Annotated in this window: 39 protein-coding genes and 1 pseudogene; 27 read left to right on the top strand and 13 right to left on the bottom strand. The window is 72.1% G+C overall.

Features of this window, described 5'->3' with window-relative positions; genetic code table 11:
- A partial coding sequence (locus ABZU32_RS37950; RefSeq protein WP_354930856.1) for a carbamoyltransferase N-terminal domain-containing protein occupies nucleotides 1-627 on the bottom strand: 627 nt, incomplete at its 3' end.
- A gap of 164 nt (nucleotides 628-791) precedes the next feature.
- Here ABZU32_RS37950 and ABZU32_RS37945 point away from each other — a divergent pair.
- The gene (locus tag ABZU32_RS37945) at nucleotides 792-1,316 is read left to right on the top strand and encodes an HAD family hydrolase (RefSeq protein ID WP_354930853.1); all 525 of its coding nucleotides are present in this window, start codon (nucleotides 792-794) and stop codon (nucleotides 1,314-1,316) included.
- Between the two features lie 13 nt (nucleotides 1,317-1,329).
- On the top strand, nucleotides 1,330-2,277 hold the full coding sequence (locus ABZU32_RS37940) for a glycosyltransferase (protein WP_354930850.1): 948 nt from the start codon (nucleotides 1,330-1,332) through the stop codon (nucleotides 2,275-2,277).
- Nucleotides 2,278-2,423: 146 nt separating this feature from the next.
- On the opposite strand, the gene ABZU32_RS37935 is transcribed toward ABZU32_RS37940, so the two are convergent.
- From ABZU32_RS37935 to ABZU32_RS37925, 3 genes are all read right to left on the bottom strand, one after another.
- Nucleotides 2,424-3,125: a hypothetical protein gene (locus ABZU32_RS37935; protein ID WP_354930847.1), complete on the bottom strand. Its 702-nt coding sequence runs from the start codon at nucleotides 3,123-3,125 to the stop codon at nucleotides 2,424-2,426.
- On the bottom strand, nucleotides 3,083-4,831 hold the full coding sequence (locus ABZU32_RS37930) for a histidinol-phosphatase (RefSeq protein WP_354930844.1): 1,749 nt from the start codon (nucleotides 4,829-4,831) through the stop codon (nucleotides 3,083-3,085). The genes ABZU32_RS37935 and ABZU32_RS37930 overlap by 43 nt, the downstream gene beginning before the upstream one ends.
- Nucleotides 4,832-4,997: 166 nt before the next feature.
- On the bottom strand, nucleotides 4,998-5,378 hold the full coding sequence (locus ABZU32_RS37925; protein WP_354930841.1) for a VOC family protein: 381 nt from the start codon (nucleotides 5,376-5,378) through the stop codon (nucleotides 4,998-5,000).
- A gap of 463 nt (nucleotides 5,379-5,841) precedes the next feature.
- Between ABZU32_RS37925 and ABZU32_RS37920 the strand changes: the two genes are divergently transcribed.
- The 6 genes from ABZU32_RS37920 to ABZU32_RS37895 all read left to right on the top strand — a co-directional run bounded on the left by ABZU32_RS37920 (nucleotide 5,842) and on the right by ABZU32_RS37895 (nucleotide 14,249).
- The gene (locus ABZU32_RS37920) at nucleotides 5,842-7,896 is read left to right on the top strand and encodes a glycoside hydrolase family 6 protein (protein ID WP_354930839.1); all 2,055 of its coding nucleotides are present in this window, start codon (nucleotides 5,842-5,844) and stop codon (nucleotides 7,894-7,896) included.
- A 283-nt stretch (nucleotides 7,897-8,179) separates the two neighbouring features.
- Nucleotides 8,180-8,848, top strand: a complete 669-nt coding sequence (locus ABZU32_RS37915; protein ID WP_354930836.1) for a HEAT repeat domain-containing protein — start codon at nucleotides 8,180-8,182, stop codon at nucleotides 8,846-8,848.
- A 6-nt stretch (nucleotides 8,849-8,854) separates the two neighbouring features.
- Complete coding sequence (locus ABZU32_RS37910) at nucleotides 8,855-9,859, top strand: MerR family transcriptional regulator (protein WP_354930833.1); 1,005 nt, start codon at nucleotides 8,855-8,857, stop codon at nucleotides 9,857-9,859.
- 359 nt (nucleotides 9,860-10,218) lie between these two features.
- Nucleotides 10,219-11,661 carry an MFS transporter gene (locus ABZU32_RS37905; RefSeq protein ID WP_354930830.1) on the top strand — a complete coding sequence of 481 codons (1,443 nt, stop codon included), beginning with the start codon at nucleotides 10,219-10,221 and terminating at the stop codon, nucleotides 11,659-11,661.
- On the top strand, nucleotides 11,658-12,074 hold the full coding sequence (locus tag ABZU32_RS37900) for a MarR family transcriptional regulator (protein ID WP_354930827.1): 417 nt from the start codon (nucleotides 11,658-11,660) through the stop codon (nucleotides 12,072-12,074). The genes ABZU32_RS37905 and ABZU32_RS37900 overlap by 4 nt, the downstream gene beginning before the upstream one ends.
- 237 nt (nucleotides 12,075-12,311) lie before the next feature.
- Complete coding sequence (locus tag ABZU32_RS37895; protein WP_354930824.1) at nucleotides 12,312-14,249, top strand: AAA family ATPase; 1,938 nt, start codon at nucleotides 12,312-12,314, stop codon at nucleotides 14,247-14,249.
- Between the two features lie 1,526 nt (nucleotides 14,250-15,775).
- Here ABZU32_RS37895 and ABZU32_RS37890 read toward each other — a convergent pair.
- The 3 genes and pseudogenes from ABZU32_RS37890 to ABZU32_RS37880 form a co-directional block, all read right to left on the bottom strand.
- On the bottom strand, nucleotides 15,776-16,342 hold the full coding sequence (locus tag ABZU32_RS37890) for a dienelactone hydrolase family protein (protein ID WP_354930821.1): 567 nt from the start codon (nucleotides 16,340-16,342) through the stop codon (nucleotides 15,776-15,778).
- A 634-nt stretch (nucleotides 16,343-16,976) separates the two neighbouring features.
- Nucleotides 16,977-17,807 (bottom strand): annotated as a pseudogene (locus tag ABZU32_RS37885) (polyprenyl synthetase family protein); the annotation flags it as partial.
- 295 nt (nucleotides 17,808-18,102) lie between these two features.
- Complete coding sequence (locus ABZU32_RS37880; RefSeq protein WP_354930859.1) at nucleotides 18,103-19,491, bottom strand: family 2B encapsulin nanocompartment shell protein; 1,389 nt, start codon at nucleotides 19,489-19,491, stop codon at nucleotides 18,103-18,105.
- Nucleotides 19,492-20,252: 761 nt separating this feature from the next.
- Between ABZU32_RS37880 and ABZU32_RS37875 the strand changes: the two genes are divergently transcribed.
- The 15 genes from ABZU32_RS37875 (at nucleotide 20,253) to hypE (ending at nucleotide 34,730) form a co-directional block, all read left to right on the top strand.
- The gene (locus tag ABZU32_RS37875) at nucleotides 20,253-22,262 is read left to right on the top strand and encodes an erythromycin esterase family protein (RefSeq protein WP_354930818.1); all 2,010 of its coding nucleotides are present in this window, start codon (nucleotides 20,253-20,255) and stop codon (nucleotides 22,260-22,262) included.
- A gap of 94 nt (nucleotides 22,263-22,356) precedes the next feature.
- Entirely contained in the window at nucleotides 22,357-23,037 is a 681-nt protein-coding gene (locus tag ABZU32_RS37870; RefSeq protein WP_354930815.1) for an alpha/beta family hydrolase, read from the top strand.
- A gap of 134 nt (nucleotides 23,038-23,171) precedes the next feature.
- Nucleotides 23,172-23,783, top strand: a complete 612-nt coding sequence (locus tag ABZU32_RS37865) for an SIS domain-containing protein (protein WP_354930812.1) — start codon at nucleotides 23,172-23,174, stop codon at nucleotides 23,781-23,783.
- A 63-nt stretch (nucleotides 23,784-23,846) separates the two neighbouring features.
- Complete coding sequence (locus ABZU32_RS37860; RefSeq protein ID WP_354930809.1) at nucleotides 23,847-24,629, top strand: SIS domain-containing protein; 783 nt, start codon at nucleotides 23,847-23,849, stop codon at nucleotides 24,627-24,629.
- Between the two features lie 10 nt (nucleotides 24,630-24,639).
- Nucleotides 24,640-25,716: a hydrogenase expression protein HypE gene (locus ABZU32_RS37855; protein WP_354840706.1), complete on the top strand. Its 1,077-nt coding sequence runs from the start codon at nucleotides 24,640-24,642 to the stop codon at nucleotides 25,714-25,716.
- A gap of 40 nt (nucleotides 25,717-25,756) precedes the next feature.
- Complete coding sequence (locus ABZU32_RS37850) at nucleotides 25,757-27,544, top strand: nickel-dependent hydrogenase large subunit (RefSeq protein WP_354930806.1); 1,788 nt, start codon at nucleotides 25,757-25,759, stop codon at nucleotides 27,542-27,544.
- Nucleotides 27,531-28,112, top strand: coding sequence for a NifU family protein (locus tag ABZU32_RS37845; protein ID WP_354930803.1), 582 nt, complete (start codon nucleotides 27,531-27,533; stop codon nucleotides 28,110-28,112). Before ABZU32_RS37850 ends, ABZU32_RS37845 begins: the two co-directional genes overlap by 14 nt.
- Before the next feature lie 173 nt (nucleotides 28,113-28,285).
- Nucleotides 28,286-28,996, top strand: coding sequence for a DUF5947 family protein (locus tag ABZU32_RS37840; protein WP_354930800.1), 711 nt, complete (start codon nucleotides 28,286-28,288; stop codon nucleotides 28,994-28,996).
- Nucleotides 28,989-29,621 carry a DUF6084 family protein gene (locus ABZU32_RS37835; protein ID WP_354930797.1) on the top strand — a complete coding sequence of 211 codons (633 nt, stop codon included), beginning with the start codon at nucleotides 28,989-28,991 and terminating at the stop codon, nucleotides 29,619-29,621. The genes ABZU32_RS37840 and ABZU32_RS37835 overlap by 8 nt, the downstream gene beginning before the upstream one ends.
- Nucleotides 29,618-31,117, top strand: coding sequence for a hypothetical protein (locus ABZU32_RS37830; RefSeq protein ID WP_354930793.1), 1,500 nt, complete (start codon nucleotides 29,618-29,620; stop codon nucleotides 31,115-31,117). The genes ABZU32_RS37835 and ABZU32_RS37830 overlap by 4 nt, the downstream gene beginning before the upstream one ends.
- On the top strand, nucleotides 31,114-31,767 hold the full coding sequence (locus ABZU32_RS37825) for a hydrogenase maturation protease (RefSeq protein ID WP_354930790.1): 654 nt from the start codon (nucleotides 31,114-31,116) through the stop codon (nucleotides 31,765-31,767). The genes ABZU32_RS37830 and ABZU32_RS37825 overlap by 4 nt, the downstream gene beginning before the upstream one ends.
- Before the next feature lie 15 nt (nucleotides 31,768-31,782).
- Nucleotides 31,783-32,175 (top strand): hydrogenase maturation nickel metallochaperone HypA, encoded by a 393-nt coding sequence (locus ABZU32_RS37820; protein WP_354930787.1) that lies wholly within the window; start codon nucleotides 31,783-31,785, stop codon nucleotides 32,173-32,175.
- Nucleotides 32,150-32,401, top strand: coding sequence for a HypC/HybG/HupF family hydrogenase formation chaperone (locus tag ABZU32_RS37815; RefSeq protein WP_354840726.1), 252 nt, complete (start codon nucleotides 32,150-32,152; stop codon nucleotides 32,399-32,401). The genes ABZU32_RS37820 and ABZU32_RS37815 overlap by 26 nt, the downstream gene beginning before the upstream one ends.
- A 5-nt stretch (nucleotides 32,402-32,406) precedes the next feature.
- A complete protein-coding gene (gene hypD / locus ABZU32_RS37810) occupies nucleotides 32,407-33,534 on the top strand; it encodes a hydrogenase formation protein HypD (RefSeq protein WP_354930784.1) in 1,128 nt (375 codons plus the stop codon).
- Nucleotides 33,531-34,730 carry a hydrogenase expression/formation protein HypE gene (gene hypE, locus ABZU32_RS37805; RefSeq protein WP_354930781.1) on the top strand — a complete coding sequence of 400 codons (1,200 nt, stop codon included), beginning with the start codon at nucleotides 33,531-33,533 and terminating at the stop codon, nucleotides 34,728-34,730. The genes hypD and hypE overlap by 4 nt, the downstream gene beginning before the upstream one ends.
- A gap of 15 nt (nucleotides 34,731-34,745) precedes the next feature.
- On the opposite strand, the gene ABZU32_RS37800 is transcribed toward hypE, so the two are convergent.
- Nucleotides 34,746-35,321 (bottom strand): helix-turn-helix domain-containing protein, encoded by a 576-nt coding sequence (locus ABZU32_RS37800; RefSeq protein ID WP_354930778.1) that lies wholly within the window; start codon nucleotides 35,319-35,321, stop codon nucleotides 34,746-34,748.
- A gap of 101 nt (nucleotides 35,322-35,422) precedes the next feature.
- Between ABZU32_RS37800 and ABZU32_RS37795 the strand changes: the two genes are divergently transcribed.
- Nucleotides 35,423-36,364 (top strand): NADP-dependent oxidoreductase, encoded by a 942-nt coding sequence (locus tag ABZU32_RS37795; RefSeq protein ID WP_354930775.1) that lies wholly within the window; start codon nucleotides 35,423-35,425, stop codon nucleotides 36,362-36,364.
- A 12-nt stretch (nucleotides 36,365-36,376) separates the two neighbouring features.
- Here the strand turns inward: ABZU32_RS37795 and ABZU32_RS37790 are convergent, their stop codons facing one another.
- Nucleotides 36,377-36,877, bottom strand: a complete 501-nt coding sequence (locus tag ABZU32_RS37790; RefSeq protein ID WP_354840735.1) for a MarR family transcriptional regulator — start codon at nucleotides 36,875-36,877, stop codon at nucleotides 36,377-36,379.
- A 78-nt stretch (nucleotides 36,878-36,955) separates the two neighbouring features.
- On the opposite strand from ABZU32_RS37790, the gene ABZU32_RS37785 reads away from it, so the two are divergent.
- Together ABZU32_RS37785 and ABZU32_RS37780 are read left to right on the top strand one after the other, a co-directional pair.
- The gene (locus ABZU32_RS37785; protein WP_354930772.1) at nucleotides 36,956-37,486 is read left to right on the top strand and encodes a cupin domain-containing protein; all 531 of its coding nucleotides are present in this window, start codon (nucleotides 36,956-36,958) and stop codon (nucleotides 37,484-37,486) included.
- Nucleotides 37,487-37,604: 118 nt separating this feature from the next.
- Complete coding sequence (locus ABZU32_RS37780; RefSeq protein ID WP_354930769.1) at nucleotides 37,605-38,012, top strand: hypothetical protein; 408 nt, start codon at nucleotides 37,605-37,607, stop codon at nucleotides 38,010-38,012.
- A 199-nt stretch (nucleotides 38,013-38,211) separates the two neighbouring features.
- Here the strand turns inward: ABZU32_RS37780 and ABZU32_RS37775 are convergent, their stop codons facing one another.
- From ABZU32_RS37775 to ABZU32_RS37760, 4 genes are all read right to left on the bottom strand, one after another.
- Complete coding sequence (locus tag ABZU32_RS37775; protein WP_354930766.1) at nucleotides 38,212-39,303, bottom strand: hypothetical protein; 1,092 nt, start codon at nucleotides 39,301-39,303, stop codon at nucleotides 38,212-38,214.
- Between the two features lie 63 nt (nucleotides 39,304-39,366).
- Nucleotides 39,367-39,831 carry a GNAT family N-acetyltransferase gene (locus tag ABZU32_RS37770; RefSeq protein WP_354930763.1) on the bottom strand — a complete coding sequence of 155 codons (465 nt, stop codon included), beginning with the start codon at nucleotides 39,829-39,831 and terminating at the stop codon, nucleotides 39,367-39,369.
- Between the two features lie 70 nt (nucleotides 39,832-39,901).
- Nucleotides 39,902-40,984 carry an HD domain-containing protein gene (locus ABZU32_RS37765; protein WP_354930760.1) on the bottom strand — a complete coding sequence of 361 codons (1,083 nt, stop codon included), beginning with the start codon at nucleotides 40,982-40,984 and terminating at the stop codon, nucleotides 39,902-39,904.
- Nucleotides 40,972-41,301: a helix-turn-helix transcriptional regulator gene (locus ABZU32_RS37760; RefSeq protein ID WP_354930757.1), complete on the bottom strand. Its 330-nt coding sequence runs from the start codon at nucleotides 41,299-41,301 to the stop codon at nucleotides 40,972-40,974. Before ABZU32_RS37760 ends, ABZU32_RS37765 begins: the two co-directional genes overlap by 13 nt.
- Nucleotides 41,302-41,463: 162 nt before the next feature.
- Here ABZU32_RS37760 and ABZU32_RS37755 point away from each other — a divergent pair, with 162 nt between their 5' ends.
- On the top strand, nucleotides 41,464-42,138 hold the full coding sequence (locus ABZU32_RS37755; RefSeq protein ID WP_354930754.1) for an SDR family NAD(P)-dependent oxidoreductase: 675 nt from the start codon (nucleotides 41,464-41,466) through the stop codon (nucleotides 42,136-42,138).
- Nucleotides 42,139-42,245 lie beyond the last annotated feature (107 nt).

Below are 42,245 nucleotides of genomic sequence, written 5' to 3'. Positions count from 1 at the left end.
ATGACGCGGCTCGCCGTAGGAGGCCAGCGCCATCACCTTGTACTCATCACTGGAGCGCAGGAACCCCAGATGCTCGGTGACCTCCTCGTACATCAACCCGAGCGAATGCGGCAGCTCCTGGGTGGCGAGCACGGTCAGTTCGCCGTCGCGGTAGTGGCCGGCCAGGTGCGACACCGCCTCACCCCGCCCGTCGCACACCAGCACCGCCGAATCACGATAGGGCGCGGCCAGCCCGGCCGAGGCGGCGTGCGCGATGTGGTGCGGCACGTAGGCGACCTGGTCGGGATCCAGTCCCGGCAGGTAGGTGGACAGGAACGACGGGGCGCGGCGGGCGTACGAGGTCCGCAGGTCCTCCCAGCGCTGGTCCTGACCGGGGCCGCCGGGGCGCACGAGCGCGGGGTCGTAGGAGTAGGCGACCGCGTCCAGGTCCTCGGGGCGCAGCCCCGCCTGGCTCAGGCACCACGCGGCGGCCTGCTCGGGGAGCTCCCAGGCCGAGAAGGGCACGGGACGCTTGCCATGTTTGCGGCGGCTGAACCGTTCCTCCTCCGAGGCCGCCACCACGCGCCCGTCGACCACGAGCGCGGCGGCAGGGTCGTGGAAGATCGCGTTGATGCCGAGGAACCTCATCGCTTCTCCCTCCATCGGCGGGGGATGACTACCGAGAGAAGCGCTCCCCAAACAGTAAGCAGCGGCATAACGGGCAATAAGGAAGGAGCACGCTGCGTGTCGTCACCCAAAGTAGTCGTTTGTCCCATTCGAAAATGGGCATCCGGCAGGCTGGAGGTCTCCCCGTGCCGATCCACCCCCGTCCACGCGCGGTCCTGTTCGACCGCGACGGCACGCTCATCCACGACGTCCCCTACAACGCCGACCCGCGGCTGGTCAGCCCCATGCCCGGCGCACGGGCCGCCCTCGACCGGCTGCGCGGGGCCGGAATGCCCCTCGGCGTGGTCACCAACCAGGCCGGCGTGGCCAAGGGCCTGTTCGACGCCGCCGCCCTGCGCAGGGTCAACGCCCGCGTCGAGGAGCTGCTCGGCCCGTTCGGGGTCTGGGCGGTGTGCCCGCACGACGACGGCGACGGGTGCGCCTGCCGCAAGCCCATGCCCGGCCTGGTCCTGCGGGCCGCGCGGGCCCTCGGCGTCGCCCCGGCCGACTGCGTGGTCATCGGCGACATCGGCCGTGACATGGAGGCCGCCCGCGCGGCCGGGGCCAGGGGCATCCTGGTCCCGACCCCGGTGACCCTTCCCGCCGAGGTCGACGCCGCCCCGGAGGTCGCCCGCGACCTCGCCGACGCCGTCGAGCGGGTGATGACATGAGAGAGGCGAGGCCATGAGGGTGCTGGTGTGGCATGTGCACGGGTCCTGGACGACCGCGTTCGTCCAGGGCGGCCACGACTACATGGTGCCGCTCACCGCCGACCGTGGCCCCGACGGGCGCGGAAGGGCGCGCACCTACACCTGGCCCGCCTCCGTCCGCGAGGTCCCGTGGGACCGCCTGCGCGAGGAGGACGTCGACGTGGTCGTGCTCCAGCGGCCGCACGAGCTGGACCTGGCCGAGCGCTGGCTCGGCCGCCGTCCCGGCCGGGACGTGCCCGCCGTCTACGTCGAGCACAACACCCCTGCCGGGGACGTCCCGGCCACCCGCCATCCGCTGGCCGGCCGAGACGACATCCCGCTGGTGCACGTCACGCACTTCAACGAGCTGTTCTGGGACGCGGGGCGGGCGCCCACCCGGGTCATCGAGCACGGCGTCGTCGACCCCGGCCACCGCTACACCGGCGAGCTCGCCCGGGCCGGCGTCGTGGTCAACGAGCCGGTGCGCCGCACCCGGGTCGCCGGGACCGACCTGCTGCCGGCGTTCGCCGCCGCCGCGCCGCTGGACGTGTTCGGCATGAAGGTCACCGGCCTGCCGTACGGCGTCTTCGAGGACCTGCCGCAGCGCGAGATGCACGCCGAGCTGGCCCGGCGCCGCGTCTACCTGCACCCCTACCGGTGGACGTCACTGGGCCTGTCGCTGATCGAGGCCATGATGCTGGGCATGCCGGTGGTCGCGCTCGCGACCACCGAGGCCGTCGAGGCCGTGCCGCCGGAGGCCGGGGTGATCTCGACCCGGCTCGCGACGCTGACCGCCGCCCTGCGGTCGTTCACCGCCGACCCGGCGGCGGCGGCCCAGGCGGGCAAGGCGGCCCGGGCCGCCGCCTGCGCCCGCTACGGGCTGGACCGCTTCCTCGCCGACTGGGACCGGCTCCTCGCCGAGACCGCGACGGTCCGCGCCTGACGCGCGGGCCGTCACAGCCTGTGGCGCGGCCGCCGCGCCTGTGACGCGGGCCGTCGTGCCTGCGGCGCGGACAGTCGTGCCAGACGCGCGGGCCGTCCCGCCCGAAGCTCGGGGCCGCTGTCGGTCCGCGGCCCCGCCTCAGGCGGTCAGCCGTGGTCGGCGCAGCACGGGGTGGGGTTCGGTACCTCGGCCGGCATGAGCATCCCGCCCGCCGCCGGCATGGCGAGCAGGACGATCCGCCCGTCGCGCCACTGCGGCCGGACGAAGTCGTTGGTGGCCAAGGGCGCGTCCGGCGCGGGGTCCTCGGTCCGGCCGAGCACCACGACCCGCTCGACCGCCGAACGGGCGAGCACCTCGGCCGTGGTCAGGGTGCCGGTGAGCGCGTCCCTGCCTGGGAACAGCACCAGACGGCCGCTGGACCCCGCGGCGTGCGCGGCCGCCGCGAGCGCGGCGCCCTCCGCGAGGTCGCCGGGCCCGGTGCGGGCGTCGCCGAGCGCCGCCCCCAGATGGGCCGGCAACGCGCCGAGGTCGACGACGCCTGCCGGGGCCGCGCCCGCGCCGTCGGCCGAATCGGTCCGCGTACCGCCTGCCGGAGCCGTGCCCGCGCCGCCGGCCGAGGCCGTGTCCGCGTCCCTCCCCGTCGCGGTGGGGACGGACAGGGAGCAGGCCACGTGTGCCAGGCCCGTGGTGCGGACGAAGTGCGTGCAGCCCACGGTCCCGGCCGGGAGGCCGAGCGACTCCGCCATCTCGTGGAGAAGGTGCTCGGCCTCCGCGACCGTCCGCGAGCCCGCGTCCAGGCCGAGGATCATCCGCGCGGCGCGATCCAGATCGGGTTGCTGTAGAACCACAGGTCCTTCCACGGGTCGGCGTCGCCGAAGACGTCGATCGCCGGGCCGGCCGGGTCCACCGACGCGCCCAGCAGGCCCACGGCGCCGCGGTTGCCGTCGGTGCCGCGCAGGCGCACGTACACCGGCCGGTCGACGGCGCCGACCTGGTAGGTGAAGGTGACCGTGCCGGTGTTCTTCTTCACCTCGAAGGACTTCACGACCTTGGTCGCCGGGGTGGTGAAGACGTCCTTGTCGGACACCGGGCCGGTCACCTCGCCCTGGATGACGTCCACGCGAGCCAGGGCCGGGATGAACTGCGCCCAGTTGGGCTGGTTCGCCAGGGTGATCTCGATGGCGATCTCCACCTTGGCGCTCTTGCGGACGTGCAGGGTGTCGCCTAGCGTCACCCCGCGCTGGCCGGTGCCCGTCTGGCGGGCGCGGACGACCAGGGCGGTGATCAGGCCGCCGTGGTCCACCCAGACACGGCCCTGGCGGATGCCGTCCATGACGGCGGTGTAGGAGAACTCGCGCGACCCGACGTGGGTCTTGCTGTAGTAGCCCGGCCAGAAGTCGCCGTTGGAGGTGTTCGGCACGCCCTTGTAGATCGGGTCGTTGTACCGGCCGTCGGTGTCCAAGTTCCCGCCCGGCCCGCGGTCGCTGGTGTCGAGGTACACCGTGTGGGAGTCGGAGTTGGCGGTGATCCACCAGCTCTTGCCCTCGGCCAGGAGGCTGTCCCACAGGCCGCCGACGGTGGCGGTCATCCAGTCGAACCCGCCGAAGGTCTTGTAGCTCTCGGGCGGGTAGGCGGCGAAGGAGTCGGCGCTCGGGCTGTTGTCGTAGAAGCCGCGCCCGCTGCCGGCGCCGTTGGGCTTGGCGATGCCCGCGGCCTGGTGGCCGGGCGCGCCCTCCATGCCGACGGCGATGGACGGCTGCGCGTCCCGCCAGCCGCGGATCTCGTGCGGGGCGTCCAGGCCCTTGCGCGCGGGGTGGTTGGCGAGGAACAGCGCGTCCTCGACGCGGCGCCGGCGCACGGCGTCGGCCAGGAAGTTCAGGCCCGCGATGGCCAGCGCCTCGTTCTGCGGGGTGCCGGCGGTCGCGCCCTTGACCGAGCCGTCGAAGGAATTCTCGAACTCCTTCAGCGTGGCGACCTCGTTGCGGCCCGGCGCCACGAAGACGGTGCCGTGCTCGGCGGCCGGGATGTTCCACTCGAGCCCCTGGAAGACCAGGGTGTCCTTGACGGCCTTGCGCGTGGCGACGATGTCCGGGTTGACCTTGTCCACGCCGATCTTGGCGTGCGCGACGCTGCCGTGGTCGGTGATGACCATCCAGTCCAGGCCGTAGGCGTTGCCGTGCCTGACCTGGTCGCTCACCTTGTACATGCCGTCGCTGCTGTGCTGTGTGTGGATGTGGTGGTCGCCGGCCAGCCACAGGTAGCCGTCACGGGGCTCGGTGCTCGTGCGGGTGCGCTGCGTGGCGGCGGCCGCGGCGCCCTGCGTGCCCAGCACGCCGGCGGCGGTCAGGCCCGCGCCCAGCAGGCCCGCGCGGCGGAACATCTGGCGGCGCGAGAGTTCGCCGGGGGAGAGCTCGGCGTCGGGAACCGACAGGTCCACGACCGGTGCGAGGTCGCCCTGGCCGGCGTGCTCGGCGCCGTGGGAGTGGTCGTGGGGGTGAGCGTGCGAGTGCTCGTGAGGGTGGTCGTGCCCGTGGCCCATTTCTTGCCCTTCCATCCCGCCGGAGAGATCTTGCTCCGGCTACGTCAGGCAGATTGGCAAGAGCGGCTGAACCGCGCGTGAACAACCCGGATCGGCGGAAGGGCGATCGGCTTGCGACGTCGCGTACGACCCGGGCGGTCAGCGGCCTGGTCAGAGGGCGGTCAACGACGGACGTCGCCGGCTACTCGGTGGTGAACAGGCAGAAGGGGTGGCCGGCCGGGTCGAGGTAGACGCGGACGTCGTCCTGTGGCTGGAAGTCGGCCAGGACCGCGCCCGAAGCCGTGGCGTGCGCGCCGGCGACCTCCAGGTCCTCCACCTTGATGTCGAGGTGGACCATCATCCGCTGGTCGCCGGGGCCGGCGGGCCAGGTCGGCCGGGTGTACGCGGTCTCGGTCTGGAACGACAGGCCCGGTCCGCCGTCCGGGGCGGCGAGCTTCACCCAGTCCGGCTCGTCCTGCGACACCGTCCAGCCCAGGAGCCGGCGGTAGAACGCCGCCAGTTCCTGGGCGTCGGGGGCGTCGAGCACGATGCCCGACAGCGACATGCTGGGCCTGTCCGACATTCCGCCTCCTGTGACGTGGGGTTCCGTCCCCGGTTCCTGCACCGGCGGAAGCTGGTTAAACGACGGGTTTCAATTGCTTTCAGCGGAGCGTGGGACGGCGGTGGGCGCGGCGAGCGCCGGACCACCGGTCCGTGACCGGCGCGAAAGCGCCCAGAACGCGGTTCCAGATGAATGTTTCATCGGGCTGCCCGGTGATCCACTGTGCTGTGACCCGCGTTTGCCAAGGCCATCGCGGGTCCGGTGGGCCACGCGGGACATCGGCGGTCGAGGCCTTGCGGGGGCGGTGCGCAATCTGCTGTACATCCTCTCGAAACACTCCGACGATGGGAGCGCTCCCACAGGCGATGTCGAGCTGGGTGCTGCTTGGCCGTCTCAAGAAGGCGGCGAACCCCATCAGTTTCATGAGGGAGACAAACAGACAATGGGACCCCACCAGAGATCCTGGCGACGAGGCTTGACGGCGGTGACAGCGCTAGTGCTCACCGGCATCGGGCTCGCCGCGGCCCCGACCACGGCCCACGCCGCGGTCGCCTGTGATGTCACGTATACCAAGTCGTGGGAGGGCGGTGGCGGGTTCGGTGGCAACCTCGTCATCAAGAACCTCGGCGACGCGCTGTCCAACTGGACGCTGACGTTCACCTTCCCCGGCAACCAGCGGGTGACCAACGGGTGGAGCGCCCAGTGGTCGCAGTCGGGCGCCAACGTGACCGCGCGTAACGAGTCCTACAACGGCAGCCAGGCCAGCGGCGCCTCGTGGACGCTCGGGTTCAACGGCAGCTTCAGCGGCAGCAACAGCAACCCGACGAGCTTCGCCATCAACGGCACGACGTGCAACGGCGGCCCTCAGCCGACGCCGACCCCCACGCCGACGCCCACCCCGACTCCGACTCCCACGCCGACCCCCACCCCGACTCCGACTCCGACCCCGACTCCGGGCGTCCAGTCGCTGGTGGTCAGCCCGACGTCGGTGACCGTCCCCGAGGGCAGCACCGCCACCTACGGCGTGCGCCTGGCGCGGCAGCCCAGCTCCAGCGTGACGGTGACCTCGACCGCCGGCAGCGGCGACTCCGACCTCACCATCAGCAGCGGTTCCAGCCTGACCTTCACCACGTCGAACTGGAACACCGCGCAGAACGTCACCCTGGCGGCCGCCGAGGACAGTGACACCACCAGCGGCTCGCGTTCCTTCAGCGTGGCCTCCTCCGGGCTGTCCTCGGTGTCGGTGACCGCCACCGAGTCCGACAACGACGGTGGCACCACCCCGACGCACGTCGACAACCCGTACTCGGGTGCGACCGGTTACGTGAACTCCGACTGGTCCTCCAAGGCCGCGGCCGAGCCGGGCGGCTCCGCCGTCGCCAACCTCTCGACCGGCGTGTGGCTGGACCGCATCGCCGCCATCGAGGGCAGCTCCACCGTCAAGGGTGTGGCGGCGCACCTCGACGCGGCCGTCCAGCAGGACGCCGCGAACGGCAGCACCCCGCTGACGATCCAGTTCGTCGTCTACGACCTGCCCAACCGTGACTGCTCGGCGCTGGCCTCCAACGGTGAGCTCAAGGTCTCGGAGAACGGCCTGAGCCGCTACAAGAGCGAGTTCATCGACCCGATCGCCGCGATCCTGAGCAACTCGAAGTACTCGAACCTGCGCATCGTGACGGTCATCGAGATCGACTCGCTGCCGAACCTGGTCACCAACACCAGCATCGCGGCGTGCGCCGAGGCCAAGTCCAGCGGCGCCTACGTCCAGGGTATTCAGTACGCGCTGAACAAGCTGCACGCCATCAAGAACGTCTACACCTACATCGACGCCGGGCACCACGGCTGGCTCGGCTGGGACAGCAACTTCCGTCCCTCCGCCCAGCTGTTCGCCGACACCGTGCGCGGCACCACCGCCGGCTTCGCCAGCGTCGACGGCTTCATCACCAACACCGCCAACTACTCGGCCCTGACCGAGCCGTACTTCACCATCAACACCACGGTGGGCGGCCAGTCGGTGCGTCAGTCCAAGTGGGTCGACTGGAACTTCTACGTCGACGAGCTGACCTACGCGCAGGCGTTCCGCCAGGAGCTGGTCTCCCAGGGGTTCAACTCCGGCATCGGAATGCTGATCGACACCTCGCGCAACGGCTGGGGCGGCTCGGCTCGGCCCTCCGGGCCCAGCACCTCGACCAACGTCGACACCTTCGTGAACGCCTCCAAGGTCGACCGTCGCGTCCACGCCGGCAACTGGTGCAACCAGAGCGGCGCCGGCATCGGCGAGCGGCCCAAGGCGGCTCCCGCCACCGGTATCGACGCCTACGTCTGGATCAAGCCTCCGGGTGAGTCCGACGGCTCCAGCAAGGCGATCGACAACAACGAGGGCAAGGGCTTCGACCGGATGTGCGACCCGACCTACGGCGGTAACGAGCGCAACGGCAACAACCCGACCGGCGCCCTGGCGGACTCCCCGATCGCCGGTGCGTGGTTCTCGGCGCAGTTCCGCCAGCTCCTCGCCAACGCCTACCCGCCCATCAACTGACAACCGAAGACTGCGGACCTCGCCCCGGCTGACACGGCCATGGCGAGGCCCGCCACCACCACCCAGCGTGGTCCCGCTCCGGACAGGGGTCCTTCCGGAGCGGGACCACGCTCTTTTGTGTCCACCGCTGTGTCCACCGCTGTGTCCACCGCTGTGTCCACCGCTGTGCCACCGCGCCTGGGGCGGGCGCGGGGCCTGACCTCTCCTGGCGATCTCACGGCGTAATGCCGCTTGACCTTGACACGGTGACAAGGTCTTCACTGTGGCCGAGGAGGTGGTCCCGATGACCATGCCGGACCAGGACACCGAGACGATCCGAGCCATCCAGGGGCTGGAGAACGGCGACCCGTCAGTGCGGCTGCGGGCGGCGCTGGCGGTGGGCACGAGCCCCGACCCGCGGTTCGTCGACGCGCTCGTCGAACGGTGCGCGGTAGAGCCGGAATTCTACGTACGCGACATGCTCACGTGGGCGCTCACCCGCCACGCGGCGGCGATGACGGTTCCCAGGCTCATCGACGAGCTCCGCTCGGAGCGCGCGCAGGCACGAAGCCAGGCGTTGCACACGCTGTCCAAGATCGGCGATCGGCGGGCGTGGCCGGCGATCACCAGGGCGCTGCTGACCGACGCCGACGACGAGGTGGCGCGGAGCGCCTGGCGGGCGGCGGTCGTGCTCGTGCCCGAAGGTGAGCGGTCCGAGCTGGCCGGAGTGCTGGCCACACAGCTCGGACGCGGCGAACGTGCGACACAGTTGAGCCTCAGCCGGGCGCTGGTCGCGCTCGATAGTGTGATCACGCCGGCCCTGCGCGCCGCCATGACGCATCCCGACCCCCGTGTGCGTCAGCACGCGATCGCCACGGAGCGGCTGTCACGCGATCCGGATGCCGGATTCGAGTTCGCGATCGAGGAGGCGAAGCGCGTCGTCGCCCTCGGCGGCTCCGGCAAGGAGGAGTGATGGGCAGTGTTGATCGGTGATGTGGCCCGGCGGTCCGGGGTCAGCGCCCGCATGCTCAGGCACTACGACGCGCTCGGCCTGGTGCGGCCGACGGGCCGTACCCGGGCCGGCTATCGCGAGTACTCCGGCGAGGACATCCGGCGGATCTTCCATATCGAGAGCCTGCGGTCGCTGGGGCTGTCGCTGCGTGAGATCGGGCGCGCGCTGGATGACCGTGACTTCACGCCCTCGGAGCTCGTCGACGACCTCATCCGCCAGACGCAGGAACGCATCGCGGCCGAGACGGAGCTGCTCACCCGGCTCCGCCGGATCGGCGCGGCGGACCCCGCGGGCTGGGAGGACGTCCTGCAGATCGTCGCACTCCTGCGGGACCTGGGGGCCACGAGCGCCGGCAGGCGCCAGCGCGCGGCCCTGTCCTCGGCCGGTGAGGTCCCGGTGCCGGTGGAAGCGCTGGTCGAGGCGGCGCTGAGCGAGGCGGACCCGAACGTCGCCGGAGCCCTTCGATGGGCTCTGGCGCAGTCGGGCGATGACGCGCTGGCGCCGCTGGCACAGGGCCTCGGCTCACCCGTGGCCGAGGTGCGCGTCCGTGCCGTCCGGTCGATCGCCGAGATCCCGGACGGCGGAGCGACCACGCTGCTGCGCGACGCGCTCGCGAGCCCCGACGTCGTGGTCCGCAGGTACGCGGCGCTGGCCCTGGGGACACGTGGCGTGGCCGACGCGGTTCCGACGCTCGTCGATATGGTCGTCGAGGGCGTGAACGACGTCGACGCGGCCGACACGCTGAGCGCGCTGGCGAGTCGTCCGGCTTCGGCGGAGGAGATCGCCGCCAGGCTCGTCGGTCGTCTCGCCCTCGGCACCGTCGAAGCGTCCGCCCGTCTACGGGTGACCCAGGCGCTCGCGGAGATCCCGGGAATCACCGCCTCACGAGCCCTCGCGGACCTGTCACAGGACGAAGATCGTGCCGTCGCGCTCACCGCGGCGTACATCCTCCGGATACGCGACGCACGATAACCGACCTTCACCGTTGGACGCTGCTCCGGACCTCACCCGAGGCGCGATCGGGGACGGGTGGGGGACAGCCACGTGACCGCGCCATCGTCGCGGCCGGACGAGATCGGCCGCGGCGAGTCGCGGCAGGCCGCTGTCCCCCAGAGCGCGGCGACGGCGGAGCCCGGCCCGAACGCGCTGCGCGGTCCCCGGCGGACGTCCGTGAACGGAGTCCGGCTCAGGAGACCGGCCGTCGCACGCCCCCACGAAGTCGTCCTTCCCCGGCGTTCGCCATGTATCCGCAGCTCATGGGCATAAATCCGGCTATCGCGGCATTGGTTGTACTATTAAAACCATTGTAGGCCTACAAGTATGGAGGCGTCGTGCCGGAGCTCAGCCGCCGCAGGCGAATGCTCATCCTGGTCATCTGCTGCATGAGCCTGTTCATCGTCGGGCTCGACAACACCATCGTGAACGTCGCCCTCCCGGCGATCGAGCGCGACCTGCACGCGCCCGTCTCGGGCATGCAGTGGACCATCGACGCCTACACCCTTGTGCTGGCCAGCCTCCTGCTGCTGGCCGGCTCGACCGGCGACCGCGTCGGACGGCGGCGCACGTTCCAGACCGGCCTGGTGGTCTTCGCGCTCGGCTCCCTGCTGTGCGGGCTCGCGCCGAGCCTCGGCTGGCTGGTGGCCTTCCGCGTCGTGCAGGCCATCGGTGGCTCGATGCTCAACCCCGTCGCCATGTCGATCGTCACCAACATCTTCACCGACCCCCGCGAACGCGCCCGCGCCATCGGCGTGTGGGGAGGCGTGGTCGGCATCAGCATCGGCCTCGGCCCGGTCGTCGGCGGCGCGCTCATCGACTCGATCGGCTGGCGCGCCATCTTCTGGATCAACGTGCCGGTCGCCGCGGCCGCCCTGGTGCTCACCGCCGTCTTCGTCCCCGAGTCGCGGGCCTCGCGCGCCCGCCGCATCGACCCCGTCGGGCAGGTGCTGGTCATCGTGACACTGGCCGCGCTCACCTACGCGATCATCGAGGCGCCGGGGCACGGCTGGGGGTCGCCGCTCATCATCGGGTTCTCCCTCCTCGCGGTCGCCGGGCTCGCCGGCCTGCTCATCTACGAGCCGCGCCGCCGCGAACCCCTCATCGACCTGCGCTTCTTCCGCAGCGTCCCCTTCTCCGGCGCCTCGGTCATCGCGATGAGCGCGTTCGCCGCCTTCGGCGGATTCCTGTTCCTCAACACCCTGTACCTGCAGGACGTCCGTCACCTGTCCCCGTTCCACGCGGGCCTGTGCACGCTGCCGATCGCCGCGATGACCCTGCTCTGCGGCCCGCTGTCCGGACGGCTGGTCGGCGAGCGCGGGCCCCGGCCGTCCCTGGTCATCGCCGGTGTCGCCTTCACCGTGAGCGGGCTCATGCTCACCCGGCTGAGCGCCGACACGCCCTTGCTCTGGATCCTGGCCGCCTACACCGTCTTCGGCCTGGGCTCCGGCATCGTCAACGCCCCGATCACCAACACCGCCGTCTCGGGCATGCCGATCTCGCAGGCCGGGGTCGCCGCGGCCGTCGCCTCGACCAGCCGCCAGGTCGGCCAGTCGCTGGGCGTCGCCATCGCCGGCTCGGTGCTCGCCACCGGCCTGTCCGGATCGCTCCGCGACGGCTTCGCCTCCGCCGGGCGGGCCGGCTGGTGGATCACCGTCGCGTACGGGACTGTCGTGCTCGCTCTGGGTATCATCACCACGGGCAGATGGGCGAAGGGCACCGCGGAGCGGACCGCGGCGCACCTCTCCGTCGAGGACACGAGGATTCCCGTCACGTCATGAGCCACGACCCCCAGATGGCCGCCCGAGCCTGGCACGGCATGCGCACGCTCATCCTCGACCGGTACGACCGCCGCAAGGAGGTCACCGCGGCCCTGGACATGAGCTTCATCCGCGTCAAGGCCCTGCGCCACCTCGCGGGGTCACCGATGACCATGCGCCGGCTCGCCACCGAGCTCTCCATAGACGCGCCCTACACCACCCTGGTCGTGGACGACCTGGTCCGCCGCGGCCTGGTGGTGCGCGACGTCCACCCCGACGACCGCCGGCAGAAGATCGTGACCGTCACCCCCGAAGGCGAGAAGGCCGCCGCCCGCGCCGAGGGCATCCTGGACGAGCCCCCGCCCGCCATCCTCGCCCTCGACCCCGCCGACCTCGCCACCCTCGACCGCATCATCGCCACCCTCACCCGCTGAATGACGATGCTGGTTGGATCAGAGCTCACTGCCCCCCGGACCTCCGGCCGGGGCGCTTGCCGGCAGCGCCCGGAACTCGGTGACCGACGGCCGGTCCTGCCGCTCACGCGGCACAGCCCGCAGCACTGGGCGCCCGGTCCCGATGATGTGCTGACTCCGATAGGCGGGCGTGAGAACGGCGCATCTGCATGGTTCCGGCGGCAGGACGCGAGCGCCGGGGAATGGCAGACTGTGACCATGCGGCCACCCCGAGCGAGGTACTTCAACGCCACCGGCCCGTGCGGTCCTCTGCACCACTACATGTTGCCCCCCGCGCAGCGGCTTCCGCAGGCGCGGGTGCTCGTCGAGATGGACCGGTACTTCGTGCTGCACGCGCCCCGGCAGACCGGGAAGACCACCACGCTAGGCACCCTGGCCTCCGAGCTGACCGCCGAAGGCGACACCGCCGCCCTGATGTTCTCCTGTGAAGAGACCAAGGTGGCCGGTGACGACTTCGCGGTAGCGGAATCGATTCTGCTGGATTCCATCCGTGAGGCCGCCGAGCGGTCGGGATGGCCCGATGAGCTGATGCCACCCGATGAGTGGCCGCAGTCGCCCCCTGGTACCCGGGTCCGTACGGCGCTGAGCGAGTGGTGCCGCCGCTGCCCGCGCCGGGTGGTGCTGTTCTTCGACGAGATCGACGCCCTGCAGGGAAATGGCATGGTCAGCATCCTCAGCCAGCTCCGCGCCGGTCACAACGCGCGGCATGAGAGCTACCCGTTCCCCGCTTCCGTGGTGCTGTGCGGGTTGCGGGACCTGCGTGACTACAAGGTCGCCTCGGGCGGCGAACCCGGCCGCTCCAACCCGGCCGGCCCGTTCAACATCGTCGCCGAGTCACTGCGTCTCAGCGACTTCAGCGCCGACCAGATCGCCGAACTGTACGACCAGCACACCCAGGCGACCGGCCAGGAGTTCACCAAGGACGCGATAGAGCGCGTCTTCGAACTCACACAAGGACAACCATGGTTGGTCAACGCCCTGGCCTTCGAAACCATCCTCCAGGTAGGGATGACTCCCACCATCACCGTCGGGCAGATAGAGGACGCCGAGGAGCGGCTGATCCGCAAGCGCGCCACTCATCTGGACGCGCTGGTCGCCCGGTTGCGGGAGCCCAGAGTAAAGCGGGTGATCGAGCCCATCCTGGCCGGGGACTTCCCCGACGTCGACCTCACCTTCTCCGACGACCTGTCCTATGTCCGCGACCTGGGCCTGGTCAAGGAGCAACCCCCGCTGCAGGTGGCGAACCCGATCTACCGGGAGGTCATCCTGAGGGTGCTCGGCAACCCGTCGGAACAGTACGTGATGGCCGATCCGCGCAGCTTTGTGCTGTCGGACGGCCGGTTCGACCTGCCGCGCCTGTTGCGGGAGTTCGTCGTGTTCTGGCGCGAGCACGGCGAGGTGCTCGTCCGGCAGGAGGGCTACCACGAGGCCGCCTGCCAGATCATCCTCATGGCCTTCCTGCACCGGCTGGTCAACGGCGGAGGCCGGCTCGACCGGGAGTACGCCGCCGGCACCAAACGCCTGGACGTGCTGGTCCGCTGGCCTTACACCGGCCCAGAAGGCGAACGGCTCACGCAGCGCGAGGCCATGGAGCTGAAGGTCTGGCGAGCGGGCGGGAACGACCCGATGCCCGACGGCCTCGCGCAACTCGACCGGTACCTGGACCGCCTCACCCTCACCACCGGCGCGCTGGTGATCTTCGACCGGCGCACCGAAGCCCCGCCGTGGAGCGAACGAGGCGCATTCGAGCGGGGCGACCACGCCGTCCGGCCGCCAGGTCACCGTTCTGCGAGTGTGACGAGATCGGCGTCGTCTCCGCCGTCGAAGGGTTCGATCAGCCGATTGGCGGTCATGGGCTGCGGCGGCCCACCTTCTCTCTTGGCGCCCCTGGCTGCTGGTCGTCTCGCCGTCTCGCAGGCTGGGGCGTTCGTGGGGGAGAGCGCTCAGGTGGGGAGGAGGGCCAGCAGGTTGGCGGGGAAGTTGACGAAGTCGTCCGGGCGGATGGCGCGCAGGACGGTCGCCGCGAGCACCGGGTCGCGCTGGATCATGAGGGTGGCGGTGTTGGGCTGGCTGAAGAACTGCACGGTCATGGACAGCAGTTCGGTGTCGCCGGAGACGTACAGCTTGGCCGGGTAGTACTTGCCGCTTCTCTGCGCATCCGGGTTGGTGTAGTACGCCTCGAACGCCGGCATGGCGCTGACGTCGAAGGCCGGTTCGGCCTTCTCTGACTTGGGATAGATGTTGACGAGCTGAGCGCCCACCATGCGCATTCTGATGATCTGGTGCAGGCGCATCCATTCGACCGCGGGAAGGTAGAACTCGACCTGGTGCCCGATCTCGTGCACGACCGTGGAGACGTCGTCCATCACCGACAGGCGCACCTTGTTGCCCACGCGCGCGGCGTTCGCCCGGTACTGCGTCACGCGGGTGCCGAGCCAGAACCGGCCGGGCTCGACGGTGTCCTCGGTGACCTCGATGTTCGACACATGCTGCGCGGGTGGCCTGCGCGACGGCTGCACGAGTGCGGCATAGATCACCATGCCGGTCGGCGCGTTCTTGAAGAACTGGTCGGCGTACTTGCCGAAGTGCTTCTGGGCCTTGCAGGCGGTGGTGACCACGATGTTGGGCAGGGTGCCGCTCTGGGCGCCGGAGCCGATGGCGAGCTTGCCGTTGTACATGGCCTGGACCACCGGGAGGGCCTCCAGGGCCTGGACCAGCGCGGCCTTCTCGGCGTTGGTGGGATCGGCGGGCGTGTGCGCCGCCTGCAGGATCTGCTCGGCGGCCTCCACCAGGGGGTCCTTGACCGAGCCGCCGGCGTGGTTCTGGATGAGGGCCTTCAGGTCGGCGGGGACGTCCGCGTGGTTGAGGTACAGCTGCCGCTCACAGGCGACCACGTACGGGTCGAAGCGCGCGCGAACCGCCAGGCCCACCTGCGCGACCAGGTGCTCGTCGGCGGCGACGTTGGTGGCCGACGCGTAGGTGTTGGTCGCCTTGGAGGTGACCATGGACGCGTAGGACGAGACCGAGGCCCCGGGGGCCATCAGCGAGCACGCGTGCATCGCCGCGTCGATGTGATTGCTCAGGACGCCCAGCGCGGGCATGGCGAGGGTGTCGATCCCCGGGTCCTGGATCGCCGCGAGATAGCTTCGGACCGCGCCGTCACACACCGCGTTCTGGGTGATCCCGGCCTCCTTGACGTGGTCCTCCAGGCGCGTCAGCAGCAACGGGAAGGCGGTCGGCGCCACCGCGCCGGGATCGGAGTTCGTCTTGGAACGGTCCTCGCGCATGCCGCTGTCGGGGGACGGTTGAGCGGGAAACATGGTGGGCCTCTTTCGGGAGAGGAACGCTGAACCTGGTGCGAGCACGCCGAATAGGCGCGGTGCTCAGCGGAAGGGGTGGCTTGTGCAGCGTAAGCCGGGCACGTCGCCCCGGCAATCGCCAACCGTCCCGTGTCCGCATCAGGCCAGAGGACCGCAATATCCCACTCGACCGCACCTCGATGTCCCCCGTGGCCCCAGACCGGATCCCTGACATGGTCTGTCGGCGTACGAGGAGAGCCACCCGGCTACAGCGCAGAGCCGGGTCGGCTTCACATCGAGCGCATCCGATGGTCCATTCGTCCTCTCCTCCCGCCTCGGCGCCGGCGTTCCCCCATCGGCGGTTCAGAGGTGGCGGAGGAAGTCCATGCTTCGGTGCCAGGTGAGGGCGGTGGCTTCTTCGTCGTGTTCGCGCAGAGTCGCGTCGGTGTAGAAGTGCCCGACTCCCGGATAGGTGAAGACCTGTACGACGGAGCCGGCGTCCGTCGCGGCACTTTCCCATGCGGCGACGGCGGCGGGAGGCGCGAACGCGTCCGGGTCGGCGACGTGCAGTTGCACGGGCAGGCCGGCCCGAGCCGAGGCGGGGATCTCGGCTATGCCGTGCACGAGCAGCACGCCCGCCGTGTCGCGCCGATCCGCCAGCAGGTCGCCGATGACCCCGGCGCCCATCGAGACGCCGGCGAGGACCGTGCCGGCGGGCATCTTCCGTACCGCGTCGCGAGCCCGTTCGACGATGACCTCCCAGCCGATCCGTTTCTGCAGGACGAACCCGTGGTCGATCGTCGTCGCGCTCTCACCTGCGTACAGGTCGGGCGTGACGACCTCGTGCCCGGCGGCGCGGAAGCGGTCGGCGGCGGCGCGTTCGACGTCGCGCAGCCCGTAAACGGAATGGAACAGAGCGATGTGAGCCATCCCGCCATCCTCCCCGACCGCCACCACCACCTTCGGCCGTCCAGACCCGGCCGCGCATGTCTTCCCTGGTGACAGAGGCCGACCCGGTTGCGGCGTGTATCAATTCCTCCGCCTCCAGGGGGTGGAGGCGGAGGAATTGATACACGCGTCTCGCCGAGACCGTGCCTCGCCGCCGGCTCGGACATGGAGCGGGCAGGCCGGTGGGTCAGTGGTCGCGCTTGGCGAGGAGGTGGGCCAGGGCGTGGAGTTCGGCGGCGGGGCGGGGGGCGGGGTCGACGGAGGCGAGGTGGGCGAGCGCCTCGGCCAGCAGGTCGTCCGCCCGGGCCTGCGTCCAGGCGCGGCCGCCGGCGGCCTCGATGAGCGAGGCCATGCGCGCCAGTTCGGGCGTCCCGGGCGCCTGTTCGGCGGGGGCGAGAACGGACGAGGCGGGCGGTCGGCCGGCCGGAGTGGTCCACGACCCGGCTGGAGCGATCGCCGGCCCGGGCGGAGTGATCTCTGATTCGGGTGGAGTGAACCCCTGGGCGGCCGAGGTGGGCGCCGGTCCCGCAGGGGTGAGCCCCGGTGCGGCTGAGGTGTGCTCGGGTCCGGCTGAGGCGGATGGCCGTCCGGGTGGGGTGGCGGGTTGGGGGCGGCGGTAGAAGGCGGCCAGTTCGGCGGCGGGTGGGGTGGCGGAGGTGAGGGCGGCGACGACGGGGAGGGACTTCTTGCGGTTGCGCAGGTCGGAGAAGACCGGTTTGCCGGTCACCGACGGGTCGCCCCAGATGCCGAGCAGGTCGTCGACCATCTGGAAGGCGAGCCCGAGACGCGAGCCGAACGCGCGCAGGGCCTCGATGACCTCGGGACCGCCGTCGCCGGACAGGGCGCCGAGGGCGCAGGAGGCGGCGAGCAGGGCCGCGGTCTTCCCCTCGGCCATGCTCACGCACTCGGCCAGAGTGACCTCGTCGCGGGTCTCGAAGGAGGTGTCGGCGCTCTGGCCCTCCACCAGGTCGAGCACCGCCGCGCCGAGGACCCGCGTCGCCTCGTCGGCGACCGGGCCGCCGCCGGCCCGCAGCACCTCGAACGCGAGCGTCAGCAGGGCGTCCCCGGCGAGGATCGCCCCGCTGACCCCGAACACGCTCCAGGCGGTCGGACGGTGGCGCCGGGTCGCGTCGCCGTCCATGACGTCGTCGTGCAGGAGCGAGAAGTTGTGCACCAGCTCCACCGCCACCGCCGCGGGCACGGCCGCGGCCGCCGAGCCCCCGGCCGCCTCGGCGGCCAGCAGGACCAGCGCGGGTCGCACGGCCTTGCCCGCGTTGCCCGACGCGGGACGGCCCTGCTCGTCCAGCCAGCCGAAGTGGTAGGCGGCGATGCGCCGCATGGAGGGCGGCAGCGACTCCACCGCGGACCGCAGCGGCGGCCCGGTCAGCTCGCGGCTCCACGCGAGCACCTCCCGGGGCGGCCGCCCGGTGGTCACCGTCTTCGCCATGAGCACGGCTCCTTCCCGCTCGCTCATCGTGCCGGCCATGCGCGTCACGCCCTTTCACCGGCCCTCGGGGCGTCCCGGCGCCCGGCCGGTGGGCGCGCGGGACGTGCGACGACCGCCGGGCGCGGCCGGGGTCGTTCGCACGGCCCTGGCGTCACCCGGTTCGTTCCCCGGGTGGTGCGCCGGCCGCCGGTCCGTCAGTGACCCCGACGGTGGTCGGTCGCCGGTCTGTCAGTGTCCCGGGCGGTGGTCGGCCGCCCGTTGGTTTGTTCCCCGAACGGCGTGTCCGACCGCGGTTTCAGTGACCGATCTCGACGTGTTCGAGCACGCCCAGTGCGTCCGGCACCAGGACCGCGGCGGAGTAGTAGGCGCTGACCAGGTAGGAGATGATGGCCTGCTCGTCGATGCCCATGAAACGCACCGACAGGCTCGGCTCGTACTCGTCGGGCAGGCCGGTCTGGTGCAGGCCGATGACGCCCTGGTCGTCCTCGCCGGTGCGCAGCACCAGGATCGAGCTGGTGCGGGTCTTGGTGATCGGGATCTTGTTGCAGGGCAGCAGCGGGACGCCCCGCCAGGCCGGCACGGCGTGGTCGAACAGCTGCACGGTGTCGGGGTACAGGCCGCGGCGGCTGCACTCCCTGCCGAACGCCGCGATCGTCTGCGGGTGGGCCAGGAAGAAGTGCGACTTGCGGCGCCGGCACAGCAACTCGTCGAGGTCGTCGGGGGTGGGCGGGCCGGTGCGGGTCTGGACGCGCTGCCGCAGGTCGGCGTTGGGCAGCAGCCCGAACTCGGGGTTGTTGATCAGCTCGTGCTCCTGGCGCTCGCGCAGGGCCTCGATGGTGAGGCGCAACTGCTCGTGCGTCTGGTTCATCGGCTGGTTGTACAGGTCGGCGACGCGGGTGTGGATGCGCAGGATGGTCTGCGCGACGCTGAGCTCGTACTCGCGGGGGCTGGCCTCGTAGTCGACGAAGGTGGTCGACAGCGACGGCTCGCCGGAGTGGCCGGAGGTGATGTCGATGGCGGCCTCGCCGTGCTTGTTGTGCGGGGGCCGAGGGTGCCGTTCGTGCTCCTCCACGTGGTCGCGCAGCGCCGGGGACTGGTCGAGCAGCTCCTGGAACGCGTGGCGGGAGAGGGTGAGGACGGTGGTCGGGGTGACCGCCTTGATCGTGTGCTCCCACGTGGCCGGGGTGGCCGCGGACAGGGAACGGTCGCCGTAGTACTCGCCGTCGGCCAGGACGGCCAGGGTGGTCTGGTCGCCGTACTCGCCCGTGCCGATCTTGTTGACCTTGCCGTGCGCGATGAGGATGAGCCGGTCGGCCGGGTCGCCGATCTGCGCGATGGTGCTGCCGGGCTCGTGCTGGTGCTGGGTGAAGCGGCTCGCCAGCGCCTCCAGCACGCCGTCGTCGCCGAAGTGGCGCAGCAGCGGAAGCTCGCGCAGCTCGGGCGGGACGACGCGCACGTCGTTGCCCTGGTTGGTGAAGCTCAGCCGCCCGTCGCCGACGGCGTAGGTGAGGCGGCGGTTGACGCGGTAGGCGCCGCCGGGCGTGTTGACCCAGGGCAGCATGCGCAGCAGCCATCGGGAGGTGATGTTCTGCATCTGTGGCTGCGACTTGGTGGTCGTGGCCAGGTTGCGTGCCGCCGTGGTGGCCAGGCTCTGCTGCGGCCTGCCGTTTTCCGTGCCTGTCATCTCGCTGGTCGTCTCGGTCACGACCACACCACCAATCCCTATCGCATCGAACGGAGGAGACGCTGAAAACAGGAGCGAGGTCTTCCCGGATGACTCCGGGTCGTACGGTGCGCAGTGATCGGGTGTTCGCCAGGTGTATATGAAGGAATAACCGTGGAAACCCGCGCCGGCCCTGGCGGCCGTGGGTCCGGTGATTTCCGGGGCGGAGGCGGAAACGCCGGGAACGCGGGGCGAAGCGCTGTGATGCCGTTCGTCTTTCATGGTGCCGGTCGAATGCGCGATGGTGCGCTCTCGCCGTGGTCGGGGGATCGTCGCTGAGTCGGGAACGGGGGGGCTCTGGCCACGTATCGCTTTCCGTGGCCTGCTCGGACGCAATGATTATGGAGCCTTGATCTTCGGTGTGTCAATTACCGTTTTCCCTGGCCATTGCCCGTGGGGTGAACCAGATATCGCTGGCGAGAAGACGCGCTGGTCGATATTTCATAAAGTGCCGCGTTTATTAATTGAATGTGGTTTGGCGGGTTTGGTGGTCTTCATCGGATGCCCGCCGCGGGCCGGCGCTCGGGCTCGCCGCCTGCCCGATCGCCCGCCCGATCGCCGGCCCGCCGGCGGCTGCGTCACCCGTGCCCGAAGGCCGCCGCCGGAGAAGGCGTAGGCTCGGCGATATGGCCCAGGACCACCCGTCCGAGGCCCGTGCCGCCGGCTCGGCCGGCGCGTCGTGCGGCCGGGTGGCCCGCCGCCGAGCACGATAGGGGGCCTCGATGCCCGACCGCCTCTTCTCGGACCGCAGGGATGCCGGGCGCGCGCTCGCCGGTCTCCTCGACCACCATCGGGGGCGGCCGGACCTGCTGGTGCTGGCGCTGCCGCGCGGTGGCGCCCCGGTGGGGTACGAGGTGGCGCGGGCCCTCGGCGCGGACCTGGACGTCTTCGTCACCCGCAGCCTCGGCGTGCCCGGCCAGGAGGACCTGGCGATGGGCGCCATCGCGGGCGACGGCGTCATCGCCCTCAGCGACGACGTGGTCAGGGGGCTGGCCATCCCTCCCGGGGTGGTCGAGCACGTCGCCGGCCTGGAAGGACGGGAGATCACCCGCTGGGAGCGGCACTTCCGCCAGTGTCGTCCCGCGCAGCCGGTCGAGGGCCGGGAGGTGATCGTCGTGGACGACGGCCTGGCCACCGGCGCCGCCATGACCGCCGCGCTGAAAGCCCTGCGGCGGCAGCGCCCCGCGCGCGTCGTCGTCGCCCTGCCCGCCTGCTCGGCCGCCACCTACGAGGAACTGCGGATGACGGCGGACGAGGTCGTCGTCGCCACCACGCCCTCGCCGTACTTCGTCGTCGACCCCTCTTACTGGGACTTCGTGGAGGTGACGCTGGAGGACGTGCGCGACCTGCTGCGGGCCTCGGCCACCTCGGCGCAGGCCAGGGCGGCCGGACAGGGGCCCGGGGCCGTCGCGGGCCTGCGTGCGGAGGCGATTCCGCTCGACAACGGCGTGCCGTCGCCGGACGTACTGTTCGACCTGGTGGGTGAGGCCAGGTTCGTGCTCATCGGCGGCGCTTCCCACGGCACCCACGAGTTCTACGCGGCGCGCGCCGCCATGACCCGGCGCCTCATCGAGGAGCGCGACTTCCGTGCCGTCGCCGTGCAGGCCGACTGGCCCGACGCCTACCGGGTGAACCGGTACGTCCACGGCCGCGGCCACGACGCCACCGCCGAGCAGGCGCTGGGCGGCTTCGAGCGGTTCCCGTCGTGGATGTGGCGCAACGCGGTCGTGCTGGACTTCGTCACCTGGCTGCGCGACCACAACGACGGCGTCCTCGCCGGGCTCTGCGGCCAGGCCGGCTTCTACGGGCTCGACGTCTACGGCGCGCACCGGACGATGCGGCGGGTCGTCGACTTCCTCCAGGAGACCGACCCGGTCGCCGCCGCCCGCGCCCGCGACCGGTACGCCTGCTTCGACCACCTCGGTCCCGAGGACCGGCCGTACGGGCTGAGCCCGGCCTGCGGCGCCGGCGAGAGCAGCGAGGAAGCGATGATCGCCCGGCTCGTCGCCCTGCGGCGCGAGGCGATGAGCTCCGCCCGTGAGGAGGGCCTGCTGCCCGAGGACGAACTGTTCTACGCCGAGCTCAACGCCGCGGCCACGCGGAACGCCGACGAGCACTACCGGTCCATGCTCGGCGGCCGCATCTGCGCCTGGAACCATCGCGACCGCCACATGGCCGACACGCTGGACGCGCTGTCGGAGCACCTCGCCCGGCGGCGCGGCGGCCCCGCCAAGATCGTCGTATGGGCGCACGACGCCCATGTGGGGGACGCGCGGGCGACGGAGGCGGCGTGCCGGGGCGAGATCAACCTCGGCATGCTCGTGCGCGAACGGCACGGGGACGCCTGCCGCAGCATCGGAATGACCACCTACACCGGCACGGTCACCGCCGCCGACCAGTGGGGCACGCGGCCCGAACGCAAGTGGCTGCGCCCCGCCCTGTCCGACAGCGCCGAGGAACTGTTCCACGAGGTCGGGGAGAAGCAGTTCCTCACCTGGTTCGCGGCGGCGCCCCGCAGCGCCGACGTGCTGCGCTCGGCCCGCCTGCAGCGCATGATCTCGGCGGTGTACCGCGCCAGGTCCGAGCGCCGGTGCCACTACTTCCGCGCCCGCCTGAGCGACGAGTTCGACGCCGTCCTGCACATGGACGAGACCCGCGCGGTGGAGCCGCTCGACCGGACGCCCGAATGGGACCACGACCGGCTTCCCCGCACCTGTTCTCCCGGCGGGTGATCGCCGGCGCGGTCCTCACGACGCCGTGGGCCGCGCCGGCCGGGCAGGGCCGGAGGACACCGGCCGTTTCCCGCCGACCAGGAAGGAGGAGGTGATGGCGGAACCGCGGAGCCTGGCCGTTCCGGCGGGGGACGTCTCGCTCGGGGCGGACGTGGCCGTGCCGCCGGACGCCCGGGGTGTGGTGCTGTTCGCCCACGGCAGCGGCAGCGGGCGGCACAGCCCCCGCAACCGGCACGTCGCCGCCGAGCTGAACGAGGCCGGGCTGGCCACCGTGCTGATGGACCTGCTGACCCGCGAAGAGGAGGAGATGGACGCCTTCACCGGTGCCCTCCGCTTCGACATCGGCCTGCTCGCCGAGCGGGTGGTCGCGGTCACCGACTGGGTGGCGCGGCAGGAGCGGCTGTCGGCCCTCGGCATCGGGATCTTCGGCGCCAGCACGGGCGCGGCGGCGGCCCTGGTGGCCGCGGCCCGGCGTCCGGACACGGTGCGGGCGGTCGTGTCGCGCGGCGGGCGGCCGGACCTGGCCGGCGACCACCTGCGCGAGGTGCGTCAGCCGACCCTGCTCATCGTGGGCGGCGACGACCCGATGGTGATCGTCCTCAACCGGGAGGCCATGGAGCGAATGCCCGGCCCGACCGGGTTCTCGGTCATCACCGGCGCCACCCACCTGTTCGAGGAGCCCGGCACGCTCGACGAGGTGGCCCGCCTGGCCGGAGAGTGGTTCGTCCGCCACCTGAGCGGCGCGCACCACGGCGGCGCGCACCCCCTTTCCTGAGGCGCGTTCTTCACGGCGCTCAGGGCCCCCAAGGTAGGAGATCAAGCCTTTACTCCGGGTTGTCCGCCTTGGGGTGTCGGCACCGTGTGTACGCATCGTAGCCTGACGACTACGGTACATAACGGAGCGTGAACATGCCTGTGACGTCGACCACGCGCGAGGCGGTCAGCGAAGCCTTCTCCCGGCGGGAGTCCGCGGGGCGCCGGCTCGCCGAGGACTCCGAGCGCATCACGCGCGCGTGCCGTGCCATGGCCGTGCGGTTCCACCGCGGCGGCAAGCTGATCGTCTTCGGCAACGGCGGCGCGGGCACCGACGCCTCCCACATCGCCGTCGAGTTCATGCACCCCGTCGTCGTCGGCAAGCGGGCCCTGCCCGCGATGGCGCTCGGCAACGACGCCGCCACCGTCTCCGCGGTCGGCGCCCGCGACGGCCTGGCCGAGGTCTTCGCCCACCAGGTGCGCCACTGGGGCGCTCCGGCCGACATGGCCCTCGGCGTCTCGCCCGACGGGTGGTGCGCCAACGTCCTGAAGGGGCTGGAGGCCGCCCGCGAGCAGGGCCTGTTCACGATGGCCCTGCTCGGCGGCGACGGCGGCGCGATCGCCCGCAGCGCGGCGGTGGACCACGCGCTCATCGCCGGCTCCGAGGACCCCGCGGTGGTCAAGGAGATCCACGTCACGATGTACCACGTCCTGTGGGAACTGGTCCACGTCTTCCACGCGCGCACCCGCCCGGACACGGCCCGATGACCCCTCGCGAGGGCACGCCCGCGCCCGTCCGCCGCGCCGCCGCGCGCGCGGGGAGGAGCGCCGATGGGCGCCGGTGACGAGGCGGCCGCGGAGGGGACGGACGGCCTGTACCCCTTCCTGCGCGGACGCGGACGCGGACGCGGCCACGGGCCCGGCGGCGAGCACGGCCGGCGCGGCGAGCTGGAGGAGCACGCCGTCCGCTCGACCGCGGCCAAGGCGGAGGAGATCCTGCGGCTGCGCGCGCAGGTGGGCGAGCTGCACGCCGAGCGGCTCGCCGCGTGCGCGCAGGACATGGCGGACCGGTTCGCCGCGGGCGGGCGGCTGTTCACCTTCGGCAACGGCGGCAGCAGCACCGACGCCCAGGAGGTCGCCACCCTCCACCTGCGGCCCCGGCACGGACCGCCGCTGCCCGCCCTGTGCCTGACCTCCGACGTCGCCGTCGTCACGGCCCTGTCCAACGACGTCGGGTTCGACGTCGTCTTCGCCCGGCAGATCGCGGCCCTGGCCCGTCCCGGCGACATCGCCCTCGGCCTGTCCACCAGCGGCGGCTCCGCCAACCTCGTCCAAGCCTTCGAGGAGGCGTGGGGGCGCGGCCTGCTCACCGTGGGCCTGGCCGGCTACCAGGGCGGACGGCTCGCCGAGCTGGCGGAGCTGGACGTCCTGGACCACCTGTTCGTCATCCCGTCCACGTCCGTGCACCGCATCCAGGAGGCGCAGACGACGCTCTACCACGTGCTTTGGGAGGTCACCCGGCACCTGCTGCAAGACGCGCCCGCCACCGGCCGCGGCGACGGACGGGGGCGCGTCCCGACGCTCACCGACACCGGCCAGGAGTGCCAGGAGTAATGGAGGCGGTATGGGCACCATGACAGAGTCCGCGCAGGACAGGGCACGGGAGCAGAAGGAACCCGTCGTCCACATCCTCTGGATCAACGCCGGCATGAGCTGCGACGGCGACTCCGTCTCGCTCACCGCGGCGACGCAGCCGAGCATCGAGGACATCGTGCTGGGCGGCCTGCCGGGCCTGCCGGCCGTGGACGTCCACTGGCCGCTGATCGACTTCCACAGCGGGCCGATGCAGGGCGCCGACGCCATGATCGAGTGGTACTTCCTCGCGGCGCGCGGCGCGCTGGAGCCGTTCGTCCTGGTCGTCGAGGGCTCGATCCCCAACGAGTCGATCAAGCAGGAGGGCTACTGGTCGGGGTTCGGCAACAACCCCGAGACCGGCCAGCCGATGACCCTGCCCGAATGGCTGGACATCCTGGCCCCCAAGGCGACCGCCGTCGTCGCGACCGGCACCTGCGCCACCTACGGCGGCATCCACGCCATGGCCGGCAACCCGACCGGGTGCATGGGGCTGGCCGACTACCTCGGCTGGGAGTGGCGGTCCAAGGCCGGCGTCCCGATCGTGAACGTCCCCGGCTGCCCGGTGCAGCCCGACAACATGTCGGAGACGCTCCTGTACCTGCTCTACCAGCTCAACGGGCAGGCGCCGATGATCCCGCTGGACGAGGCGCTGCGCCCCACGTGGCTGTTCGGCCAGACCGTCCACGAGGGCTGCGACCGGGCCGGGTACTACGAGCAGGGGCAGTTCGCCGTCGAGTACGGCTCGCCGAAGTGCCTGGTGAAGATCGGCTGCTGGGGGCCGGTCGTGAAGTGCAACGTGCCGAAGCGGGGCTGGATGGCCGGCCTCGGCGGCTGCCCGAACGTCGGCGGCATCTGCATCGCCTGCACGATGCCCGGCTTCCCCGACAAGTTCATGCCGTTCATGGACGAGCCGCCCGGGGCGATGGTGTCCTCCTCGATCAGCACGGTGTACGGCGGGGTCGTGCGCAGACTGCGCGGGATCACGCTGCACACGGTCGACAAGGAGCCGAAGTGGCGGGCCAAGGGCCGCGCCCTGCTCACCGGGTACCGGGCGCCGTGGAGCTGACACATGACCGCCCGAACCGCACGGCGCCCTGGGAGCTGACATGACCACCGCCAAGGATGAGAACCGCGACCTGGTCGAGATGGCCTGGGACCCGATCACCCGCATCGTGGGCAGCCTGGGCATCTACGCCAAGATCGATTTCAAGGCCCGCGAGGTCGTCGAGTGCCACAGCACCTCGTCGATCTTCCGCGGCTACAGCGTGTTCATGAAGGGCAAGGACCCGCGGGACGCGCACTTCATCACCAGCCGCATCTGCGGGATCTGCGGCGACAACCACGCCACCTGCTCGGTCTACAACCAGAACATGGCCTACGGCGTGCGCCCGCCCGCGCTCGCCGAATGGATCATCAACCTGGGCGAGGCGGCCGAGTACATGTTCGACCACAACATCTACCAGGAGAACCTGGTGGGGGTCGACTACTGCGAGAAGATGGTGCGCGAGACCAACCCCGGCGTGCTCGACCTCGCCGAGCGCACCGAGTGCCCCAACGCCGGCGCGCACGGCTTTCGCACCATCGCCGACATCATGCGCTCGCTGAACCCGCTGGAAGGCGAGTTCTACCGTGAAGCGCTGGTCATGAGCCGCGTCGCGCGCGAGATGTTCTGCCTCATGGAGGGCCGGCACGTCCACCCCTCCACCCTCTACCCCGGCGGGGTCGGCACGGTCGCCACCGTTCAGCTCTTCACCGACTACCTGACCCGCCTCATGAGGTACGTCGAGTTCATGAAGAAGGTCGTGCCGATGCACGACGACCTGTTCGACTTCTTCTACGAGGCGCTGCCCGGGTACGAGCAGGTCGGGCGGCGGCGGGTGATGCTCGGCTGCTGGGGAAGCCTCAACGACCCCGAGCACTGCGACTTCACCTACGAGAACATGAGCTCCTGGGGCCGGGAGATGTTCGTGACGCCCGGCGTCATCGTCGACGGCGAGCTGATCACCAACAACCTGGTGGACATCAACCTCGGCATGCGCATCCTGCTCGGCAGCTCCTACTACGAGGACTGGGCCGACCAGGAGCCGTTCGTCACCCACGACCCGCTCGGCAACCCCGTCGACATGCGGCACCCGTGGAACCAGCACACCATCCCGCGGCCGCAGAAGCGCGACTTCGCCGACAAGTACAGCTGGGTCATGTCGCCCCGCTGGTACGACGGCACGGACATGCTCCCGCTGGACACCGGCGGCGGGCCCATCGCCCGGCTCTGGTCCACGGCGCTGTCCGGCCGGGTGGACATCGGCGGCGTCGAGGCCACCGGGCACAGCGTGATCATCCGGCTGCCGAGGACCGCCACCAAGCCCGAGACGACGTTCGAGTGGAAGATCCCCGAACGCAACGGAGAGCTGCTGTCCAACGCGCTCGAACGCAACCGGGCCCGCACCTACTTCCAGGCGTACTCCGCCGCCTGCGCCCTGTACTTCGCCGAGAAGGGGCTGGACGAGGTGCGGCGGGGGCGCACCCAGACCTGGGAGCCGTTCGAGGTGCCGGAGGAGGCGATCAGCTGCGGCTTCACCGAGGCGGTGCGCGGCCTGCTGTCCCACCACATGGTGATCAGGAACGGCAAGATCGCCAACTACCACCCGTACCCGCCGACGCCCTGGAACGCCAGCGTCCGCGACAGCCACGGAACGCCCGGCCCGTACGAGGACGCCGTGCAGAACACGCCCATCTTCGAGGAGAACCCGCCGGAGAGGTTCAAGGGCATCGACATCATGCGGACCGTCCGCAGCTTCGATCCGTGCCTGCCGTGCGGGGTGCACATGTACCTCGGCGGGGGCCAGGAGCTCCGCAAGCTGCACAGCCCCCACGCCTTCAATGCCGGCACCTGAGCGGACGCGCCCGGCGCGGGACGTGCGGGCCGCCGGGGAGCGCGTCGAGACGCTGATCGACCAGCTCGGCGCGCTCGCCGACCCCGCCGCCCGCGCCCGCGCCGAGGAGCTCGTCCGCACCCTGGTCGGCCTCTACGGGGCCGGGCTGGAGCGGGTCATGGCCATCGTGGTCGAGAGCGAGGCCGCCGAGGTGCTGCGGCGGCTGGCCGGCGACGAGCTGGTCTCCGGCCTGCTCATCCTGCACGACCTGCACCCGCTCGGCACCGAGGAGCGCGTCCGCGCCGCACTGGACGCCGTGCGCCCCTCCCTCGGCCTGCACGAGGGAGGGGTGGAACTGCTCGGCGTCGACGAGGCGGGGGTGGTGCGGCTGCGGCTGTCCGGCAACTGCCACGGGTGCGCCTCCTCGCGGGTCACCGTGACCCAGGCCATCGAGCGGGCCGTGCTCGGCGCGGCCCCCGAGGTGACCCGGCTGGAGGTGGACGGGATGACGCAGGACGCCCCGCCGCTCATGCAGATCGGGCGCCGCCCGCCCGGCCCGTGCCCGGTCCCCGAGGAGGCCGCGCCATGACCGCGTCCGGCTCCCCGGTACCGCCCTGTCCCGGTGGAGCCCGCGGGTCCGGAGCGGTGGCCGGAGCGGTGGCCGGTGCGGGTGTGCCGTCCGCGCCTGCGGCGGTCGCGGGTCACGGCCGGGACGGCGTGGGGCTGCGCCGGTTCCGGGAGCCCGTCGAGTCAGGGGGGCCCGTGGCGGAGGTGTGCGAGATGTGCGCCGAGCCGCTGGGCGATCGGCACGGCCACGCCGTCGACACCGGCACCCGCGCGCTGCTGTGCGTCTGCGCGGCCTGCCGCCTGCTGCTCTCGCGCGGCGGCACCGTCGCCCGGGGCCGCTACCAGGCGGTGCCCGAACGCTACCTGTACCTGCCGCGGATGCGGCTGTCGGCGGCCGACTGGGAGGAGCTGCAGATCCCGGTGCGCACCGCGTTCCTGTTCCACAACTCCGCGCTCGGCCGGTTCGCGGCGTTCTACCCGAGCCCCGGCGGGGCGACGGAGTCGCTGCTCGACCTGTCCACCTGGGAGCGCGTCCTGGCCGCCAACCCTGAGCTGCCCCCGGCCGAGCCGGACGTCGAGGCGTATCTGATCGACCGCCGCCCGGACGGCTTCGCCTGCCACCTCGTCCCGATCGACGCCTGCTACGAGCTGGTCGGCCTGGTCCGGGTGCACTGGAAGGGCTTCCACGGCGGACAGGAGGCGCAGGAGGCCATCGCCGCCTTCTTCGACGGGCTCCGCCGCCGCGCCGAGACGATCCCGGCGGACGCCCAGGGGGACGCGGCCCCGGCGGACGACCCGGCGGCGGCAGCCCCGGTGGACGCGGTTCCGGTGGACCCGCCGTCGGGCGCCGGCTGCGGTGGCGGGCCGGTGGCGGCGGCGCGGGAGGAGGGACGCGGGCGTGACTGAGATCGGGTTCCGTTGCCTGGGCGTGCGCCCCGACGCGTACGGGGTCTTCCCGACGCTGCTGTTCCGGCTCGCCATCACCGCGCCGGACGACGGCGCCGTCCACGCCATCGCGCTGCGCTGCCAGATCCGCGTCGAGCCGCAGCGGCGGACCTACGGCGCCGCCGAGAGCGAACTGCTCGCGGACCTGTTCGGCGACCGCTCCCGGTGGGACGAGACGGTGCGCCCGTTGCAGTTCGCCAACGTGTCGGTCATGGTCCCGAGGTTCACCGGCGCCACCGAGATCGACCTGCCGGTGCCGTGCGGCTACGACCTGGAGGTCGCCGCGGGCAAGTACTTCGCCTCGCTGGACGACGGCGAGGTGCCGCTGCTGCTGCTGTTCAGCGGCACGGTCTTCGCCAGGGCGGGGGAGGGGTTCACCGTCCGGCAGGTGCCCTGGGACCGCGAGGCCCGCCAAGGGCTGCCGATCTCGACGTGGCGGGAGATGATCGACCGCTACTTCCCCGGCGGCGGCTGGCTGCGCCTGTCCACCGACACGCTGCGGGCGCTGCAGCGGTACAAGTCCGAGCGCGCCCTGCCCACATGGGACGAGGCCATGGAGGCCCTGCTCAAGGAGGCCCGCCGATGAGCGCGCCGATGGACGTCGCGCGCAAGGTGGCCGACGCCGTGCTGTACGAGGGGTACCTGCTCTACCCTTACCGGGCCTCCGCCGCCAAGAACCGGCTGCGCTGGCAGTTCGGCGTGCTCGTGCCCCCCGCGTACACCGCCACCGCCGAGCCGTCCGCGAGCGTGACCGAATGCCTGGCGGACGGCGCCGCGCACGCCCTGCTGCGTCTTCGCCTGCGGTTCCTGCACGTCAAGGAGCGCAGGGTCGAACGCTTCCGGCAGGGCCGGTTCGTGCCGGTCGCCGAGCTCGACTGCGACGGCGTCACCCATCTGACCTTCGACGAGGCCACCGCCCGCGAGGTCGAGGCCGTCGTGCCGATGCCCGGACTGGTCGGCGCCGAGCGGGCGGTCCGCGTGCGCCTGCCCGGCGACCGCGCCGAGCGGCCCATCACGGCGGCGTCCGGCGAGGTGCTGGGCCGCGTCGTCACCGAGCACCGGCCGGTGCGGGCGGTGCTGCGGATCGCGGCCCAGCGGCAGGACGGCCCGTACGGGCTGCTGAAGGTGCGGGTCAGGGTGGAGAACGCGGCCGAGGCGCCGCCCGCCGCCACCCGCGAGGAGGCGTTGCGGCACTCGCTGGTCGCCGCCCACCTGCTGCTCGCGGTCACCTCCGGCGCGTTCCTGTCGCTGACCGACCCGCCGGAGTGGGCGCGCCCGGCCGCGCGGGGCTGCCGCAACGTCAACACCTGGCCGGTCCTGGTCGGCGAGCCGGGGCGGCGCGACGTCGTGCTCTCCTCCCCGATCATCCTGGACGACCACCCCGGCATCGCGCCCGAGAGCCCCGGCGACCTGTTCGATGCGACCGAGATCGACGAGATCCTCCACCTGCGGACGCTCACGCTGACCGAGGAGGAGAAGCGCGAGGCGCGGGCCACCGACCCGCGGGCGGCGGAGATCATCGACCGGGCCGGCGACCTGCCGCCCGAACTGCTGGAACGCCTCCACGGCGCGATCCGCCGCCTCGGCCCGCCCGCCACGCCGCCGTCATCGTCGCCATCGCCACCGTCCTGGTCGGCTTCGCGGCCGTCCTCGTCAGGGCCGTCGCCCGGACCCCGCCGGCGGGGATCGTCTTCCGGATCTTCCGGACCTTCCGGACCGTCCGAGGCCGAGGAGGACGGGAGGGTGACCGTGGGCGGGGTCGAGATCGGCCGGGGCGCGCGCGTCCGGCTCACTCCCGGCGCCCGGCGCGCGGACGCGCACGACATGTTCCTGACGGGCAGGACCGCCCAGGTGGAGGCGGTGCTCCGCGACGTGGACGGCACCCGCTACCTGGCCGTCACGCTGGACGACGACCCCGGCGCCGACCTGCACCGCTCCCACGGTCGCTTCCTGTACTTCGCCCCCGACGAGGTGGAACCGGTCGCCCCGGACGGGGTGGGGCCGGTCGTCGCGGACGGAGCGGAGCCGGTCGTCAGGGACGGGGCGAGGCCGGTCGTTCCGGACGGGGAGGCGGGGGCGTGAGGACGCTGGTCGCGGGCGTGGGCAACGTCTTCCTCGGCGACGACGGCTTCGGGGTCGCCGTGGCCCGGCACCTGGCCTCGGCCGGGGTGCCGGAGGGCGTCGTGGTGTCCGACTTCGGCATCCGCGGCGTCCACCTGGCCTACGAGCTCACCGGTGGCGGGTACGACCTGGCGATCCTGGTCGACACCGTCGCCCGGGACGATCCGCCCGGCACCCTGTACGTCCTGCGTCCCGCGCCGGAGCAGGTGCCCGGCACGTTCGTGGACGCCCACGACATGACTCCCGAGGCGGTCCTGGCGCTGGCCGGGACGCTCGGCGGGGACCTCGTCCCCGTCCTGCTCGTGGGATGCCGGCCGGCGGACCTGTCACCCGGCATGGAACTGAGCCCGCCGGTCGCCGGCGCCGTCGGCCGGGCGGCGGACCTCGTCCTCGAGATCGTCGAGGACCACAGAAAGGAGACCGATGGTGAAGCGACTGATCATGCTGACGGCCGTGGTGGCGGTCGGCGTCATGGTGTACCGGTCGATTCCGGACCTCAAGCGGTACATGAAGATCCGCCAGATGTGACCCGCGCGCCGGCGGGCGAGGTCGCCCGCGACCGGCCGGCCGGTGCCCGCACAGGGAGTCGGACACCGACCTTCCAGATCTGAGAGATGAGGTGGACCGTGCACGAATACGGGATCGCGGAGTCGATCCTCGCCGCGGTGGAGGGACGGGCGGACGGCCGTCGGGTGCGCCGGGCCCGGGTGCAGGTGGGCGCGTTGCTGCGCGTCGCCGAGCCGTCGATCAACGACGCGTGGAGCCTGGTCACCGAGGGGACGCTGGCCGAGGGCGCGCGCCTGGACCTGGTCACGCTCCCGGTGCGGCTCACCTGCCGTGACTGCGGGAGCGCCACCACCTCGGTGGACCCTTACGCGGTGTGCCCCGCCTGCGGGACCACCGACGTCGACACCGAGGGCGGCGACGATCTCGTCCTCGAATCCATCCAGCTCGCGGAGGCGACTCATGTGCCTGGGGATCCCCGGGGAGATCGTGGAAATCCTGTCGGATCGTCCTGACCTGGCCAAGGTGGACGTCAGTGGCGTGCGGCGGGCCGTCAACATCGGCCTGCTGGAGGGGGAGGCGCTCGCGCCGGGCGACTGGATCCTCATCCACGTCGGCTTCGCGCTGTCCAAGATCGACCAGGTGGAGGCGCGGGCGGCGCTCGACTTCCTGGAGAGCATCGGCCAGGCGTACGAGGACGAGATGGCCGCCCTGCGCGACTCCGTGATCGAGCAGGGGTGAGGCCGATGCGGTTCGTCGACGAGTACCGCGACGCCGGCAAGGCCCGGGCCCTGGCGGCGCGCATCGCCGCGCTGTGCGAGCCCGGCCGGGCGTACAAGTTCATGGAGGTGTGCGGCGGGCACACCCACACCATCTACAAGCACGGGCTGGAGGACTACCTGCCCGCGTGCGTCTCGCTGGTCCACGGCCCGGGATGCCCGGTCTGCGTCATCCCGATGGGCCGGGTGGACGACGCGATCGCCATCGCCGAGCAGCCGGATGTGATCATGACGTCGTTCGGCGACATGATGCGCGTCCCGGGCGGCAACGGCTCCTTCCTGGACGCCAAGGCGCGCGGCGCGGACATCCGCATGGTGTACTCACCGCTGGACGCCCTCAAGATCGCTCGCGACAATCCGGACAGGCGCGTGGTCTTCCTGGCCATCGGGTTCGAGACCACCGCCCCGTCCACCGCGATGACCGTCATGCGCGCCGCGGCCGAGCGCATCGGCAACTTCTCGGTCTTCTGCAACCACGTGACGATCATCCCGGCCATCAAGGCGATCCTGGACTCGCCCGACCTGCGGCTCGACGGCTTCATCGGCCCCGGTCACGTCTCGACGGTGATCGGCTGCCGGCCGTACGAGTTCATCGCCCACGACTACGGCAAGCCGCTCGTGGTCGCCGGGTTCGAGCCGCTGGACGTGCTGCAGGCGGTCCACCGCAACCTCGTCCAGCTCGCCGAGGGACGGGTGGAGATCGAGAACCAGTACGGCCGTGTGGTGCCCTGGAACGGCAACCCCAAGGCCCTCGCGGTGATCAACGAGGTGATGGAGCTGCGTCCCACCTTCGAATGGCGGGGCCTGGGCTTCATCTCCGACTCCGCGCTGTGCGTGCGCGAGCGGTACGCCGAGTTCGACGCCGAGCGCGTGTTCCAGGTCCCCGGCTTCCGGGTGGCCGATCCGAAGGCCTGCCAGTGCGGCGAGGTGCTCAAGGGCGTCCTGAAGCCGTGGGAGTGCAAGGTGTTCGGCACCGCCTGCACGCCCGAGACCCCGATCGGCACCTGCATGGTGTCCTCGGAGGGGGCCTGCGCGGCGTACTACAACTTCGGCCGCTTCTCGCGCGACCGGGTCAAGGAGGCGACGCGCGCATGAACCGCGACGAGCAGGTGCTGAACCCGGCCCCGCCCGAAGCCCAGGACCGCGAGCGGCTCGTCCTCGCGCGCATCGAGCGGGCGCGCCGCGCCCGGCCGCGGCTGCGCGAGGAACTGGTCACCCTCGCCCACGGCGCGGGCGGCAAGGCCGGCCGCACCCTGGTCGAGGCGGTCTTCCTGGAGGCCTTCCGCAACCCCCTGCTGGAGCCGCTGGCCGACGGCGCCATCCTCGCGCCCGGGACGTCCCGCGAACGGCCGGACGCCGAACGGCCGGTCGAGCGGTCCGCCGATGGGCGGGTCGACCAGGCGGCGAGCGCCCCGGCGCTGGCCTTCACCACCGACTCCTACGTGGTGACCCCGCTGTTCTTCCCCGGCGGCGACATCGGGGACCTCGCCGTCAACGGCACCGTGAACGACCTGGCCATGTGCGGGGCGCGGCCGGAGCACCTGTCGGCGGCGTTCATCCTTGAGGAGGGGTTCCCGATCGCCGACCTGCGCAGGATCGCCGCCACGATGGCCGAGGCGGCGCGGGCGGCCGGCGTGACGATCGTCACCGGGGACACCAAGGTCGTGCAGCGCGGCAAGGCCGACGGCTGCTACATCACCACGGCCGGCGTCGGCACCGTGGCGCCCGGGGTGCGGCTCGGCGCGTCCGAGGTCAGGCCGGGGGACGCGGTCATCGTCTCCGGGCCCATCGGCGAGCACGGCGTCACGGTGATGCTCGCGCGCGGCGGGCTGGACATCGAGGCCGACGACCTGGTCTCCGACACCGCGCCGCTCAACGGCCTGACCGCCCGTCTGCTCGACGCCTGCCCCGGCCGGCAGGTGCGGTGCCTGCGGGACGCCACCCGGGGCGGGGTGGCCACCGTGCTCAACGAGGTGGCGCAGACGGCCGAGGTGGCCGTGGTCGTGGAGGAGGAGGCGGTCCCGGTGCGCCCGTCCGTGCGCGGCGCGTGCGAACTGCTCGGCATCGACCCGCTGTACGTCGCCTGCGAGGGCCGCATGGTCGCCGTGGTCGCCGGCGACCGCGCCGACGCGGCCCTCGCGGCCCTGCGCGGGCACCCGCTGGGGGAGGGCGCCGCCGTCGTGGGCCGCATCGGGGAGGACCCGCCCGGCCTGGTCCTGCTCAAGACCGGCTTCGGCGGCACCCGCATCGTCGACCTCCTCGTCGGCGACCCGCTGCCCCGCATCTGCTGATCGACGGGGTGGACATCATGACCCGGGGGCCTCACCGGTCAGGACGCCGGTGAGAAGCAGGCCGGTCAGTTTCCGCATGGCCGAGGAGGCCCTCTCCGGGGGCAGGGCCCGGAGGGACGTGAGCGCCATAAGGGCGATGCGGGCGTCCTCGACCGACACTCGCTCGCGGACGGCGCCCTCCGCACGGGCGCGCCGCACCAGCAGCGCGAACGCCTCGGCGTGCGCCCGGCGCCGTTCGGCGTACGCCGCTCCCGCGGTGTGCGCGCCGAACAGCGCTTCGGTGAGGCGCCGGTCACGCACCTGCCGTTCGCCGAAGCGGACGATGACGCCGCGCAGCGCACGCCGGGAGTCGGGGTCGGCGAGAGCCTCGCGCATCTCCTCTTCGCACCGTGCGACCTGCTCGGCGAGCACGGCGGAGATGAGGTCCTGACGCGACGGGAAATGCCGGTAGAGGGTGGCGACGCCCATGCCGGCGCGCAGGGCGATCTCGCGCATCGGCAGGCCGAGCCCCTCCGAGGCGAACGCGGCCCGCGCGACCCCGACGATGCGCCGCCGGTTGTGCTCGGCGTCCGTCCGGCGTTTTCGAGTCAATGTGCCTCGCGCACCTCTCACTTCCGCGCTATCCGGAACGATCGTTCCTGGACCGCTCCTACTGTAGTCACGGTCCAGTCGTCCAGGTCAGAGGGGTCATCGTGTTCGCAGTCCAGTTCGATCGGTTCGGTCCTCCCGAGGTGTTGTCGGTCGGTCCGTTCCCGGAGCCGCACGCGGGCCGGGGACAGGTGCGCGTCAGAGTCAGGGCCGCCGGGGTCTCGCCGGTCGATGTCGTGCTCCGCGAGGGACGGTCTCCGTCCGCCGAGCGGCTCGCTCTACCGCACATTCCGGGGGTCGACGCCGCGGGAGTGATCGACGAGGTGGGGCCGGATGTCATCGGTGTCGCGGTCGGGGACGAGGTGTTCGGCGCGGTCGACGTCTCGCGCCTCGGCGGGGCGAGCGCCGAGTTCGCCGTTCTGGCTTTCTGGGCGGCGAAACCGGCGTCGATGTCGTGGGAGGAGGCCGGCGCCGGCGGTACGAGCATCGAGACGGCGACACGGGTGCTCGACCTGCTCGACGTGCGCGAGGGGACCACCCTGTTGGTCGACGGCGCCGCGGGCGGTGTCGGTGGCGTCGCCGTGCAACTGGCGATCGCGCGGGGCGCCCGCGTGGTCGGTACGGGCGGCCCGGACAGCCAGGAGTTCATCGCCGGGCTCGGCGCGGTCCCGACGATCTATGGTCCCGGGCTGCCCGAGCGGGTGCGCGCGCGTCACGACGGCCGGATCGACGTCGCGCTCGATGTCGCCGGCGCGGGCTCGCTCCCTGAACTCGTCGCGATCACCGGCAGTGCGGCGTCGGTCGTCACGATCGCGGACTTCACCGGCCCGCGACTCGGGGTCCGCCTCTCGGTCGGCGATCTGGGCGGTGAGCCGGACGGACGCCACGGCCTCGCCGTCGCGGCCGCGATCTTCGAGCAAGGACGCTTCCGCCTTCCGTTGCGGGAGGTGTTCCCTTTGGCGCAGGCGGCCCGAGCTCACGCGCTCGCCGCGCGAGGGCCGCGGCGGGGCAAGATCGTGCTGGCCGTCCCTCCCGGCACGGCGTGACCGGCGGGGCCGTCAGCCGAGCGTGTGGAGAAGGGTCCGCAGGGCTCGGTCGAGGGTGCCGGCCTCGCCGGGCGGGAGGGAGGAGACGAGCCGCCGCAGGTTGGCGGCGTGGTCGGTCATCGTCGCGTCGATCACCTCGCGTCCCCGGGGAGTGAGCGCGACCAGGAAACTACGGCGGTCGGCCGGGTCGAGCCGGCGTTCCACCAGACCGGCCTCCTCCAGCCGGTCCAGCCGGTTGGTCATGCCCGCGCGCGACATCATCAGCATGTCGGCCAGCTCGGACGGGATGAGTGTGTAGGGCTCGCCGGCGCGCCTGAGCGCCGCGAGCACGTCGAACTCGCCGCGCCGCAGCCCGTGCCGGGTGAAGACCTCCTCCACGAGCGGCTGCAGCACCTCGGCCAGCCGCCAGAGCCGGCCGAGCGTGCCCATGGCCGACAGGTCCAGGTCGGGACGCTCGCGCCGCCACTGCCCGAGGATCACGTCGGTCAGGTCGTGCTCATCCTGCTCGCTCATGGCGGCAGCATATTTGACGCAAGATAGTTAGCCCTCGTACTATTCGGATCATAACTATCAGCGAGCGAAGGATGAACGATGTCCTCTACCGATGGCCGCGCGACCGAGCCGGTCCTGACGCGTGCGGGTGAGGCCGAGCACCTCGGCGGGTCGCCCAACGGCACCTGGCTGCTGGCCGACGCCGGCGATACGGGCGGCGTCATGAACGCCGTCCGCACCACCTTGGGCCCGGGCACCGACGGCCCGCCGCCGCACTTCCACAAGCGGGCGCCCGAGCTGTTCTTCATGCTGGACGGCGCGCTGCGCGTCCTGACCGGCGAGCGCGTCGTCACGATCGAGAAGGGCGACTTCCTGCTGGTGCCCCCGCTGATGACGCACGCGTGGGGCACGCCGGACGGCGTGGGCGCCGACGTGCTGATCATCAAGGCGCCGGGCGACGACCGGTTCGACTACTTCCGGCTGGCCGACCGCGTCCGCCGGGGCGAGGCCGGCCCGGGGGAGATCCTCCAGACCCAGGAACGCTTCGACAACCACTTCGTCGACAGTCCCGTCTGGCGACAGGCGACCGGAGCGGGCGGCCAGGCCCGGGCCAGGCTGGTGGACCTCTGACCGCGCCGGAACACCGCCGCGGCGGCGGCGGATCCGGGCGATGCCCAGGTGGGTGGGTATGTACATGGACGGCGGCGCATGTGCGATGACGTCGCCGGCCGATCGGGGGGTGGAGATCATGACTGAGCCACGAGGGCCTGGCGGTGCCGCCGGGAGCATGCCCGACATCGAGGAGATCCGCCGGCAGGTCCACCGGGACGTCGCCATGGCCGGCGACCGCGCGTTCGACAGCCCGCCGCGCGGCGGCGTCCGTCCGCCGCGGGTGATGACCGAGGTGGAACGGCACGGCGTGTCCCCGATCGACAGCGAGGCGAGTTCGCCGCTGGGAGTGGGCACGAGCACCACCGCCCGCGCCGAGCGCATCGCACACCGCAAGGAGGAGCCCGGGCGCAGGAAGGTCGGCGTCGAGCACCGGGCCCGCCGCCCGTACGGCGTCTCCACCCCCGAACACGGCACCGGCGTCGGCCCCTCGGGCCCCGTGGACGAGGAAAGCCCCTACCTGCCCCCCGGCGACCAGGCCGGCTGACCGACCGACCTGCCGATCGATCGGCTGACTGACCGGTCGGCTGACCGACCCACCGGTCGACCGATCGGCTGACCGGCTGACCGGCGATGGCCGAGCCGGCCCGGGCCCCGCGCACCGGAGCCCGGGCGGGCTCACCCGGCCGCGTCACCCGGTCGCCGGCCGCGTCACCCGGGCCGGCGTGCCGGGAGCCGGGCGGGGGTCAGCCGCCGCAGGCGGCGAAGACGAAGGTGTTCTTGACCCGGTAGGTGTCGCGGACCCGGACGGCGCCGGTCCCTGGGTCCACCTGGAGAATGTGCATCGTGCCGTTGCCGGCATCGCCGGTGAGGACGTGCAGGGTGACCTGGCGGGCGCCGGTCCAGTCGACCATGTCCGGCGCCCCGCCCCCGGGCAGTTTCACCCGCACGCTGTTCACCACGGCGTTGGAGCGCAGGTCGAACAGCTTCAGAGCCCGGGAGCCCTCGGAGTAGAAGGCGACCAGGTCGCCGTCCGCGTGCAGCGCCATCGGCACGTCCTGCGCCGCGATCTGCGGCGGCACCTGCCGCGTCGCCTCCGCGCCACTCAGGTCATAGCTGATGATCTCCGTGGTGTTCTCGTCGGTCTGCCTCCTGGTGAGCACCTGGTCCTCGTCGCCGCTGAACCCCAGCAGTTCGTCCCCCGCAGGCAGGGAGCCGAGCCGCCTGCCGGACGCCACGTCGTAGAGCCACAGGAACTTCTCGTTCGCGCCGTCGTGTACCGCCAGCGTGCTCCCGTCGAGCGACAGGGCCAGGTCGAGGCCCATCATGTTCGTCTTCGCGGGCAACGCGGCCGCCGGCATGACGTGGACCTTCCCGGTGAGCTCCCGTACCACCAGGCGGTCGTCGCGTTCGCGCACGTACGCGATGTGCCCGCCGTTCCCGCTGACCGCGATCGGGGCCGGCGAGTCCTTGTGCACCTTGCGATGCCCGTCGCGGGGGAACACCCGCGCGTCGGGCAGTTCCCTGACCTTGCCGCTGTGCAGCATGAGCCGCCAGGGCCCGCAGGGCCTGTCCTCCTTCTTCTTGTTCTTGCACGTCCTCAGCGCGGCATAGCGCACCGCGTCTCCGGTGTCTCCCGCGTGCTCGTGCCCGGACATCCCCCGTCCGGTCGTGCCCGTCCCGGCGGCGCTCCGGGGGCCGGCGGCGGCCATGGTGGTGGCCGCGCCGAGGCCGGCGGCGGTGGCCGGGCCGCCGTGGCCGGGCGCGACGGCGGCCGACGCCGGTGCGGCGGCCATGAGCCCCCCGAGGACCAGCGCGGCCAGTGTGCGTATTCTCATGACTTCTCCCTTCGCACTGGTTAGAGCGCCGGCTAGGGAAGAAAGTTCGCGCAGGAAGAGGGTTCAGAGCGTCCGGGTCATGTAGACGCTGTTGGGGTCGTGCCCGTAGTCCGCGAACGGCTCGCAGTAGGCGAAGCCGAGCTTCTCGTACAGCCTCCTGGCGGGCAGGAAGAACTCCTGCGACCCGGTCTCCAGGCTCAGCCGGGTGAACCCCTCGCGCCTGGCCTCGCCGATGATGTGCTCCAGCAGCAGGGTGGCGACGCCGCTCCGCTTGCGCCGCGGTGCCGTGCGCATGGACTTCACCTCGGCGTGCTCGGCGTCCAGCCTCTTGATCGCGCCGCAGCCCACCAGGATGCCGCCGTCCATGACCGACCAGAAGGTGACGTCGGGCTTGCGGAGGGCGTCGAGGTCGAGGGCGTGCACGCTCTCGGGAGGGGTGATGGACCGCATCTCCGCGAGGTGCGCCTGGAGGAACTCGGCGATCGGCGGACCGGAGAGGTCGTCGACCACGATCTCGATGCTGCTCACTCTGTCTCCGGGGCTCGGCTTCTGCGGGTGCGTTCCCAGCGTAGGCGGCTTCGGGCGAGGTCTCCCGTCGTCAGCAGCGGTCCTTGGAGGGGCGGGGATGGGGCACGCCGAGCCGGGAGCGCAGCGTGCGCACCCCCGCCTGCATCAGCGGAGGGAGGGACAGCAGCATGGCCAGGGCGTCGCCGAGGCCGGTCGCCGCCGTCTTGACGACCACCCACCCCACCGGTGGCGCGAGCAGCGTCCACGCGCGGACGTCGCTCGCGATGGCCCAGCGGACGACGCGGGCGCCGCGTTCCAGCAGCCGCCGGACCGGGACGGGCGTCGTCCGCCGGAGCGCGAGCGCCATCCGCGGCATGCCCGCGAGAAGCTGCGCGGTGAAACGGGCGCGGGCCCGCCCGCCGGGCAGCGCGTGCAGCTCGCCGCGCCACTCCGCCAGCCAGCGGGCACGGGCCGAAGCGGGGAGCAGGGCCGCGCCCAGCGAGATCGCCCCGAAGGCCATGCGCATCCCGCTCTGGTCGTCCGCGGAAGGTCGCGACCCCGGGACGGCCTCGCCGTGGCCGGTCAGGGCGGTCTGGGCGGCGATCGTGGCGGTCGCCAGCTCCTCGATCTCTCTTTCGATCTCCGCCACGCCCAGCCGCCGGGCGACGGGCACGAACACCTCCAGGGACTGCCGCGACTTCAGGCGCTGCTTGGCGGGGCTGAGGAACCGCAGCGTCCGCAGGTTGTGCAGCCGGTCGGCGAGCTTGAGCATGAGCACGCGCGTGTCGGTGGAGGCCGGCCAGCCGTCAGGGGGGCCCGCGGGGTCCTCCAGGCGCCGCAGGACCGCGAGCAGGCCGGTGACGCCGGCGCCGAACTCCACGGCCAGCTCGGCCTCGGAGCAGCCGGTGTCCTCCAGCACGTCGTGCAGCAACGCCGCGCACACCACCTCGTGATCCATGCCCGCCTCGGCGAGGATGACGGCGACCGCCACAGGATGGGTGATGTAGGGGTCGCCGCTGCGGCGTCTCTGATCGCGATGCCAGTACGCGGCCACCGCGTACGCGCGCTCGACCAGCTCGGCGCGTTCGCCGGTGGGAGCCTCGCGGAACGCGCGCAGCACCGCGCCGGCGCCGCAGGCGCCTTCGGCGGGCGCGCGCCGGGTCACGACGCCCATCCCGTCGTCCCGGGGCCGGCGAGCCAGGCCGGGAGGGGCTGCCGACGTGAGCGGTAGGCCCCTGCGATGGCGTCGCGGCCGAGGGCCGCGCCGTCCGCCGTGATCGTGTAGTAGCGGCGCCGCGGACGGCCCTCGCTGACATGCGCGGCGGGATCCTCCCACCGGCTCTCCACCCAGCCGATCTGCTCCAGCCGGGCCAGTATGGGGTAGACCGTGCCGCTCGGCAGGCCGGTCGCCTCGCACACCTCCAGCCCGTAGCGCTGTGTGCCGGGCTCGTCGAGAAGCGCCCGGAGCACCCCCTGCACCTGCGTCGTCATCCGGGGACCACCTGGCATACTGGAACTCTACATAGGTAGAGATAGCCCGCCAGATCTCCCGGCGGCGACAGTGTGCTCACCTGGGCGACGCCCCCCGAGCGTCCGGGTCTCCCGTCGCGGCGGCGTCTCGCCGTTCGTCGAGCGAGGCCGAAGGAGGCGCAGATGTCCGGAGCTGTGATCATCGGAGTCGGCCCCGGCATCGGGCAGGCGGTCGCGCGCCGGTTCGCGCGCGAGGGGCTGCCCATCGCCGTCATCGCGCGAGGAGAGGCGACGGTGCGGGAGGCGGTCGACTCTCTGGCGTTCAGCGGGGTGCCGGTCGAGGGCCTGGTGGCCGACGCCACCGACGAGGACGCTCTGCGGGACGCCCTCGACGCGGCGGCCGACCGGCTCGGCCCGCCCGACGTCGTGGTCTACAACGCGGCTCTGGTCAGGGCCGACCGGCTGGGAGAGCTGACGGCGAAGACCCTCCTGGACACCTGGGCGGTCAACGTGGCAGGAGCGTTCACCGCCGCCATGCACGTCCTGCCCGCGATGGCCGAGCGCGGCGCCGGCACGTTCGTCATCACCGGGGGGATGCCCGAGCCGGAGCGGCGGTACGCCAGCCTCTCGCTCGGCAAGACCGGTGTGCGCACGCTGATCGCGCTGCTGGACCAGGAGTACGGGCGCTCCGGCGTGCACGTGGCCGGCGTCACCGTGGGCGGGGTCGTCGGGCCGGGCACCGCCTTCGACCCCGACGAGATCGCCGAGCACTACTGGCGGCTGCACACCCAGCCACGCGACCGGTGGGAGCGGGAGGTGCTGTACAGCGGTCGCGAACCGGACGCGAGCGAGGACTGAGGCCCCACGGTGGTGTGGCGGGGGGGGGGGGGGGCGAGGGGGGGGCCGCGTGGGCGGGGAGGAGGCGGACGGAGGTGGAGATGCCCTGCGCGGACGGCTGCTCGACC

The organism is Sphaerisporangium sp. NPDC005288, assembly GCF_040607475.1.
Lineage (GTDB): Bacteria > Actinomycetota > Actinomycetes > Streptosporangiales > Streptosporangiaceae > Sphaerisporangium > Sphaerisporangium rhizosphaerae.
The sequence above is the reverse complement of the archived record's forward strand: the minus strand, read 5'-3'. Positions and strand labels throughout refer to the sequence as shown.

Excerpts from the sequence above, each read along its gene's own strand:
- ABZU32_RS37940 (WP_354930850.1), top strand. The coding sequence starts at position 1,330 with ATGAGGGTGCTGGTGTGGCATGTGCACGGGTCCTGGACGACCGCGTTC.
- ABZU32_RS37930 (WP_354930844.1), bottom strand. The coding sequence starts at position 4,831 with ATGGAAGGGCAAGAAATGGGCCACGGGCACGACCACCCTCACGAGCAC.
- ABZU32_RS37925 (WP_354930841.1), bottom strand. The coding sequence starts at position 5,378 with ATGTCGGACAGGCCCAGCATGTCGCTGTCGGGCATCGTGCTCGACGCC.
- ABZU32_RS37915 (WP_354930836.1), top strand. The coding sequence starts at position 8,180 with ATGACCATGCCGGACCAGGACACCGAGACGATCCGAGCCATCCAGGGG.
- ABZU32_RS37900 (WP_354930827.1), top strand. The coding sequence starts at position 11,658 with ATGAGCCACGACCCCCAGATGGCCGCCCGAGCCTGGCACGGCATGCGC.
- ABZU32_RS37895 (WP_354930824.1), top strand. The coding sequence starts at position 12,312 with ATGCGGCCACCCCGAGCGAGGTACTTCAACGCCACCGGCCCGTGCGGT.
- ABZU32_RS37890 (WP_354930821.1), bottom strand. The coding sequence starts at position 16,342 with ATGGCTCACATCGCTCTGTTCCATTCCGTTTACGGGCTGCGCGACGTC.
- ABZU32_RS37880 (WP_354930859.1), bottom strand. The coding sequence starts at position 19,491 with ATGACAGGCACGGAAAACGGCAGGCCGCAGCAGAGCCTGGCCACCACG.
- ABZU32_RS37875 (WP_354930818.1), top strand. The coding sequence starts at position 20,253 with ATGCCCGACCGCCTCTTCTCGGACCGCAGGGATGCCGGGCGCGCGCTC.
- ABZU32_RS37870 (WP_354930815.1), top strand. The coding sequence starts at position 22,357 with ATGGCGGAACCGCGGAGCCTGGCCGTTCCGGCGGGGGACGTCTCGCTC.
- ABZU32_RS37865 (WP_354930812.1), top strand. The coding sequence starts at position 23,172 with ATGCCTGTGACGTCGACCACGCGCGAGGCGGTCAGCGAAGCCTTCTCC.
- ABZU32_RS37860 (WP_354930809.1), top strand. The coding sequence starts at position 23,847 with ATGGGCGCCGGTGACGAGGCGGCCGCGGAGGGGACGGACGGCCTGTAC.
- ABZU32_RS37855 (WP_354840706.1), top strand. The coding sequence starts at position 24,640 with ATGGGCACCATGACAGAGTCCGCGCAGGACAGGGCACGGGAGCAGAAG.
- ABZU32_RS37850 (WP_354930806.1), top strand. The coding sequence starts at position 25,757 with ATGACCACCGCCAAGGATGAGAACCGCGACCTGGTCGAGATGGCCTGG.
- ABZU32_RS37845 (WP_354930803.1), top strand. The coding sequence starts at position 27,531 with ATGCCGGCACCTGAGCGGACGCGCCCGGCGCGGGACGTGCGGGCCGCC.
- ABZU32_RS37830 (WP_354930793.1), top strand. The coding sequence starts at position 29,618 with ATGAGCGCGCCGATGGACGTCGCGCGCAAGGTGGCCGACGCCGTGCTG.
- hypD (WP_354930784.1), top strand. The coding sequence starts at position 32,407 with ATGCGGTTCGTCGACGAGTACCGCGACGCCGGCAAGGCCCGGGCCCTG.
- hypE (WP_354930781.1), top strand. The coding sequence starts at position 33,531 with ATGAACCGCGACGAGCAGGTGCTGAACCCGGCCCCGCCCGAAGCCCAG.
- ABZU32_RS37790 (WP_354840735.1), bottom strand. The coding sequence starts at position 36,877 with ATGAGCGAGCAGGATGAGCACGACCTGACCGACGTGATCCTCGGGCAG.
- ABZU32_RS37785 (WP_354930772.1), top strand. The coding sequence starts at position 36,956 with ATGTCCTCTACCGATGGCCGCGCGACCGAGCCGGTCCTGACGCGTGCG.
- ABZU32_RS37780 (WP_354930769.1), top strand. The coding sequence starts at position 37,605 with ATGACTGAGCCACGAGGGCCTGGCGGTGCCGCCGGGAGCATGCCCGAC.
- ABZU32_RS37775 (WP_354930766.1), bottom strand. The coding sequence starts at position 39,303 with ATGAGAATACGCACACTGGCCGCGCTGGTCCTCGGGGGGCTCATGGCC.
- ABZU32_RS37765 (WP_354930760.1), bottom strand. The coding sequence starts at position 40,984 with ATGGGCGTCGTGACCCGGCGCGCGCCCGCCGAAGGCGCCTGCGGCGCC.
- ABZU32_RS37760 (WP_354930757.1), bottom strand. The coding sequence starts at position 41,301 with ATGACGACGCAGGTGCAGGGGGTGCTCCGGGCGCTTCTCGACGAGCCC.
- ABZU32_RS37755 (WP_354930754.1), top strand. The coding sequence starts at position 41,464 with ATGTCCGGAGCTGTGATCATCGGAGTCGGCCCCGGCATCGGGCAGGCG.